Source organism: Campylobacter sp. B0100352/1, from assembly GCF_020135855.1.
GTDB classification, from domain to species: domain Bacteria; phylum Campylobacterota; class Campylobacteria; order Campylobacterales; family Campylobacteraceae; genus Campylobacter_D; species Campylobacter_D taeniopygiae.
On the sequence record NZ_JACHTP010000011.1, the window covers coordinates 1 to 46,394 of the forward strand.

Annotated in this window: 44 protein-coding genes; 13 read left to right on the plus strand and 31 right to left on the minus strand. The window is 29.7% G+C overall.

What is annotated here, in order from left to right:
* The 12 genes from H2279_RS04390 to ileS all read right to left on the minus strand — a co-directional run.
* A partial coding sequence (locus tag H2279_RS04390; protein ID WP_337195737.1) for a restriction endonuclease subunit S occupies nucleotides 1-408 on the minus strand: 408 nt, incomplete at its 3' end.
* A complete protein-coding gene (locus tag H2279_RS04395) occupies nucleotides 398-2,344 on the minus strand; it encodes an HsdM family class I SAM-dependent methyltransferase (RefSeq protein WP_337195738.1) in 1,947 nt (648 codons plus the stop codon). The genes H2279_RS04390 and H2279_RS04395, both read right to left, overlap by 11 nt.
* A 13-nt stretch (nucleotides 2,345-2,357) precedes the next feature.
* Nucleotides 2,358-4,553, minus strand: a complete 2,196-nt coding sequence (locus H2279_RS04400; protein WP_337195739.1) for an endonuclease MutS2 — start codon at nucleotides 4,551-4,553, stop codon at nucleotides 2,358-2,360.
* Nucleotides 4,554-4,880 (minus strand): hypothetical protein, encoded by a 327-nt coding sequence (locus H2279_RS04405; RefSeq protein ID WP_337195740.1) that lies wholly within the window; start codon nucleotides 4,878-4,880, stop codon nucleotides 4,554-4,556. It lies immediately after the preceding gene.
* On the minus strand, nucleotides 4,873-6,168 hold the full coding sequence (gene murC, locus H2279_RS04410) for a UDP-N-acetylmuramate--L-alanine ligase (RefSeq protein ID WP_337195741.1): 1,296 nt from the start codon (nucleotides 6,166-6,168) through the stop codon (nucleotides 4,873-4,875). Before murC ends, H2279_RS04405 begins: the two co-directional genes overlap by 8 nt.
* 66 nt (nucleotides 6,169-6,234) lie before the next feature.
* Nucleotides 6,235-8,208, minus strand: a complete 1,974-nt coding sequence (locus H2279_RS04415; RefSeq protein WP_337195742.1) for an LTA synthase family protein — start codon at nucleotides 8,206-8,208, stop codon at nucleotides 6,235-6,237.
* Between the two features lie 68 nt (nucleotides 8,209-8,276).
* Nucleotides 8,277-9,056: a carbon-nitrogen hydrolase family protein gene (locus H2279_RS04420; protein WP_337195743.1), complete on the minus strand. Its 780-nt coding sequence runs from the start codon at nucleotides 9,054-9,056 to the stop codon at nucleotides 8,277-8,279.
* Nucleotides 9,049-9,222, minus strand: coding sequence for an exodeoxyribonuclease VII small subunit (gene xseB / locus H2279_RS04425; RefSeq protein WP_137623403.1), 174 nt, complete (start codon nucleotides 9,220-9,222; stop codon nucleotides 9,049-9,051). The genes H2279_RS04420 and xseB overlap by 8 nt, the downstream gene beginning before the upstream one ends.
* Nucleotides 9,219-10,673, minus strand: a complete 1,455-nt coding sequence (gene guaB / locus H2279_RS04430; RefSeq protein ID WP_337195744.1) for an IMP dehydrogenase — start codon at nucleotides 10,671-10,673, stop codon at nucleotides 9,219-9,221. The genes xseB and guaB overlap by 4 nt, the downstream gene beginning before the upstream one ends.
* Nucleotides 10,673-12,040: an Asp-tRNA(Asn)/Glu-tRNA(Gln) amidotransferase subunit GatA gene (gene gatA / locus H2279_RS04435; RefSeq protein ID WP_337195745.1), complete on the minus strand. Its 1,368-nt coding sequence runs from the start codon at nucleotides 12,038-12,040 to the stop codon at nucleotides 10,673-10,675. Before gatA ends, guaB begins: the two co-directional genes overlap by 1 nt.
* Nucleotides 12,037-12,159, minus strand: a complete 123-nt coding sequence (locus H2279_RS04440) for a hypothetical protein (RefSeq protein ID WP_337195746.1) — start codon at nucleotides 12,157-12,159, stop codon at nucleotides 12,037-12,039. The genes gatA and H2279_RS04440 overlap by 4 nt, the downstream gene beginning before the upstream one ends.
* Entirely contained in the window at nucleotides 12,152-14,908 is a 2,757-nt protein-coding gene (ileS, locus tag H2279_RS04445) for an isoleucine--tRNA ligase (RefSeq protein ID WP_337195747.1), read from the minus strand. The genes H2279_RS04440 and ileS overlap by 8 nt, the downstream gene beginning before the upstream one ends.
* 87 nt (nucleotides 14,909-14,995) lie before the next feature.
* Here ileS and H2279_RS04450 point away from each other — a divergent pair, with 87 nt between their 5' ends.
* From H2279_RS04450 to H2279_RS04475, 6 genes are all read left to right on the plus strand, one after another.
* Complete coding sequence (locus H2279_RS04450; RefSeq protein ID WP_137623407.1) at nucleotides 14,996-16,084, plus strand: CinA family protein; 1,089 nt, start codon at nucleotides 14,996-14,998, stop codon at nucleotides 16,082-16,084.
* 67 nt (nucleotides 16,085-16,151) lie between these two features.
* A complete protein-coding gene (locus H2279_RS04455; protein ID WP_337195748.1) occupies nucleotides 16,152-16,772 on the plus strand; it encodes an NAD(P)H-dependent oxidoreductase in 621 nt (206 codons plus the stop codon).
* Nucleotides 16,769-17,374 carry an NAD(P)H-dependent oxidoreductase gene (locus tag H2279_RS04460; protein WP_337195765.1) on the plus strand — a complete coding sequence of 202 codons (606 nt, stop codon included), beginning with the start codon at nucleotides 16,769-16,771 and terminating at the stop codon, nucleotides 17,372-17,374. Before H2279_RS04455 ends, H2279_RS04460 begins: the two co-directional genes overlap by 4 nt.
* A gap of 94 nt (nucleotides 17,375-17,468) precedes the next feature.
* Nucleotides 17,469-18,005, plus strand: coding sequence for a CDP-diacylglycerol--glycerol-3-phosphate 3-phosphatidyltransferase (gene pgsA, locus H2279_RS04465; RefSeq protein ID WP_137623410.1), 537 nt, complete (start codon nucleotides 17,469-17,471; stop codon nucleotides 18,003-18,005).
* Complete coding sequence (rseP, locus tag H2279_RS04470; RefSeq protein WP_337195749.1) at nucleotides 18,002-19,105, plus strand: RIP metalloprotease RseP; 1,104 nt, start codon at nucleotides 18,002-18,004, stop codon at nucleotides 19,103-19,105. Before pgsA ends, rseP begins: the two co-directional genes overlap by 4 nt.
* Entirely contained in the window at nucleotides 19,102-19,971 is an 870-nt protein-coding gene (locus H2279_RS04475; RefSeq protein WP_137623412.1) for a VirK family antimicrobial peptide resistance protein, read from the plus strand. The genes rseP and H2279_RS04475 overlap by 4 nt, the downstream gene beginning before the upstream one ends.
* Here H2279_RS04475 and H2279_RS04480 read toward each other — a convergent pair.
* Complete coding sequence (locus H2279_RS04480; protein WP_337195750.1) at nucleotides 19,964-20,965, minus strand: sugar phosphate isomerase/epimerase family protein; 1,002 nt, start codon at nucleotides 20,963-20,965, stop codon at nucleotides 19,964-19,966. The genes H2279_RS04475 and H2279_RS04480 overlap by 8 nt on opposite strands.
* A gap of 2 nt (nucleotides 20,966-20,967) precedes the next feature.
* Nucleotides 20,968-22,233 carry an MFS transporter gene (locus H2279_RS04485; RefSeq protein WP_137623414.1) on the minus strand — a complete coding sequence of 422 codons (1,266 nt, stop codon included), beginning with the start codon at nucleotides 22,231-22,233 and terminating at the stop codon, nucleotides 20,968-20,970.
* Nucleotides 22,234-22,464: 231 nt separating this feature from the next.
* Here H2279_RS04485 and rpsF point away from each other — a divergent pair, with 231 nt between their 5' ends.
* The 3 genes from rpsF to rpsR are packed head-to-tail and all read left to right on the plus strand — an operon-like array spanning nucleotide 22,465 to nucleotide 23,639.
* Nucleotides 22,465-22,842 carry a 30S ribosomal protein S6 gene (gene rpsF, locus H2279_RS04490; RefSeq protein ID WP_137623415.1) on the plus strand — a complete coding sequence of 126 codons (378 nt, stop codon included), beginning with the start codon at nucleotides 22,465-22,467 and terminating at the stop codon, nucleotides 22,840-22,842.
* Between the two features lie 8 nt (nucleotides 22,843-22,850).
* A complete protein-coding gene (locus tag H2279_RS04495) occupies nucleotides 22,851-23,366 on the plus strand; it encodes a single-stranded DNA-binding protein (protein WP_337195751.1) in 516 nt (171 codons plus the stop codon).
* 12 nt (nucleotides 23,367-23,378) lie between these two features.
* Nucleotides 23,379-23,639: a 30S ribosomal protein S18 gene (rpsR, locus tag H2279_RS04500; RefSeq protein ID WP_059117862.1), complete on the plus strand. Its 261-nt coding sequence runs from the start codon at nucleotides 23,379-23,381 to the stop codon at nucleotides 23,637-23,639.
* A gap of 35 nt (nucleotides 23,640-23,674) precedes the next feature.
* Here rpsR and lon read toward each other — a convergent pair whose 3' ends face one another.
* On the minus strand, nucleotides 23,675-26,053 hold the full coding sequence (lon, locus tag H2279_RS04505) for an endopeptidase La (protein ID WP_137623417.1): 2,379 nt from the start codon (nucleotides 26,051-26,053) through the stop codon (nucleotides 23,675-23,677).
* 15 nt (nucleotides 26,054-26,068) lie between these two features.
* On the minus strand, nucleotides 26,069-26,716 hold the full coding sequence (locus H2279_RS04510) for an outer membrane protein assembly factor BamD (RefSeq protein ID WP_337195752.1): 648 nt from the start codon (nucleotides 26,714-26,716) through the stop codon (nucleotides 26,069-26,071).
* Nucleotides 26,717-26,868: 152 nt separating this feature from the next.
* On the opposite strand from H2279_RS04510, the gene fliW reads away from it, so the two are divergent.
* From fliW to H2279_RS04525, 3 genes are all read left to right on the plus strand, one after another.
* The gene (fliW, locus tag H2279_RS04515) at nucleotides 26,869-27,270 is read left to right on the plus strand and encodes a flagellar assembly protein FliW (RefSeq protein WP_137623419.1); all 402 of its coding nucleotides are present in this window, start codon (nucleotides 26,869-26,871) and stop codon (nucleotides 27,268-27,270) included.
* A gap of 397 nt (nucleotides 27,271-27,667) precedes the next feature.
* Entirely contained in the window at nucleotides 27,668-28,339 is a 672-nt protein-coding gene (locus H2279_RS04520; RefSeq protein WP_337195753.1) for a hypothetical protein, read from the plus strand.
* Nucleotides 28,336-28,803 (plus strand): hypothetical protein, encoded by a 468-nt coding sequence (locus H2279_RS04525; RefSeq protein ID WP_337195754.1) that lies wholly within the window; start codon nucleotides 28,336-28,338, stop codon nucleotides 28,801-28,803. The genes H2279_RS04520 and H2279_RS04525 overlap by 4 nt, the downstream gene beginning before the upstream one ends.
* Here the strand turns inward: H2279_RS04525 and H2279_RS04530 are convergent.
* From H2279_RS04530 to yajC, 14 genes are read right to left on the minus strand one after another with little or no spacing between them, the layout of a single operon-like run.
* A complete protein-coding gene (locus H2279_RS04530) occupies nucleotides 28,795-29,436 on the minus strand; it encodes a uroporphyrinogen-III synthase (RefSeq protein WP_337195755.1) in 642 nt (213 codons plus the stop codon). The genes H2279_RS04525 and H2279_RS04530 overlap by 9 nt on opposite strands.
* Nucleotides 29,414-30,046 (minus strand): thiamine phosphate synthase, encoded by a 633-nt coding sequence (gene thiE, locus H2279_RS04535; RefSeq protein WP_337195756.1) that lies wholly within the window; start codon nucleotides 30,044-30,046, stop codon nucleotides 29,414-29,416. Before thiE ends, H2279_RS04530 begins: the two co-directional genes overlap by 23 nt.
* The gene (gene thiD, locus H2279_RS04540; RefSeq protein WP_337195757.1) at nucleotides 30,036-30,848 is read right to left on the minus strand and encodes a bifunctional hydroxymethylpyrimidine kinase/phosphomethylpyrimidine kinase; all 813 of its coding nucleotides are present in this window, start codon (nucleotides 30,846-30,848) and stop codon (nucleotides 30,036-30,038) included. The genes thiE and thiD overlap by 11 nt, the downstream gene beginning before the upstream one ends.
* Entirely contained in the window at nucleotides 30,848-31,531 is a 684-nt protein-coding gene (locus H2279_RS04545; RefSeq protein ID WP_337195758.1) for a 3-methyladenine DNA glycosylase, read from the minus strand. The genes thiD and H2279_RS04545 overlap by 1 nt, the downstream gene beginning before the upstream one ends.
* A complete protein-coding gene (locus H2279_RS04550) occupies nucleotides 31,528-34,494 on the minus strand; it encodes a DEAD/DEAH box helicase (RefSeq protein ID WP_337195759.1) in 2,967 nt (988 codons plus the stop codon). The genes H2279_RS04545 and H2279_RS04550 overlap by 4 nt, the downstream gene beginning before the upstream one ends.
* Nucleotides 34,495-34,893: a bactofilin family protein gene (locus tag H2279_RS04555; protein WP_137623428.1), complete on the minus strand. Its 399-nt coding sequence runs from the start codon at nucleotides 34,891-34,893 to the stop codon at nucleotides 34,495-34,497. It abuts the gene before it with no gap.
* Nucleotides 34,830-35,732: a M23 family metallopeptidase gene (locus H2279_RS04560; protein WP_137623429.1), complete on the minus strand. Its 903-nt coding sequence runs from the start codon at nucleotides 35,730-35,732 to the stop codon at nucleotides 34,830-34,832. The genes H2279_RS04555 and H2279_RS04560 overlap by 64 nt, the downstream gene beginning before the upstream one ends.
* The gene (locus tag H2279_RS04565) at nucleotides 35,719-36,891 is read right to left on the minus strand and encodes a Mur ligase family protein (RefSeq protein ID WP_442862187.1); all 1,173 of its coding nucleotides are present in this window, start codon (nucleotides 36,889-36,891) and stop codon (nucleotides 35,719-35,721) included. The genes H2279_RS04560 and H2279_RS04565 overlap by 14 nt, the downstream gene beginning before the upstream one ends.
* Nucleotides 36,878-38,275, minus strand: a complete 1,398-nt coding sequence (locus H2279_RS04570) for a hypothetical protein (protein WP_337195760.1) — start codon at nucleotides 38,273-38,275, stop codon at nucleotides 36,878-36,880. The genes H2279_RS04565 and H2279_RS04570 overlap by 14 nt, the downstream gene beginning before the upstream one ends.
* Nucleotides 38,259-38,771 (minus strand): LPS assembly lipoprotein LptE, encoded by a 513-nt coding sequence (lptE, locus tag H2279_RS04575; RefSeq protein WP_137623432.1) that lies wholly within the window; start codon nucleotides 38,769-38,771, stop codon nucleotides 38,259-38,261. Before lptE ends, H2279_RS04570 begins: the two co-directional genes overlap by 17 nt.
* The gene (gene leuS, locus H2279_RS04580) at nucleotides 38,768-41,197 is read right to left on the minus strand and encodes a leucine--tRNA ligase (protein ID WP_337195761.1); all 2,430 of its coding nucleotides are present in this window, start codon (nucleotides 41,195-41,197) and stop codon (nucleotides 38,768-38,770) included. The genes lptE and leuS overlap by 4 nt, the downstream gene beginning before the upstream one ends.
* Before the next feature lie 12 nt (nucleotides 41,198-41,209).
* Nucleotides 41,210-42,184, minus strand: a complete 975-nt coding sequence (secF, locus tag H2279_RS04585) for a protein translocase subunit SecF (protein ID WP_137623433.1) — start codon at nucleotides 42,182-42,184, stop codon at nucleotides 41,210-41,212.
* Nucleotides 42,184-43,764 carry a protein translocase subunit SecD gene (gene secD, locus H2279_RS04590; RefSeq protein WP_337195762.1) on the minus strand — a complete coding sequence of 527 codons (1,581 nt, stop codon included), beginning with the start codon at nucleotides 43,762-43,764 and terminating at the stop codon, nucleotides 42,184-42,186. The genes secF and secD overlap by 1 nt, the downstream gene beginning before the upstream one ends.
* Nucleotides 43,757-44,029, minus strand: a complete 273-nt coding sequence (yajC, locus tag H2279_RS04595; protein ID WP_137623435.1) for a preprotein translocase subunit YajC — start codon at nucleotides 44,027-44,029, stop codon at nucleotides 43,757-43,759. Before yajC ends, secD begins: the two co-directional genes overlap by 8 nt.
* On the opposite strand from yajC, the gene H2279_RS04600 reads away from it, so the two are divergent.
* Nucleotides 44,002-45,321, plus strand: a complete 1,320-nt coding sequence (locus tag H2279_RS04600; protein ID WP_337195763.1) for an apolipoprotein N-acyltransferase — start codon at nucleotides 44,002-44,004, stop codon at nucleotides 45,319-45,321. The genes yajC and H2279_RS04600 overlap by 28 nt on opposite strands.
* On the opposite strand, the gene H2279_RS04605 is transcribed toward H2279_RS04600, so the two are convergent.
* On the minus strand, nucleotides 45,318-46,394 hold a 1,077-nt coding region (locus tag H2279_RS04605; RefSeq protein ID WP_337195764.1), incomplete at its 5' end, for a DUF2972 domain-containing protein. The two genes, H2279_RS04600 and H2279_RS04605, sit on opposite strands and share 4 nt — an antisense overlap.

Below are 46,394 nucleotides of genomic sequence, written 5' to 3' on the forward strand. Positions count from 1 at the left end.
CAGGTAAAAGCAAAGCTCTATTTTTAAGTCTTGTACCAGTAAGCCCTTTTTCATAACCAAACCCACAATTTTTAATGCTATTTTGTAGCATTTTAACCAAAAAAGTCCTGTATATCTATTAATATTTTTATTTTTAAGATAGTACATTTTATTACCAGTAATATATTCTAATTCTTGATAAAAAAAGTCTGCATTTTCCGCACCTAATGAAATAGTATTTTTAGGATTAATTTTTAAACCATCACTTTTTACACAATATTCTAAGCCATTATTAAATGAGGTTCTTGTAATGTAAGGAGTAAAACCTTTTTGAAGTGAGGTTTTATGATAAGGCTTAGAATTTACTATTTCAAAAATCCCACTTATCTTAAACTCTTTCCATTCTACGCTGTCTAAACTAACTTTCATCTTTATCATCCTCTAAACCAAACAAATATCCTCTTCCATGAGTTATCATATTGAATTCAAAAGTTAAATAATCTGCCATTGTTTTTTCGAATTCTTCATGGGTTGGAATTTCATCATTAAAATAATAAAAACTATGCAACCATTCATCATTTTCTTCTATGGTTGTTTTTACACAAAATTTACTTGGAGCCTCTATTTCATCATGCCAAACCTTCAAAAGATAAGCTTTTTTATCCTTTGCATGTATGGTTTCAACCAAACCTTTATGTTTTTGCACTTCATAACCATCATCTTCAAAATTTATAAATTTAACCATTTTATCTTTATAATGTGGAATTCCAGCGGTAAAAACCGCTATGCAAGGATTAGTCCCCACTCCATAAAAGGTATTTTTATTTAAAGTAATCACTCCTTCTAAAGTGTGATTTTTTAAGATATTTGCTTTAATTATTTTTTCTTCTTTGCTTTTTCCAGTCATTGCAGATTGGGGGACTATGACTACCACTTTTCCATCTTTAAGTATAGAATTTAATAAATGATCACTGAATGCAATTTCGGTTAAATTTTTATCTATTTTACCTTGAGAATAAGGCGGATTCATAAATCCTATATTGGCTCTAAATTCTTCTTGAAGTTTTAAAGGATTTTGTTTTAAAAAATCCTCATCATTTAAATTACTCTTACCGTCTCCCCTTAAAACCATATTAGCCGTAGCAACTGCAAACATAAAAGATTGAAGCTCGAAACCAAAAAGCTGATTTTTTTTAATTTCTTCTTTTTGTCTTTCATTTTTTGCTTGCAATAACATATAATCCATAGCAGTGATTAAAAATCCACCAGTTCCGCAACAAGGATCAAGTACTCTATCAGTAGCTTTTAACTCTACCAAATCACAAAATAATTCCGTAATATGCGTAGGAGTAAGCACAATACCTAAAGTCTGCCCATCTCCACCGCTAAAACGCATAAATTCGCTATAAAAAATTCCTAAATAATCATCAGAATTTTTAATCCTATCGATAGCATCAAAAATTTTTTCTTTAATGAACTTTGTATAATGTTTTAAAGGAGTAGAATTTATTTTTAATCCTTTTTTATCAACAATTTCACATATTTCATTGATCTTTTTAGTATCTTTAATAATAGAAAACTGAGCTAAAACCTTATCAAGTTTTACTTCGGGTGCTAAATTTGATCTTTTTAAATTCGATTTTATTAACTCGTAAATCTTAAAACCATCTGTATCTATATCATCATTATTTAGATAATCTAAAGTTAAATTTTTAGTTTTCATTTCATCAAGTGCAAGCAAAATTCCAGCCACAACCAAAGGTTTATTCCTATCATCTAACGCACCATAATTTCTTAAATCTTCATGTAAAACTGCTGCAATTTTTTCAATCTCTTCTTTTTTCTTTTGTTTGCTTGACTCCTCTTTTAAAACTTCTCTTTTATAGTAATCTTCTATGCTTTTTTCATTAAAGAGCGTAAAAGTTTCTATATCTCCTAAAGGCTCTCTAATAAATGCCCCATTATCTATAAACATTGGAGTAATTCTATGTCTTTTGCTATCACCACTTACAGCAATAGCAAAAATTTTCTTATAACTAGTCTGATTTGCAATAATTTGTTTTGCATACCATAATACACCATTGAGTGCGTAATTTTCTATATCTTTTTGATCTTGAGAAATTAAATTTTTCTCATCCCTCTTAATGTGTTTATTTATATCTGCTTTATTTTCTATAACTATAACAAAATCTTTTACTACTCCACAATATTCCGGATATCCTTGCTTATTAGTTCCTTTTTTTGAAGCATTCTTTAAGGCTTCATTTAATTCTTTAATATCTGATCCTTGATAAGTTAAATTTATACCTGCTTCTTCTAAAAGTTTATATACAAATAAATCTGTTTGTGCTTCTTTTTTTGCCATAATTTAACCCTTCTTAAAACCTTACAACCTTAGCACCAAAGCCGCCTTGATTGATCGGAGCATCGCTAAAGCTTTTTACGCTTTTATGCGTTTTTAAAAACTCTCTTACCGCAAAAGCGAGTTTTCCAGTGCCTATACCATGATAAACGATCACCTCATCAAAACCCGCTATCAAAGCATCTGAAATGAATTTATCAAGCCTTGAAATCGCTTCATCACTTCTAAGCCCGTGCAAATCCAAACTCACGCCCAAATTGCTAGGCTTTGTGATATTTATACTTGTTTTTGGACTAGGTTTAGGGATGGCACCGCTTTTTTTAAGCAGTTTTAAAGGCACACGAAGTTTTATCCCTTCACTTTCCACTAAAGCATCATTTTTAGAAATTCCTACGATTTTTCCTTTAATCTTTTCATATTTTACAAAATCCCCGACTCTCAATTCTTCATTTTGCTCCATACTCGGCAAAACGATATTTTTCTTAAGCTCATTAGCTTTGTTTAAACTTCTTTGTTTTTCTTTAGTGTCTTTTAAGCGTATAGTTTTTTTAGCTTCTTCTATGGCTTGATAAAATTTAAGCTCTAAGTCCCTTAGTTTTTGACGAAATTCGCTTTCATTTTTTTCTTTTTGATCTTTTAAAGAAAGTAAAATTTCATCAATCTTTTGTTCTTTTTTATCCACTTCATTTAATTTTAGCTTTAAATCAAGCTCAAGATTGATATTTTTACTCACCATTTCTTCTAAATTTTGCTTATCTTCCCCATAAAGCTCTTTGGCTTTTTTAACTAAATTTGGCGGAATTTGATAACGCAAAGCCGTTTCAAAAGCATAAGATTTTCCTATGGTGCCTTTTAAAAACTCGTATTTTGGTCTTGAAAATTCCTCATCATATAAAGCCGCTATCAATTCAACTTGTTCATTTTCAGCTAAAAGCATAGCAAGGCGTTTGTGGTGTGTGGTGATGATGATTTTTAATTTATTAGAAATCAAATGAGAGATCAAAGTACTATACAAGCAAGCCGCTTCTTCAAAATCTGTCCCAAGCTCTATTTCATCTATGCCTAAAAGTAAATTTTTCTTTGTAAAGAGTTTGGAAAAATGGAGCATTCTTCCTGCAAAGGTGGAAATGTCATTTTTCACATTTTGCGGATCTTCAATAATGGCATCAAATTCCTTAAAAGTTCCTATTTTGCTTTCATTTGCATTTATATGCATTGGCAAAAGATGTTTAGCTAAAAAACAAGCGCTTAAAATGCTTTTTAAAAGCATCGATTTTCCACCAGCATTTACCCCAGTAATGATCAAAACTTGCTTTTTAAATTCAAGTGAAACGCTTTTAGGATTTTTTAAAGCCGGATGTGCAAAATCTTTTAAAACAATCTCGTCTGAATTTTTACACAAGAGAAATTCATAATCTTTCTTTTTAGCCATCAAAACCCTAGCGCTATAATGATCAAATAAATCAAAAGCGTTGTTAATAAATTTTAAGAATAATAAATTTTTAGCTAAAAAAATGGAAAAATTTTTAGCATATTCATAATAAATTTCTTCTTTTTGATTTTGCAATTTCTCTAAATCATTTTGCAATTTTTCAACACCTTCAGGAACGATGTAAAAGCCTCCTCCGGTGCTTCTTCCTATAATCTTTGCTTTTATAGCGTGATTAAAACCGCCTCTAACGAGTAAAGATTCTAGATTATTAACAAGATGAATTTGAGTATCCATAAGATAAGGGGTTAAAGATTTGCTATAACAGTATTTTTTAAATTCGGCCTGTATGGCTTCATTTTTCATTTTAAAAGCTGTATTTAAATTGATCAATCTTTCATCTAGGTTTTCTTTTAGCTCGCCTTTATCGTCAAATTTTTCACTAAGTTCTAAAATCCCGCTTGGAAATTCGATTTTTTCAAGCCAAGTTTTCAAATGTGTTTCAAATTTTAAACCCTTTAAATACTTAAAATAACGAAAAATCTTAACAAATTCATAAATTTCTGCTAAATGTAAAACACCTTGTTTGCTTAAATGCATTAAAGCAAAATCTAATTTTTTTAAAGAAAGCGGGGGCTTAAAATCTATCTTTGAAAGCTCACAAATTCTTTCAAAATGCAAATGAGAATCCCCTTGCAAAAATATATCTTTTTCTCTTGCAAATAAAGCCTTAAATTCATCCAAATAAGCTTTTAAATCAAGCCTTAAAGCAATATCTTCCATCTATAACTCACATCTTTTTATATCAATAATCAAATTATCTTTTTTTGAAATAAAACTTTGCGTACCGCTTTCATAATTGAAAAATTGATTTGAGACATTTCCTTCTTTACAAACAATATTTTCACCATGGTTGAATTTTTCAATCAAAAGTATTGTTTTAGAATCTTGTTTTGAATTTTTATACTCAAACCATACTGCAAAAGCTATTAAAAATATAAAGAAAAAAAGATAAATTAATTTAAGCTTTAAACTTGATTTTTTATTAAGAGCAAAAACAAAAATAGCAAAAAACAAGAAAATAAAAAAATACAGAAAAAATCTAATCATTAGCTTGCCTTAATTTATTGCTAATATCTCCTGCTCCAAATCCTATAATGAGTCCTTTATCAAAAACCCTTCCTTTATCACTGACTAAAAATTTACCCTCTCTTTTGATATCTTCTACAAATAAAGCCTTAGGAAAATATTTTTTTAAATCGATTTCAACTTTTTCTTCTCCTGCAGCATAAACGGGTAAAATCACAAGTTCATCAATCCCATCAAAAGCATGGACAAAATCTTGCAAATTTGCTAATAAACGCGTATAACGATGAGGCTCAAAAATAGCTGTGATCTTAGCATAACCGCCAAGTTTAGCATACTCTTTAGCTGCTTTTAAAGTCGCTTTGATCTCTGTAGGATGATGACCATAATCATCGATTAAAGCTAAGCTTTCATCTGCATGTAAAATGTCAAATCTTTTTTTAATTCCTTGATAATTTTTAAGTCTAACTTTAATAGTCTCTACATCTAAAAAATTTAAAGCCGCTAAAATAGCCAAAGAAGCATCGATAGCTAGATGATAACCCATTCCTAAAATATCAAAATTCCCAAGATCTTTAAGTTCAAAACTCATTTTAGGCTTAAAATTTTCTATTTTCATGGTGCAATTTTTAATATCTTTGCTAGGATAAAGACGCAAAGCCTCTGCCTTAAAATCTTTCAAAAAATCATCTTCTGCATTGATAACGCGAATTTTTGCCATATCAAGAAATTGCGTATAAGCTTGATGCAATTTTGAAACTTGATTTTCATAATGATCTAAATGTTCCGCTTCAGCGTTAGTAACAATGGCTAAATAAGGATTAGAATTTAAAAAAGAGCTGTCGCTTTCATCTGCTTCAAAAATAAGATTTTCGCTTTCTTTATAGATCATATTAGAGCCAAATTCTTTTAAAATAGCACCTATAATCACCGAAGCATCATCAAATAAAGAAGCTAAAATACTCGATGTAGTGCTCTTTCCATGCGCACCAGCAACGGCAAACACACGCTTATCTTGTAAAATAAGCGGTAAGGCCTCTTTTCTTGAAAGGCATTTCATACCTAAAGATTTAGCATGTTTGAATTCAGGATTTTCTTCCTTTATAGCCGCTGAATATACAACTAAGTCTTTATTTAAAACATTATCTTGATGATGGGGAATAAAGATCTTAACGCCCTCTTTTTCGAGCTCCTTAGTAATCTTACTTTCTTTAAGATCACTCCCGCTAATAACGCAGCCTTTTTCCTTTAAAAATCTTGCTAGTGCAGAAATTCCTATACCGCCTATACCAATAAAATGAATTTTTTGCATATTTTAAGCCTTTATTTTAAAAAGCCTAAATTTTAACACTTTTTTACTAAAAAGAAAATATAAGCTTTACTTTGCCACACCTAAACGTTGAGCCAACTGATAGAAATTTAATTCTTTATAAAATTGAGCAAAATTCTTATGATACGCGTCAAGATCAAAAGCTTTATTGTTATCTTTTAAAGTATTATTATTTTCAAAAAAATATCCTTTATCTCCTATATAAACTCCATCATTATCCGCCCATACAACATCATTAAAAGCAAATTCTAATTTTTTATTTGTAGGCTTTGCAAGCATATTTCTTCCACCAACGCTTAAATAATGAGCATTGCTAAGACTTAAAGCATAAAGAGTAGGAAAAATATCCTTATGAGAACCCAAACGATTTTTATCATAGTAAAGATTATTTTGCAAAATCTTAGGTATATAAAGATAAAAAGACACACTATAAGCAAAGGCTTTTTGAGAATTTAAATCAATCCCCATTTCACGAACTCTATGATCTCCAGTAGCTGCGATTATAACACTATCTTTAAATGAACTTTGCTTAACCTTATCTAAAAATTTACCAAATTCATTATTTGCATACGTATAAGCTTTAATGATATTTTCTTGCTTATTTTTATCATAAGGAAGTAAGTTAAGCAAAGCTTGTGGGATATTTTCTAGCTTAGGTAAACCTTCTTGTGCGATTTTATAAGGGGGATGATTTGAAATTGTTAAGCCGATGATCAAGGTATTATGAGGATTTTTTTGCAATAACTCATAAACTTTTTTATATAAATATTTATCAGCTATCCCATAACCATTTTCACTCGTTTTAGCTTGTTTGTATTCTTTCATCAAAACATTTTCATCAATAATTTCATCGACACCTAAAACACTTAAATAATTTTTAACATTTTGCCATGAACCATTTCCTGCGCTTACAAAAATAACTTTATATCCTGCTTTTTTATAAACAGCAATAGGAGTTAAATCTAAATAAGTTTTTTGAAATTTACTTGTAGAGATATTTTGATATGGACTTATAAAAAACAAATTAGCAAAACTTGGTATCGTGCCATTATAAGCACTTAAAAATCTTTTAAATACAAAATCTTTTTCAAAATGTGGCTTTAAAGCACCTAAAAAATTATGCTCTTCATTTGAAAAATCTGCCAAATTAAGTCCAAAACTTTCCATTAAATTGACAAAAACACTAGGATGAATTTTTTCAGCTTGTATATTTTTAGGACTTGTATATAAATCATCAAAAAGTTTATTTTTAAGATCTTGGGCTTTTGAAGAACTGATTGCTTTAAAACTTTCTTCTTGACGGTATTGTTTAAAAGCCCAAGAAAAAGCCATGATAGGATTTAGCATAGTATCATTTAAAACGCTAAATTCGCTAAAAGAATAATTTTGAACATTGATAGCTACATGTTTAAAAGGACCTCTTAAGGCCACAATATAACTTCCAATTAATATTAAATTTAACAATATCAATATAGGAAATTTTAGCTTAATGGCTCTTAATTTTAATCTTAGAATCTTTGAATTAATAAAAATACACAAAAATCCAAAAATAAACATAAATACAAAAATTTTTAAAATAGGATAATCATTATAGATAATGTCTAAAATAGTTTTTGTATTATCATCTTTTAAGCTAAACATAAAAATATCAAATTTGCTTTTATAAATTTCATAATAATAATATTTTGCATAAGAAAAACCTAAGGAAAGAAAAGCAATGCAAACTATGTAAAAACTAGAAACTATAAAATAAATTTTAGATATTCTTTCTTTAAAAATACTACTAAATTTTATTTGAGAAAAAAACAAAGATATAAAAGCACATAATAAAAAAGGTAAAAAAGCAACACTTAGAAATCTTATATCGTGAAAAATGCCTAAAAGATACATTTGGACAAATTCACTTTTATCGCTAACTAAATTACTAGGAATAAAACCAATTTGCATCAAAATTCTATTCACTGTAAAAACAATTATAAATAAAAAAGTAAAAATAATAATTTGTAATAAAATTTTTCTCATATAAAATCTCAAATATAAAAATTATATTATAAGCACATAAAAATAAATATTTTTAAATTATGCACTTATTATCTTTCAAAACCTTTTGCCATTTTTTCAAAACACCAAAGTTTTTTTGCTTCGTCTGATTTTGTAGGCTCGATGATTAGCATTTCTTCTTCGTTACCAAGTCTTTCTTGAATTTCACCAAAAGCATCAATAAACATAGTATCGCCGTAAAAATTCCAATCCTCTTTAAGCTTACCTATACGATTAACTCTTAAAATACTGGTTGAATTTAAAAAAGCTCTCATTTTTAAAAGTTCTTCCCATCTTTTTTTGCTTTCAAAGGTTGAAGCCGTAGGGATAATAACCAAATCGATCTTTTTTTGCATGATCATTTTCCAAAAGCCATCAAAATGAACTTCAAAACCAAAAAGTAAAGCGCATTTTAATCCCGCATAAGAAAAAGTAAAGAGCTTGTATTTGTCGCATTTATTGTTAAAAAAACCTTTTTCGTTCCAATGATTATAAGGCATCAAAATTTGCTGTTCATAACTTTTTACACCATTAGGAGAAACCTTTAAACAAAGTTTTTTACAACCCTTGCTCTCAACGCTGACAAAAGGCGCTATGATTTCTAATTCATATTTTTTTGAAAGGCGTATTAAGCTTTCTTTTTTAGCCTCGCTTTGCTCTTTTATCATGGATTTTGGCATAGAAAGCAATTCAGTAAAAAAACTATTGATGACATATTCACCCAAAACAACAAGATCGGCTCCACTATCTTTTGAAGCTTTTAAATAATAATCCAATCTTGATTCACTTAAAGCTAAAGTAGGAAATTGCAAGGCTGAAATTTTACTCATCGATACTCTCCACTTCTAATTTTGCTTTTTCTAATTCTTCTCTAGCTTTTTTAATGCTTTCTAGACCCATTTTATATATTTTCACACTTTCATTTAAAGTTAATTCATCATTATTTAATTTATCTAAGGCTTCATTGGCTTTTTTTATCTTTTCCTCAAAACTCATTGATTAACCTTATAATTTGGCGCCTCATGAGTTATAGTTACATCATGAACATGACTTTCTTTAAGACCTGCACTTGTAATTTCCACAAATTCAGCTCTAGCTTGAAAATCTTGTATATCTTTAGCGCCCACATAACCCATAGAAGAACGAAGTCCTCCTAAAAGTTGATGTACCACACTTTTAATGCTGCCCACATAAGGCACACGTCCTTCTATACCTTCAGGAACTAATTTATCTTGAGCTGTTCCTTCTTGAAAATAGCGATCAGAGCTGCCCTTTTGCATCGCTCCAAGCGATCCCATTCCGCGATAAGATTTGTATTGTCTTCCTTGATAAGTAAAAAGCTCTCCTGGGCTTTCATCTGTTCCCGCTAAAAGAGATCCTATCATAACAGAACTCGCACCCGCTGCTAAAGCCTTAGCTATATCACCTGAATATTTAATCCCACCATCAGCAATCACCGGAACTCCGTATTTTTTAGCTTCGATAGCACACTCATCTATGGCTGAAATTTGAGGAACGCCCACACCAGAAACTATACGAGTGGTACAAATACTTCCTGGCCCTATTCCCACTTTTACAGCATCCGCACCCGCTTCACAAAGAGCTTTTGCAGCCGCTGCGGTAGCGATATTTCCCGCGATCAAATCTAAATTTGGATACTTTTGTTTTACAGCTTTTATCGTATCGATAATACCCTTAGAATGCCCATGCGCAGAATCAAGCACAACAACATCAACCCCAGCTTCCACTAAAGCATCGACTCGATCGATTTGTCCTACGCCTATAGCAGCACCAACGCGAAGTCTTCCAAAGCTATCTTTATTTGCATTTGGATATTCTTTACGTTTCTTAAGATCTTTAATTGTGATCAATCCCTCCAAATGACCTTCACTATCTATAATCGGTAATTTTTCTACTTTATTTTTGCTAAAAATTTTTTCAGCATCATCTAAAGTGCATCCTTTTGGAGCAGTGATTAAAGGAGCTTTTGTCATCACATTTTCAACCAAATTAGAATAATCATTTTCAAATCTTAAATCACGATTAGTCAAAATTCCGATCAATTTTCTAGACTCATCAACTACCGGAACGCCTGATATTCTATATTCTGCCATAATTTCTAAGGCTTGAGCTATGCTTGATTTTGGACCGATAAAAATAGGATCTATGATCACCCCGCTTTCGCTTTTTTTTACTCTTTTAACTTCTCTTGCTTGAGAAGCGATATCCATATTTTTATGGATAACCCCAAGCCCACCAAGTCTTGCCATCATAATAGCTGCTCTATGTTCAGTTACTGTATCCATCGCGGCAGAAATCAAAGGCATATTTAAGGAAATGTTTTTTGTAAGTTGAGTATGAATTTGAACTTGTTTTGGGAGTATTTCAGAATAACAAGGGCGTAAAAGCACATCTTCAAAGGTTAAAGCACGTTTGACTATATTCATTATTTTCCTTCCTTTATAATATTTTCAAGACTTAAAGCACCATCAAGCAAGGTTTGCTCTTCAAAGGCTTTACAAATAAGCTGGGCAGAAATATTAAGCCCATCTTTATCTTTACCCACTGGCACGCTAATACCTCCAAGACCGGCTAAATTTAAAGAAATAGTATAAACATCCTCTAAATAAACTTCAATAGGACTTTTTTTAGCGTTAAAATCAAAAGCTGTTGTTGGAGCTACAGGCATAAAAATCAAATCACAATCTTTTAAAATTTCTTCATATTTAGCTTTTATAAAGGCTCTAGCCTTTTGTGCTTTGATATAATACGCATCATAATATCCACTGCTAAGCACAAAAGTTCCGAGTAAAATTCTTCTTTTTACCTCCTCTCCAAAACCTTCACTGCGAGTATTAATATACATATCTTTAAGATTTTCTATATTTTCAGAACGCCTTCCATAACGCACACCATCATAACGACTTAAATTCGCACTCGCCTCAGCCGTTGCGATAATATAATACGCCGCTATATCATATTTACAATCAAGCATATGTTTATAAACAATTTCATGTCCGTGTGATTTTAACATATCTATAGTCTTTAAAAGAACTTTTTTAACCTCTTCGCTTGCATCATTGATATAATTTTCAATCACCGCAATTCTTAGTTTTTTATTTGCGTTTAATTGTGGTGCTGTTTTAACAAACTCAATATTTGCACTTGTGCTATCCATTTTATCGTATCCTGCAATAGCATCATATAAAATCGCAGCGTCTTCAACATTTTGCGTTAAAACACCTATCTGATCAAGACTTGAAGAATAAGAAGCCAAACCATAACGACTAACCCTGCCATAACTTGGTTTAAATCCAACGCAACCACAAAAAGCAGCAGGCTGACGCACAGAGCCACCCGTATCACTACCTAAACTTGCCAAAGCTAAGCCACCAGCTACAGCTGCGGCACTACCTCCGCTTGATCCCCCTGGAACTTTATTTGGATTTAACGGATTTAGAGTTTTTCCATAATAAGAAGTCGCTGTTGAACTACCCATCGCAAATTCGTCCATATTGGTTCGTCCATAAGGAGCAAAACCATTTTTTTTCAAATTCGCAATAGCACTCGCATCATAAGGGGCTACATAACCTTGTAAAATTTTACTCGCGCAGGTTAATTCCCAACCCTTAACGCTAATATTATCTTTAATAGCAACAGGAATTCCTTCGCAACTTTGACTTAAATCTTTGCCTAAAAATTGTTCTATATAAGCCCCTAGATGGCTTTCTTTTTTAGCTCTTTCATTTAATTCTTTTTTTAAATTTTGAATTTCTTCTTGAGATAATTTCAAGGCCTCTTTTAAAGTTATCATTTTTCTTCCTTGTATTTTTTTGCATATTTTTTAATCAAAACAATCGATATACCACAGAAAAAAGCAATCACAAAAATAGTTGCAATCACTACACTATTTGAAATAGGATACTCAAACATTTTTCAAAACCTCACTACAACGCACACAAGGTTCGTTTTCTTTCTGGCTTTCTAGTTTCCAACATCTAGGGCATTTATGTGATATAGCTTTGGCGATCTTAAACTTTTCATCTTCAATTTCAAATTCGCACAAAATTTCACCAAAGCCATCTTTAGCATCACTCACCATAAACCAATCATTTAATTCATCTTTTGGTATAAAATCAAAACGCTTAGAATCCATGATAAGATTAAGTTCTAAAGTTGATTTTATCAATTTATCTTTTTTGAGTGCATCGATTTTTTCAAAAAATTTCTCACGCACATTGAGTAAAAATTTATCATCCATGTCAAAATCATATTCAAATTTTTCTTTCAAACTAAGATCAAAAACATCAGCGATATTGTCTTTAATTAAATCATTAGCATGTTCTAAAGCCTCATCAACACTATAAGTTAAAGTTGGAGCAAGTAAATTTAAAAGTTCTTTAGTGATTAAAGCCATTGCCACTTGAGCTGATTTTCTACGATCGCCATTTTTAGCATCACAGTACAATCTATCTTTACTGATATCAAGATAAATTCCACTTAAATCTGCGCTTAAAAAATTTAAAAGCATATTAAAGCCTTTAGCAAATTCATAAGCTAGGAAATTTTCTTTAACATTTTTAAACACATGGGTTGCACGCGTGAGTATCCATTTATCTATAAAACTAAATTCATTAATTTGTAAATTTTGTAAATCATTAATGTTCGCAAGTAAAAACCTTATGGTATTTCTTATTTTTCGGTATTGCTCGCTTACTTGCTTTAAGATATTATCAGAAATTTTTAAATCACTTGAATAATCACTTAAGAGTATCCAAAGTCTTAAAATTTCAACCCCGTAAGTTTTGGCTACATATTCAGGTGCTATCACATTACCTTTAGATTTGGACATTTTTTGCCCTTTTTCATCTGTAGTAAATCCATGGGTTAAAATGCTTTTATAAGGAGCGATTTGTTTAATAGCACTTCCAATAAGTAAAGAGCTTTGAAACCAACCTCTATGCTGATCACTTCCTTCTAAATACATATTAGCTCTTTTTTCTCCAGCGTCATAAATTCCGCTATTTAAAACCGCATTCCAAGTGCTTCCGCTATCAAACCAAACATCTAAAATATCATAAACTCTTTCTAAATTTTCTGGATTATATTTTGAATTTTTAGGAATTAAATCTTTAATTTCAAATTCCCACCACGCATCGGCTCCATGTTTTTCAAAAATATTGGCCACAAAATCAAAAAGTTCAGTATCAAAAATCACTTCTTTGGTGGTTTTATCTCTAAAAAACGCTATAGGCGTCCCCCAATCTCTTTGACGTGAGATGCACCAATCAGGACGATTTTCAACCATAGATCCGATTCTTTTTATACCGCTTTGTGGATAGAATTTTGTTTTTAGAATTTGTTCTTTTGCACATTCTCTTAAAGTTTTACTCTCTAAAAGTGCTTCATCCATTAAAATAAACCATTGTTTGGTTGCTCTGTAAATGACAGGTTTGTGAGTTCTCCAGCAAAACGGATAAGAGTGTATAAATTTGGAAGAATGCAATAAAGAATCACCCAAAAGTTCTAAAATTCTTTCATTGGCCTTAAAAATATGAAGTCCTATAAATTCATTTAGCAAATTTTCTGGCAAAAGTTTTTTAGTCCTTAAAGTTTCATCATAACACCCTCCATCATCCACAGGCATTAAAACTTCAATACCGTATTTTAAACAAGCATAATAATCATCTTCACCATGGCCTGGAGCAGTATGCACAAGCCCACTTCCACCATCCATCAACACATGCTCACCCATAATCAAAGTGGATTTTCTAAAATTTAAAGGATTAATCGCTTCTAATCTTTCAAATTCTTTTGCGCTAAGCTCTTTTTGTACCTCTCCTTTTGTTAAACCTTTTTCTACCATACTTTTAAGCAAAGCACTTGCAAAAATAAAGCCCTCTTTAGTGATCACATAATTTTCATTAGGATTTAAAGCGATGGCTTGATTGGCCACTAAAGTCCAAGGTGTAGTTGTCCAAATAACCGCACTAGCTTTTGAAACTCCTATTTTTTTACAAGCATTTTCATCCAAATCAAAAGCTACAAAGATAGAATAATCCTCTTTATCTTCATATTCTACCTCAGCTTCAGCCAAAGCTGATTTTGCAGCCCAGCTCCAAAAAACAGGTTTGGAACGCTCACAAAGCAATCCTTTTTTAGCAATTTCGCATAAAGTCCTATAAATAGCGGCTTCAAATTCAAATTTCATCGTAAGATAAGGCTTATCCCAATCCGCTATAATGCCAAGTTTTTTAAACTCTTCTCTTTGAATATTAACAAATTCATCAGCATGTTTTCTACAAAATTCTCGAATCTCTTTTTTGCTTAGACTTTTCTTCTTTTCACCAAGTTTAATTTCAACCTGCTGTTCTATAGGCAAGCCATGACAATCCCAACCTGGGGTAAAACGAATTTTTTCTCCATTAAAATAATGCAATTTGATAATCGTTTCTTTTAAAATTTTATTTAAAGCATGACCGATATGAATATGACCATTTGCATAAGGAGGACCATCGTGTAGAGTAAAGGTATCACAAGTATCTTTACGCTTTTGTTTCATTTTCTCATAAGCATAATTTTGATTAAACCATTTTTCAAATCTTTTAGGTTCAAATTCGGCCAAATTAGCACGCATTGAAAAAGTAGTATTTGGCAAAAGTAAGGTATCTTTATAGTCCATCATTTTCCACCTAAATTTTTTATAATCTCAAATTTTACTAAAATTAGTTTAAAATTTAGCTATAATTACACAAAAAAGGGAAATTTTATGAAACATTTACTTTTTCTTATTGGCGATGAATTGGCAATGAATGATGATTATAAGGATTATATTTATCGCTCTTATGAAAAAAAATTTAAAGAAATTTGTGAAATTCGTTTTCAAAATAAAACCGATAAAGAATTACCTTTTTTACTAGAAAAACTTCTAACAGAATATGATTTTATAACTCTTTTTACCACATCTAATCATTATGCAACCATAGCTAAAATTCTTGCAACACTCAATGAAGATGCTTTGGTTTTAAAAGAGGATAATTTAGTTCCTGATAAAGCTTATTTTTCTAAAGATAGTTTTGTATGTGATTTTATCCATTCAAAAATCAATGTTATAAAAACTACGATAGGTAAGAAACTTCCAGAACTTCTTGGAAATATACAACCTAATTTTACTTATTTTTGCCTTTTTGGGATTGATGATGAAAGTGCAGTTGTACTTCTTGATGCCTTAACAAAATCTTATGAAGTTAAAATCAAAACAAGTAAAATACTAGATAATCTCACACTTATTAAAGCCACTTGTCCTAATTTTGGAAAATTAGATGGATTTTTAACCAGCATTAAAAATCTTTTTGGGCAAAAAGTATTTTTAGGAAAAAATCCTTTGGATTTTATTATTTCAAAACTTTTAGAAAAAAACTTAAAAATTTCCTTTGCTGAAAGCTGCACAGGCGGGCTTTGCGCTAGTATGCTTACTAAATTTAACGGGGTGAGTCAAATTTTTGAAGGATCGATTGTGAGCTATTCTAATCGATTAAAACATGAATGGCTAGGCATTGCAGAAGAAAATTTGCAAAATAGAAGAGAATATAGCGAACGTTGTGTGTATTTTATGTTAAAAGGAATTTTTAAAACAGCAAAGCCTGATTTTGCCTTAGCTATCAGTGGAGTAACCGGAGAAAACGATGAAGGCGCTATAAAATCAGGTACTGTTTATATAGGGGCAATGTTTAAAGATGGAACATTTGTGCAAGAAATTCTTCATTTAGACGGAGATAGAGAATTGATGCAAAAACAAGCTGCGATGGCAACTTTTTGTTTATTATTAAAACTCAAGCCAGAAATTTTTGAATTTTAATTTTATAAATGATTAAACTTTTATAACCTATAATTAATTTAGCTTAAATTACATTAAGGAATTAACCATGAATTTTAAAGATCTTATTTTAAAACGGCACGCTTGTAAATTATTTAGCGATAAAAAAATCAATAAAAATGACTTAAATTTTATCCTAGAAAGTGGAATTTTAACTCCGAGTTCTTATGGTCTTGAACCTTGGAAATTCATTGTTTTTGAAAAGCAAGAAGATAATTTAAATCTTTCCAAATTATGTTTTAATCAGCAAAATGTCGCTAGTGCGAGCCATAATATCGTTATTTTAGCCAGAAAAGATTTGCAAAGCAAAGATGCTTTTATCCAAAAGCAAGTGCGTCGATTTGCTGATTCTGATGAAGAAAAATTTCAAAAAATTTTACAAATTTATACTCAAAAAACCGACACCATGGACGATAAACAACTTTATCATTATGCCCAACTTCAATGCTATCTTGCAATGATGCAAATGTCTTTAGCTGCCATAAGCTTAGGAATTGATTCTTGTATGATAGGTGGTTTTGACAAAGAAAAAATAGATCAATTTTTAAAATTAGAATATCCTTTTGAAACAGCGGTTGTATTAGCCCTTGGATATAGAGCACAAGAGCCAAAACACACAACCAAACGCTTAAATTTTAATGAAGTTGTTGAATTTTATAAGGAAAAATAATGAAAGAATTGGATATTTTTAAACATCGATATTCTTGTAGAAATTTTAAAAATGAAAAATTAAATCCACAAGATCTAAAAAATATATTAGAAGTCGCTAGATTAAGTCCTAGTTCTTTAGGCTTAGAACCTTGGAGGTTTTTGGTTGTACAAGATGAAAAGAAGAAAGAAGAATTATCTCAAATTTGCAATCATCAAAATCATGTTAAAAATTGTTCTGCTTTGATCATCATTTTATCAAGACTTGATTTTTTAGATTATTTTGAAGAAAAACTAAGAAAAAGAGATATGGAAGAAAAAGAAATTCAAAAACGTCTAGATACCTATATGCCTTTTTTAAAATCTCTAAATCATGAGCAAAAAATTGCTTACGCTAGAGAGCAAGCTCATATTGCCTTAGCAAGCATACTTTATAGCGCCAATGCCTTAAATATAGCTAGTTGTCCAATAGGGGGCTTTGATAAAATTAAACTTGATTCCTACCTAGATCTTGACACTCAAAAAGAAATAGCGACATTGGTTGTAGCTCTAGGTTACTCCAATGATAAAAATTTGCCGCAAAAAAATCGCTTTGATTTTGATGAAGTGGTTCAATTTTTATAACCAAATAAAAAAATAGAATTAAAATTCTATTTTTACCATTACTTTGCTAAAATTCTATATAATTTTTTAAATTTTATAGAATTTAAGGTCTTGTATGAATTTACCCAACATTTTAGCATTTTTAAGGATTATGCTAGCTCCTTTATTTTTTTTCTTGCTCACCCATTCTTTTGAAAAAATAGATCAAAGCTGGATTAATTATTTTGCGGCTTTAACATTTTCTTTAGCCGCAATCAGTGATTTTTTTGATGGTTATATTGCAAGAACTTGGAATCAAACAACAAAACTAGGAGGTATTTTAGATCCTTTAGCTGATAAAATGCTTATCTTGGCAGCTTTTTTAGGATTATTGATGATAGGAAGAGCAAATGAATGGATTATTTATCTCATACTCGTTCGCGAATTTTTTATCACAGGATTTCGCGTAGTTATGGTCAGTGAAAATTTAAACGTCAATGCCTCATTTGCAGGAAAACTAAAAACAACCTTTCAAATGATAGCCATAGGTTTTTTAACAATGCAATGGACAGGGGGGCAAATTTTACTTTATATTGCCTTTGTTTTAACTCTTTATTCTGGTTTTGAATACGTTTTAAGCTATATGAAACAAAACAAAGGAAAATTACAATGAAATCTTTATTTTTTTTAATTTTAATACTCATACTTGGATTTAAATTTTATTCTATTGAATTTTTAGCAACAATTTTAGTAATTTCTTTTTTAATCTTTTTTCATGAGTTAGGACATTTTTTAGCCGCAAAATCTCTAGGTGTTAAAGTAGAAATTTTTAGCATCGGTTTTGGAAAAAGTCTTTTAGAGTTTAATTTTAAAAATACTATTTATCGCTTAAGTGCTTTACCTTTTGGAGGCTATGTCAAACTTAAGGGGCAAGATGATATGCGTCCAGGTTTTGAAAATTTAGATCCTGATAGCTACAGTGTTTTATCTGCGTTTAAGAAAATTTATATTTTATTTGCTGGGCCTTTTTTTAATCTCCTTTTGGCTTTTATACTTTATATTCTCATCGGAAATTTAGGGATACAAAAATTATCAACACAAATAGGAGTCATTGCGCCAAATTCTGCTGCACAAATAGCTGGAATTAAACCCGATGATACAATTTTATCCATCAATGGAGTTAAAATTCAAAGTTTTGATGAAATTTCAAAACACCTAAGTCTAAAGCCTTTAAATATTGTAATTGATAGAAATGGAGAAAAAATCAATTTTAATCTTACTCCAAAAATAGGACAAGGGTATAATGATTTTGGTCAATTAGTTTCAAAAGCACAACTTGGGGTAAGTCCAAAAGGCACTGATGTATTAGTTTTTCACACGGGATTACAAAGTCTAAATTATGCTTTAGATGAAAGCATCAAAGCTTCAACACTTATTGTTAAGGGTATAGCAAAACTTATCGTTGGAGATGTGGAAGCTAAAAATTTAGGTGGCATTATCACAATGGCTAATATCACCTCAAAAGCAGCACAAACAAGTTTTACACTCCTCTTGTTTATCGCGGCTTTAATTTCAATAAATCTAGGAATTTTAAATCTTTTACCTATTCCTATGCTTGATGGAGGACATATACTGTTTAATATTTATGAAATTATTTTTAGACGCAAAGTACCACAAAAAGCTTTTGAATATCTAAGTTATGGAGGAATGGCTATACTTTTAAGCTTGATGCTTTTTGCTACTTTTAATGATATTTTAAGAGCTTTACAATGAGTCAAAATTTCACCTATCCTTTGCCCAATTTTTCAGATCCTAAAAAAAGTATTATTTTTTGGCGTTATTCTCGTTTTTGGGCTAGAAAACTCTTGTATTTTTCTCAAGTAAATTTTTTTATTAAAACACTTAATGAAGAAAAAAATAATCATTTGAAATATTTTTTTCAAGAAAGACCTTATGCCTGTTATAATGTCATTAGAAGATTTTGTGATAAAAGCTTTAGTGCCAATGATAGGGTTAAAACTTTACTTTATGATGTCGATAAAGGATTGAAAACATTTACTTTTCTTCCAGAAAAGAAAAGTATTTTTACGCTTAAAGATGAAGAAAATATTTTTGAAATTGATCTTGATCAAAATCATCATGTTTGCGAGGAAGGTTTTTGGGCGATTAAACTTAAATTTAACACTCAAGTCATCTTGCAAGCAAGTTTTTGCTTTACTTTGCAAAATAATATTTTAATCGCTTGCATACAAGGCTATAAGCATGAAAATTTAGATTCTTTGAAAATCAATAAAATTTGTACTAAAAAATTTTTTGGATTAAGACCTATAGATTTAATCATAGAATGCATTAAAATTTTAACTAAAGTTTTAAATTGCGATACCACACTCGGCGTTCATGAAAAAAATCAAATTCGATCCAAAAAAGGACAAAGCAAAGGTTATTATGTAAATTATCAAAAAATTTGGCTTGAAAATGGCGGAGAGCTTATAAAAATCAATAGACGCAATTATTATAAACTCTCTCATTTGAGAAAGAAGATTGAAGAAATTCCAAGTCAAAAACGCTCTATGTATAAAAAGCGTTTTGCAATACTTGATGAAATTGAGAAAAAAATCAATGAAATTTTTTCTAAATAATGCTTTTTAAATACTTAACACTTTTTCTACAACCTTCTTTTTGTAGTTTTAAAAGCTTTTCTAATTGCTCATTAGAAACTTCTTGAGGATAATAATATTGCATAGCTTTTAAGCCTTCAAATAAAGGTTTTTCGATTTTAAAAGCACCCTCGCCCAGCTCACTAACTCCACCGGTTCCTTTCTCTCTTTTAAAAGTTGCACAATAAGGATAACATTGCTCTATGTTAATACGATCTAAACCTTCACTTTTTAAAATTTCCACACAAGCTTTAATATCAATATTTCCTTCACCCAAAGGCACACCACAAACATAATCCACTCCATCTTCGTTAAAAACAATGTGATCCTTACAATGTGTGCTAAAAGTATATTTTGCCATATCCTTACAAGCTTTAATAGGATCTTCATAAGCCATCATTGAATTTCCAAAATCATATAAAAATCCTATTCTAGGATGATTAATTAAAGCCAATAATTCAAGCAAATCACCTGAGGTTTGATATTCATGATTTTCTATGGCAAGTTTTAAATCGTATGTTTCCAAAATGTCAATTAAGGCCTTAATTTCATCCGATGATCTTAAAAATTCTTCTTTATTAAAAAGCGCTGTGATCTTAGAATCATCAAAGCTACCATCACTCGCATTTTTAACTTTTTTACTTTTATCGGTTAAAGGTACATAAGATCTGATAATTTTTGCATCTAAAAATTGTGCTACTTTAGCAATTTTTTCAAATTTATTTTTATCAAAACCCTTAGCATCAATTTCACAATACATATTATATTCATCAAGTTTTGCTTTAATCTTTTTAAGATGATACTCATCATCGCTTCCCAAACACCCCCATTCCTCATCCAAGCCAAAATCTTTAATAATATTTATAATCACTCCATCACAACCCAACTCTTTTGCAAAATCAATATAAGAAAATATATCCATTCTGCCATTTTGAAACCATAAATGCATACTTTCACTCTCTAAACCAATTTTCATTTTTAATCCTTAATTATTTTTTTCTTAGCTATCATTTTTAATAAAATAGTTGTCACCACAACGCCACAAATTGCAAAAAATCCCATCAAACCAAAAACAATTCTATATCCTAATAAACTTTTATCAAAATGATCAATAATAAAGCCATAAAGTGCAAAGCAAAAAAGCTGAGGGGAGTATCCAAAAATACAAGCAATACTCATAGCTGCCCCACTGATTTCTCTAGGAATTTCAATCTCATCCACAGGGGCAAAAAATGTCGCACGCATAGTAAATACAATCGCTCCAAAACCTAAGGTTAAACACATTCCAAAATAAATATTTAATTTTTCATGAGGCATAAAAATAAAAATCAAAATCGCAAAAGCTGCTAAAATTAGAGCAAATCTTAAATATTTAGTTGATGAGTGAAATTTTTCATCTGCCAAATATCCACCTATAGGACCGCCGACTAATTTTAAAGTGTATTGATTGATAATTCCATAAGCTCCAACTAAAGCTACTGGCATACCATAAATATCTTTTAAAAAAGGTATAAATGAAGTCAAACCGCAGTATATAGAATAAATAGTAAAAATAGTTAAAGAAACCACCCAAATTTCAGGAGTTTTTATAGCCTTTACAACTCCATTCCAAGCAGCTTGATTTTTACTGATTTCATTACCTTGTTCATCGGTTGTATTGATCTTATCATCTTCAAGCAAGAAATAAGCCAAAACACCTGCGATAATTACACAAACACTATAAAAAAGTATAGCGGCTTTTAATCCGCCTGCTCCTGATCCTAAAAGTAAAAAAATTCCTAAAGCGCTAAAAGCAACAATAGTATCTACAACCCCTCTTCCAGCTTCTAAAAAACCAAAAAGTCTTCCTTGTTGAGTAGAGTCTCCAAGTAAGCGAATTGCCTTTAAAAGAACAGGCCAATAAATCACTTCACCAAACAAAGCTAACAATCCCCAAGCAATTAAAATACCATAAAATGATGGGAAAGTAGAAATATAAATTCCCACCAAACCAACACATACTAAGGAAAATGGAATAAGAATTTTCTTAGAAAATCTATCTGCTATATAAATTGAAGCAAAATTTCCAACTGTTTGGACTATGCCATAAACTGAAAGCGCAAGACCAATTTGAGTATTACTAAGACTCATAAATTCTTGCATAGGAACATAAAAAGCATCCTTTAAGGAAGAGAGTTTAAAGACAGTCCCCCCCCCTATGACTAAAACAATGAAAGTAAACCAGCGAATAGGTTTTGTCTGCATAGCATTCTCCTAATCAATAGAATCATTAAAATTATCTTAGCATAAAAAACACCATTTGAATAAAATTAAAATATATTTTAATTAAATTTAAATAAATAATGTTACTTTTGGTAATATTTCATCCTATCAAGTATAAATTAAGTATATTTTGATATAATTAAAAGTTTGCATAGTTAAAACTTTGCAAAATCCTTGCTCATTTATTGGGCTTAATATCCACAAGGAGAATTTATGAAACATTATGAGGTTTTATTTATTTTAAAACCAACTCTTACAGAGGAAGAAGTTAATACTAAGTTGGAATTCGTCAAAGAAGTCCTTACAAAAAATGGTGCAGAAATCGAAACTGTTGTTCCAATGGGCACTAGAAAACTCGCTTACAAAATTAAAAAATATGAGCGTGGAACTTATTTTGTTATTTATTTTAAAGCTCCTCCTAAATTAATTGCTGAGTTAGAAAGAGTTTTAAGAATCACAGAAGAAATTATTAGATTTTTAATCGTAAAATATGAAAATAAAAAAGAGATTGCGGCTTGGGAAAAACTAAGTCACGGTATCAAGCAATCTAAAAAAGAGATTAAACCTTTAGATACTCCTGAAATTCAATAAGGAATACAATGTTTAATAAAGTTGTTTTGGTTGGTAATCTTACGCGCAATATAGAAATGCGTTATGGGCAAAATGGTAATGCGATTGGTGCTTCAGCTATTGCTGTAACTAGACGTTTTACCGTAAATGGAGAAAAAAGAGAGGAAACTTGCTTTATTGATATCAGCTTTTATGGCAGAACAGCAGAAGTTGCAAATCAATATCTCACAAAAGGATCGAAAATTTTAATCGAAGGGCGTCTAAGATTTGAACAATGGAGTGATCAAAATGGTCAAAATCGTTCAAAACATAGTGTCCAAGTTGAAAATATGGAAATGCTAGGAGCAAACAATACACCTCAAAATAGTGGAAATTTTGGTAATTCATATACAAATTACGAAAATCAAAGCTATGATCCTTATGCAAGTCAAAGCAATTTTGAAAAAGCTCCACAAAAAACACCAAGCTCTAACCAAAACCAAGAGAAAATTAAAGAAATTGATGTCGATGCTTATGATAGTGACGACACAGATTTACCATTTTAAAAAGGATTAATTATGGCAGAAAAAAGAAAATATTCTCGCAAATATTGCAAATATACTGAAGCAAAAGTTGAATTTATAGACTATAAGGATACAGCTATGTTAAAACATGCTCTATCAGAAAGATTTAAAATTATGCCTCGTCGTTTAACAGGCACAAGTAAAAAATATCAAGAAATGGTTGAAGTAGCGATCAAACGCGCTAGACACGTTGCACTAATTCCTTATATAGTTGATAGAAAAGAAGTGATTAGTAATCCTTTTGAAGGATTATAATAAAAAGCAAAGGTTTTTTACCTTTGCTTGATTATTTATTTTACCAAAGCATATTTTAAAACTTCATCGAAATTTTTCACGGCAATTATTTTCATATTGTCCTTAACTTCGCTAGGAATATCTTTTAAGTCTCTTTCATAATTTTTCTTTGGAATTAAAGCGATTTTTATATCAGCCTTGTAAGCAGCAATGAGTTTTTCTTTTAAACCTCCTATAGGCAATACATTTCCCGCCAAATCAATCTCACCCGTCATTGCAACATCGGCACATACTTTTTTATCACTAAAAACAGAAGCAATTGCAGTACTTATAGTAATACCTGCACTTGGTCCATCTTTAGGGGTTGCACCATCTGGAACATGAATGTGCAAATCATAATGATCATAAACATTGCCTTTAGAATCTAAGATAAATTTTTTAGGAACTTTGATTTTACCTTGATCAATCAAAACTTTAATCACGCTAAAAGCGATTTTAGCTGATTCTTTCATCACGTCACCTAAGCTACCAGTTAGAGTTAAATTTCCTTTGCCTTTTATTTTAATCGCCTCAACTTTTAATACATCGCCACCCACACTTGTCCAAGCTAAACCATTAACCTGTCCTATACGGTTTTCTCCATCATTTTTTTCAATCTCAAAAACCTTTTTATCTAAAAATTCCTCTAGATTTTTAACATTAATATTTACTTTTTTTATCTTTTCTAAAAGTAATTTTTTTGCACTTTTTCGACAAATTTCAGCTACTTTTCTACGTAAATTTCTCACACCTGATTCTCTAGTGTATTCGCTAATAATAAGTTCTATAGTTTCATCATTTATACTTAATTCACTGGCTTTTAATCCATGTTTTTTAAGTTCATCTGGAATAAGATATTTTTTAGCAATATGAAATTTCTCATTAGGTGTATAAGAACTAAGCTCTATAAATTCCATCCTATCTCTTAAGGGTGCTGGGATATTGCTTATATCATTTGCGGTAGCTATAAAAATGATCTTACTTAAATCGATATTGAAATTTAAATAATAATCTCTAAATTTTGAATTTTGCTCTGGATCAAGGATTTCTAAAAGAACAGCACTCGGATCCCCTCTAAAACTTCGGTTTAATTTATCTATCTCATCTAAAACAACCACTGGATTAATTTGCTTTGCTTCTATAAGCCCTTGAGTAATACGTCCTGGCATAGCTCCTATATAAGTGCGACGATGCCCTCTTAATTCATTTACATCCTCAAGCCCTCCTAAAGCAATGCGAATAAGTTCTCTTTTTAACGCTTTTGCAACCGAGTTAGCCAAAGAAGTTTTTCCCACACCAGGAGGACCATAAAGACAAAGTATAACTTTGGCTCCATCTTTATCGGAAACCGAACGTTTTTCTAAAAGTTCTTTAACAGCAAAATACTCCTCTATACGCTCTTTTGGCTTATTTAAGGCATAATGATCGTTATTTAAATGCTTAGATACTTCTTTAATATCAAGCTTTTTTTTAGATATTTTTTCAAAAGGAACATCTAAGGCCGTTTCAATGTAAGTTTGTATCATAGACGCTTCAGAATTATCCTGATGAATACGATCAAATTTATCAATTTGTTTTTTAATCTCTTTATAAGCATCTTCATGCATAAATTTTTTCTTATTTTCTAATCTTTTATAGTATTCTCTAACCTCGTCTTCTTTTTGAGAATCACTCCCTAGCTCTTTTTGAATTTGTCTGAGTTGCTCTTTTAAGAAATATTCTTTATTTACTTTATCAATACGAGAATGGACTTTATTTTTAATTTCTTTTTGAATTTTATTTGCTTCAATTTCTTGAGCTATTAAATCAATTAATTTTAAAAGTTTTTCTTCTAAATTGGTCAAAATAAAAAAACTATAAGCATCTTGTTTTTTAATACGTATAATATTTAAAACTAAATCGCAAATTCTAGAAGCATCCATTCCTTCATCAATCGTTCTAAGCAAGTCAGGAGAAAAATAATGACTGATATTAGCTAATGCTTTGATTTTTTCTTTCAAAACTCCAAGCAAGGCTTCTTTTTTAGTATTATCCAAAGGTTCTTCTTCGATTAAATTTATAGTTGCCTCTAAAGGTTTATTTGAAATTGGTTTTATAATTCTAGCTTTAGCATAACCTTGAAATAGTATCTTAACTCTTCCATCAGGCAAAGGCACTTTTCTCATAATAGTACCCACAACCCCACAATCATAAATTTCATCAAAAGTTCTTCCGTTTTCAAATTTAGAAGGAGCAACAAAAAGCATAGAATCTTTTTTAATTGCAAGATCTAAGGCTTTCATATTTTCAGAATCATTGATAAAAATAGGTGTGATCATAAAAGGATATAAAAATAATTCATCTTCTACCAAAACAGGCAAATCAGCTGGATATTTTTGTATGTCTTCTATTTGCATTATTTTCCTTTAAAATTAAAATTTTTCAAATATGCTTCTATACCAAGGAAGTTCTGGCTTTATAATACTTTGCTTATAAAATTCACTTTCTCTTAGTTTTTGTTCGTAAATTTCTGCACTTTGAGCGTGTCCGGTTCTATAGTATAAATCTTTAATTGTATTATTAAGATAAAAAATCGCTAAATTAAATTTAGTCAGCATAGTTTGGACCAAAGGATTATACTCTGTATCAGGATAATCTTGTAAAAAATCACTGATTTCTTTTTGACTCTCAAGCATTAGTGCTTGATTTCGATTTGGCACCCCAAAAGCATCAAATTTAGCCTTTATTTTTAAATAACGTATATAATCAGCATTGCGAGAACTGCCAAATTTTTTATTATATTCATCCAAATAAAACTCAGCCAATTGATACTCTTCTTCATCAATATGGGCTTGTGCTAAAATTATAAGCGTGGTTTCTAAAAGCGGATTAGAAACGTGTTCGCTGGCCATACCATTATAATGCTCATCAGCCTTTTCTAAATCTTTATCCTGTAAATCTTTAATTATTTGCTTATACCACTCTTTTGCAGTTAAATTATACAAACCCTCATTGGTCTTTACACTACATGAACTTAAAAAAATTCCTATTAAAATAAAAAGAAAAAAAATTTTTTTCATTAATTTACGCCTTTTAAAATATCTTATTAAAATCATTATTTTACGATTATTTTTTGTAAATTATAATAAATTTAGATAAATAAATTTAAAATTTGGAACTAATATTGCTTATTTTATGATAGAATAATGATTATAAATCTTGAGGAGAAAAAATGACCTTAGCTGTTAAATGTCCCATTTTAGGTTTTGAAGAAACTAAAAATATGGAATTTTCAACTATAGATGAAGTATTTGTAAGATTAAAAAGTCTAGATGGCAAAAATTTTTCATTTGTACTTATCAATCCTTATCTTATAAGACCTGATTATGAATTTGATATACCAACTTATTATCAAGAATTGCTTTCTTTAACACCTGATTCTAACATGAAAATTTATAATATAGTAGCCATTGCTAAAAGCATAGAAGAATCCACTGTAAATTTTTTAGCCCCTGTGGTTATCAATCTTGATAATAATACTATGGTTCAAGTTATACTTGATACAGTTAATTATCCTGATTTTTTTCAAGCTGATCAAATTTCTAACTACATCAAAAAAAATGAAAATGAATAATTAAAATACTTAAAAATTATAATTTTTAAATACAAAAATAGCATTTTTTATCCTCAGGGAAATGCTGTTTGTATTTAAAAATTTTTAAATACTAATGAATGAAAAATGCTTTCTCTCTTTTAGAAATAATTATTTCAATTATAATTTTAAGCATAATTTTTATAAGTCTTTCAAAACTATTTTTTTATTTTCATCAAAATGAAAAAAAATTAGATATTTTTCAAAAACTATACACACTCCAAAATGAACTTTATCTAAATCCCAAGCAAAAAGACATTACACTTCATACTCAAGAGTTAAAAGATTTAAAATTTAAAGAACATTATATTGAAAATGATTTGTTTAAATTTAAAAGACTTTACATAAAAGATCAAAATTACACTTTCTATTTTCTACCATGAAAAAAGCTTTTACTCTTTTTGAATTCATCATTGCGCTTCTTTTAGCTGGAACAATACTTGCCATACTTTCTAAGCCTTTATGGGAATTTTATCAACTCAATAATAAAAATTTAAAATCAAAAGAACTTGCCACCAATACGCATTTAACACTACTTAAAATAGAAAAATTACTCCAATCTTGCATTGATATAAGTCTGGTAGATGAGTATTCTATCCATTGTTTTTTAAAAGATGATTTATTGATTCTTGAAAATAAAAAGACACGTTTGCTTAACTCCGCTTTGATTTTAAAAAATAATGCTACTTTATATTCTCCAAAAAGCGATTTGCAAACCCAACTTCAAAATAGAAAAGCACTTTATAAGGATGAGCAAAACATAGTTTATGGCTTACACAATCATCAAATTCAAAAAATTTTTATTCTATCGGAAAACAATCTTTCAAGTTCTTTTATTGGGGATTTTATACCTATAAGTGCTGAGTTAAATCTCATCTTTAAAGACAATCAAATTCATTATGAAATCAAGCCAAAATTTAACGATAAATTAAAACAAAAAGCCATCTTAGCTGAAAATATAAGTTTTTTCAAAATACAAAATTCCAAATTAAAAATATGTATGAAAAACCAAAAGCAAGAATATTGTCTTGAAAAAAGATTATTTTTATGAAAAAAGCTTATATTTTAATCACTCTCATAGTTTTAATATCTTTTTTAGGATTTTGGCTGAGTTTAAACACTACACTTTTAAGCTACACGCCAAGATTTATAAGAGATACGTATTATTATTTACAAGCACAAATACTCATTGATGAAAAACTCGCCAAATATTTATTATATAAAGCTAAATTAGAAAATAAAGAATGTTTAAATTCCATCACTTTAAACTATCCTAATCCAAATGATAAAATTCAAATCACTTATTATTACCCCATCGCTAAGTGTGAAGATTTTAAACTTATATCCATCAATCAAGACGCAAATTTAAGCAAAGATGGGATTATAATTGCTCATATTAGCATAGCCTTAAATTCTCAAAAAGGAGTTAATGATGAAATTTTAATCAATAAAACCTTCATTTTGCACACAAAAGAAAATTTCTGGCTTAAACCCAAAAAAACTAAATTATACTAGTCTAGACTCTAACTTTTTAGCCAAAGCAACACAAGCTTCAATACTTTGTTTTTCACACACAAAAAGATTTTTAAAATTCAAAAGCTTTTTTGCTGTACTATTTCCAATACTTATAGCGATATCATCTTCATGCAAACTATAATTTTTTAAAAAAATTTCCACGCTTAAAGCAGAAGTGAAAATAAATATTGAAGGATGTATTAAAATTTCACCGCTTGATTTAAAAACATTTTCATAAACAATAACTTCATCCAAATCAACACCATTATTTCTTAAATCTAAATTTAAACTCGAAGCTATGATTTTTGCTCTTAAATAAAGACATTTTTTATTTTCCAACTCTTCTTTAAATTCTTGAAAAAAATCACTAGCATAAGATTTTTTAGCAATTTTAATATTTTTAAATCCTAATTTTTGGGCAAAACAAGCCGTATTCTCGCCTATGGTATAAACTTCCATATCCAAATTTAAAGGAATTTTGTTTTTTTGTAGAGCTATTAAAGCATTTTTTGAAGTACAAATTAAAGCATCATATCGATCTAAATTGAGTTTAATATCAAAAAAAACAATCTCATTTAAGATAAGATTTTTCACTCCCTCAAAAGGAGCTTTATTTAGAAGATAAATTGGCACAAAAAGTTTCCTTAAGTTTCTTTGCACTTAAATAAGGATCACTAGCTTCCATAATGGCTCTAACAACAGCAATTCCAGTCAAAGCAATACCTTTTAATTCAGATATCACCTCTTCATCAATCCCGCCTATAGCCACTACAGGTATGGGGCTTTTTTTGCAAATTTGCCCTAAAGTTTCTAAACTTATAAGGGAGCTTTCTTTGGTTGGCGTTGCCCTAATTGCACCACAACCCAAATAATCAGCACCTTCTATAAAATCAAGTTGTTCTAAGGTTTTTAAACTTAAACCTATTATTTTTTTCTCTCCCAAAAGCTCCCTTGCGATCTTAACTTGCAAATCTTCTTGTCCTAAATGCACCCCATCGGCATTTAAAGCTAAGGCTATATCGATTCTATCATTAATTAAAAAAGGTATTTTATAAGTTTTACAAAGCTTTTGCACCTTTTTTCCTAGCTCATAAAACTCGCGAGAATTTAGTTCTTTTTCACGCAATTGAATTATACCAACTCCGCCTTTAATAGCATTTTCAAGTATATTTAAAAATACCTCATCGCTTCTTTTTCCTCTGCTTGCAACAAGATATAATTTTAAATCAAGATTATTTTTCACTTAAAAACCTATAAAAATGATTGGTTGGCCCACAACCTTTTCCTAAATTTAAAGAATAATAAATCGCATTTTTAACATATTCTTTTGCTCTGCTGACTGCTTCTAACAAATCATAACCCTTAGCCAAATTACTTGCAATAGCTGAAGAAAGAGTACAACCCGTTCCATGTGTATTTTTAGTTTCTATACGCTCACCTTTTAAAATATGGATTTCTTTGCCATCAAAGAGTACATCGTTTGCATTATTTTCACTATGTCCACCTTTAAGTAAAACGGCTTTAGCACCCAAAGTACATAAATATTTTGCCGCCTCTATCATTTCTTCTTCATTTTTTATTTTAAAACCACAAAGAAATTCCGCTTCTGGTATGTTTGGGGTGAGTAAATCCGCAAAAGCAACAATCGTTTTTTTAAAAAAATCACAATTTTCTTCAGGCATTAAAGCGTAACCATTTTTAGCAAACATCACAGGATCAATAACCAAATTTTGCGGTTTGTAAAGCTCTAAATTTTTCGCAACACAGCTCATAAGCTCACAACTTCCTATCATTCCTATCTTAGTTGCCTTTGGCACTATATCTTCAAAAACAGCTAACATTTGCTCATCCACGCTTGAAGTTGGTATATCATGTACTGAAATAACCCTTGCTGTATTTTCAGCCACAACACTTAAAATTACACTCATGCCAAAAAGCTCGTGAGCGCTAAAAGTCTTTAAATCCGCTTGAATTCCAGCTCCACCACTACAATCGCTTCCCGCTATTGTCAAAACAGGAATCAAATCACTCCCTTTTGCTCTCATCATCCCTCCTTTAAAATTTGAATTAATTTTTCACCCTCAAGGCTTAATTTTTTACCCTTAAAAGCGAGTTTTCCAAAAGCAACAATCAAAGCATGAAAAATCTGATAAAGCTCATAAAGCTCATAAGATTTGTTTAAAATTTTACATAAATCTTCTTGTTCGTTTTCTATACCACTTTGAAAAAATTCCCTTAATTCTTCATAATCTTCAAATTCATATCCTAAAAATAAAGCAAGTCTATGAGTGTAACTATCGACAACCAAAATTTCTCTTTTGCAAAGATAGTTTAAAATACTATCCACACTTTCAAAACCTAAACCTTTAATCTTTAAAAGCCATTCCCTAGAAACATTTTCCTTAAAATTATCCAAATCATTATATTTTTTTAAAATCGCTTCAATTAAATCTTTTAAACGCTTTGCTTTGGTATTGTAAAATCCACTTGGCTTTATAAGCAATGCAAGTTCATTATTTTCAATTTGACTAATTTGCTCTAAAGAAATGATTTGAGAATTTCTAAGATTATTTAAAGCTTTTAAGACATTATTCCAATTTGTATTTTGCGTTAAAATAACAGAAATTAATAATTCAACATCACTTAAGCCTTGATTTTCAAGCCAATCAAATTCTTTAAAATCCAAATTTAAACTCAACAATTTTTTAAAGATTTCTGCTCCGTTCATACAATATCCTTTGGGATATTTTGATTTTCATCTATTTTTCTTAAATATGTTAAAATAGCATCGATAACATCATCATCATCTTTGCTTCTTGCTTTGATAAATTCTTTCTCATCATTAAAATTTACAAATTGAATATTTTGTTCAAAATTGCTGATTATTTTAAATTTACCTAAAGCTAAAATTTTAATCATCATTAAAGATAAAAATTGCTTAGTATAAACATCAAGCTTACCAAAACGATCTTCGATTTCACCTTCGATTTCATAAATTTCATTGATTTTTTCACATTTACTTAAACGACGATAAATTTCAAGCCTAAGACGATCTTCAGAAATCAATTCTGAATTTAAAAAAGCATTGATATTTAATTTTAAATCAATTTTTTTCTCTTCAAAAATTTCTTTTTTTGTTAAAGCATTGAGTTCATCCTCTAGCATTTTCAAATAAAGACTAAGTCCTATTTGTTCCATATGCCCACTTTGATCAATTCCTAATAAATTTCCTCCACCTCTAATCTCAAGATCATGATAAGCCAAAACAGATCCTGCTCCTAAAAAAGAATTGCTTTCTAAAGAAATTAAACGTTTTAAAGCATCTTGAGTGATATTTTCTTTATTTTCAACTAAAAAATAACAATATCCTTGCTTATTACTCCTTCCAACTCTTCCACGCAATTGATGCAAATCAGCCATTCCAAAACGATCGCTTTTTTCTACAATCATAGTATTAGCATTGGCCAAATCAATACCATTTTCAACTATAGAAGTGCTTAAAAGCAAATCATATTCTTTATTTTCAAATTTAAGCATTTCTTCTTCTTGTACTTTTGCATCGATTTTAGAATGCAAGACTAAAATTTTTAAATTTTTAAAAAGTTCAAGCAAATGTTTTTTGCATTGTTCAATACTTGCTATGTGATTGTGAATATAAAAAATTTGCCCTCCACGTCTTAATTCTCTAGAAATAATTTCTTTTAAAAGCGCATCATCGCTTTCTTTAACAAAAGTTCTCACATCCAGTCTATCTTCTGGCGGGGTTTGCAATACACTATAAGATTTTATAGAGCTTAAAGCCTGATTTAAACTTCTTGGAATAGGAGTAGCTGACATGGATAAAAGATGTGAATTTTGGGTTAATTCTTTTAATTTTTCTTTTTGTTTTACTCCAAATTTATGCTCCTCATCAATAATCACAAGAGCTAGATTTTTACACTGTAAATTTAAAAGCGCATGAGTACCAACAATAACACAAGGTTTTTCTTGATCTAAATATTCTAAAAGTGCTTTTTTCTCTTTAGAATTTGTAAAACGATCAAGCTTAAAAATAGGAATTTCAAAATTTTCAAAACGTTTTTTCAAAGTCTTAAAATGCTGATGTGATAAAAGCGTCGTTGGCGCAAAGAAAAAAACACTAAATCCGCTTTTAACCACGGGATAAATGGCATTCATGGCAACTTCAGTTTTACCAAAACCTACATCTCCACTTAAAAGCCTGTCCATAACTTTACCGCTTTGAAAATCTTGTAAAATTTCCTCACACACCTTAACTTGATCTTCGGTATAGGAAAATCCGGCTTTTGAGGTAAAATATGCCTGTTGAGCATAATCAACTTTGATTGGCTTTGATTTAATCAAAGATCTTTTAGCCGCCATAGCAACAATCTCAGAAGCAATGGCTAAAAGCTTAACTTTTAATTTTTCTTTTAATTTAATAAAAGTGGTTTTTCCTAGACGATCTAAAAGTGGAATAGAACCACTTGTAGCTAAATATTTGTCTATAAGATATAAATTTTCAACTGGCAAAAGAAGTTTGTCACTATTTTGATATTCAATAGAAACAAATTCTTTTTTAGCTCCCGCTACGCTGATCATCTCAAGACCTAAAAATTTACCCACGCCATAATCTTCATGGACAATAAAATCGCCTTGTTTTAACTCATCTATGATTAAATTTGCTTTGCGTTTGTATTTTTGTTTTTCTTTTTTATTGAGTGAGATAATCAATTCTTCATGAGTGATTAAATTTAAAATCAACTCACTTTTTGCAAAATGAATATTTGAAAATTCACCTAATTCTAAAGCTTTAAAAAGAGCCTCATTTTTTGCCAATACCGTAATCTTTTTATTTTGATGAAAATAAAAAAAATCTTTATTATAAAAACTTTTTAAATCTTTATATTTTTTTGCTTCAGGTATAACTCGGGCATTGATCTTGCTTAAATCTTTTTGCCATTCCTGTTCATCAAATTTTTTAATACTAACAAAATCAAGCTCTAAATAATCATAAAAATCATCTATACACCAAAAGCCCAAAGAATTGATATCATTGATTAAAGTATTACTTTCAAAATGCTCTAAATTATTTTGAAAATTTTCATAATCTGAATTTGAAAAATGGTTTAAAAATGGACAAATTTCAAAACTCTCATATTCTTTAGCTATGGATTTTTGCGTCGCAAGATCAAATTTTCTAATGCTTTCTATCTCTTCATCAAATAATAAAATTCTAATTGGAGTCTCTTCATTGATGCAAAATATATCGATAACCTCACCTCTAATACTCACCTCACCTTTATCTTGCACCATATCAACAAATTCATAGCCTAATTTTACAAGTTCATCACGAAATTCATTGATTTTAAATGTATCTTTTTTAGATACAACATAATTTTTTAAATGATTTTTAGAGGGAAGTTTTTTTAAAACAGTAGATAATGGAGAGATTAAAATTTTATCATTGTTTTCTTTATGATAGGCATTTAAAACTTTACAAATTTCAAAAAGTTCTTTAGAAAATGCCCTTAGATCATCCCCAAATTCAGCCCTAAAATCCGGTAAAACAAAAGTTTTAAAACCTTGATAAAGAGAAACTTGAGTCAATAAAAAAGCTTCTTTATCATTTTCACAAAGCACAAGTTGCGGTGCTTTATTTTCTTGCAAGTATTCAAAAAAATTAGCTTGCATTTATTCTTCTGGTGTATTTTCTATTAATTTAACCGGTTCATCTTGCTTGATCTTGCTCACCCCATTAAAGCGTCCGCCATTTTCTATAGCTAATTCTTTAATATTGATATCTCCATTAACCATTCCACCGGTTAAAATTTCTAAACTATTTGCCTCTAATTCGCCCTCAAAATAACCATTTACAACGATTTTATCAGCCTTTAACTCGCCTTTTAAATTACCATTCTTACCGATCACTACAATACTTTCAGAATGTATAACTCCACTAAGCTCTCCATCCACATGGAGCATTGAGGCAAAATAAAATTTACCTTCTATTCTAGCACCTGAAGAAATTACTGTTGTTTCTGAGTTTGAGGTAGATGCTGCGCTGTGACTGCCTTTACTAAAGATTGCCATGGAACTCTCCTTTCTTGATTAAAAAAATTATTCATATTTTTTCTTTGTAAATTTAAAAAATATAATGGTTCTAGAGTTTTATTGATAAATCTCACCTCATAATGTAAATGCGGCCCCGTTGAAAGACCAGTATTTCCACTATATCCTATCAATTGTCCTTTAGTAACAAATTGCCCTGCTTTAACAACATCTCTGCGTGTCATATGCGCAAAAACAGTTTTAAAACCAAAATTATGGAGTAAAATAACATTATAGCCATATCCATTATCGCTATATCCTGCAAATTCCACAACCCCATTTGCTGTAGCATGTACAGGAGTGCCAATTTCTGCTCTTAAATCAATACCTGGATGAAATTCTTTTCTTTTTAAAAGCGGATGTTCTCTCCAACCAAAATTTCCCGTGATACCCTTATTTTCTATAGGCCACCCATTAGGAATTTGCTTTAAAATCTCAACTTGTTGCTCATTGGTTAATTTGAGATTTTCCAATCTATCTGTAATTGTAAGATTATTTTCAGCTTCTAAACCCAAAGCTTCCTCAAAAGAAGCAATTTTATCTTCGATAGCTGCGTATTGCTTTGCTTTTTCTTCAATTTTTTTCTGCATTTGAATATTAGAATGTTCAAGCTCTTTACTTTTTGCCAAAAGTTCTTCTCTTTTTTTACTCACATCTGTAACTTTACTGTCAAGATATTTGATATAAAAACCACTAAAAATTAAAAATAAAAGCACAAAAGCAATAATATAAATAAAAATTTTTTTAATAATCTGATTCAGATAAAAATGTTTAGAACCATTAATATCTGTGATTGTAATTGTAAATTTATTTTTTATCACTCCATTCCTTTAAAAAATTTTCTACTAAAGCAAAAGAACCAAATACTAAAGTTTTTTTCTGTTTTTCTAAAAAATTAAATTCTTCACATTTGATCCCTAAAATATTAGCTATATTATAAATTTCATTACTTATTAGCTTTCTTTCTATGCTAACATATTTGTATATTTTAATTGTATCAATAATAGGCTTTAATGTTTTTAAAATTTCAAAAACATCTTTATCTTGATAAGAATTATAAACCAAAATTATTTTTTCACCCATAAATTGATCACGCAAAGCAGCAGCTGCCATTACATTATGTCCAACATCTATATATAAATTTGGCTCTAATTGCTCAAGTCGCCCTTTAAGATTCAATCTTCCCAATTTAGCTAAAGCTGCTTTTATTTTTTCCTTAGAAAGTAATATCTCAAAAGCATTTAAAGCTAAGATTAAATTATGTTTTAAATATAAAGGTAAATTATATTTTTGGATATAATTTTGAATTAATGATAAATAATCGCCTTCAAAATTTGAAGCAAAGATAAGATCAATATTTTTTAGTTTAGCAATTTTTTTTGCCATTTGCAAAACAACTTCTTCTTGCTCTGATGAAATTAAAGTTTTTTTTGACATAACTTTAAGTTTAGTTCTTGCAATTTCTTCCAAAGAATCACCTAAAATTTGCATATGATCAAAACCTATTTTTGTAAAAATGCTCATTTTTTTTTCAAAAACTGAAGTTGCATCATATTCTCCACCTAAACCTGCTTCAAATATAATATAATCACATTCTCTAAAAAGCACAGCTGCAAGAAAAGTAGCGTATTCAAAATAGCTTAGCTTATTTAATGCTTCTTTGAAAATTTTTTCCAATTGCTCATGGGCTTGTTCTAATTCCTCATCACTAACTATATCTTTATTTTTATAAAAACGTTCCTTAAAGTCAAATATATGAGGACTGGTATAATGCCCAACGCTATATCCTACGTTTTCTAAAAGTTGGGCTAAAAAACGTCCGGTACTTCCTTTGCCATTAGTTCCAATGATTTGAATTACTGGTTTTAATAAAAGTTGATTTTTGCATTTTTCATACATTCTAAACATTAAAAAACGATCAATTCTATCATAGCAAAGACTTTTCTTTGCTAAAAAATCATTCACCTTATTCTGTATCATGTTTTTGATTTAAATCAGCAATTTGGCTTATTAATTCTTCTAAGATATTGATATCTGGATTACTTTGCTTATCTAAATAAGCTGTATCAATCTTTGGCGTAATAACATCTTGCTTATAAATAAAACGAAAATTCTCAATAGTCTTTAAATTATCATTTACAAGCCTAGAAACTTCTTCTTTGCTTTTCCCTGGAGAAATAATCAAATAGCTTTTTTCATCAATCATCCAAAGTTCATCAAATTCATTGCAACTATCTTTTAAAATTTTTTTAAAACGAACAAAAATTTCATTTAAACTCCCAACCCCATATTTTTCCATAATAAAACGATAGTTTTGTATAGAGAATAAAGCTAATGCATAATTTACTTTATATTTTTTGAAATTTTCATCCAATTTCTCAAGCTCTTTAACAACGGTCCAAGATTCTCTCTCTTCAAGACTTTGAGTGAATTCAATTTGGGTATTTAAAGAATTAATCTTTTCACTAAGCTGCTCAAGCTTTTTCTTTAAAAACTCAAAACTAATCTTAACCTCACCCTTTTCATCTGGATTTAAAGTATTAACAAAATCCATATTTTGCTGATTAGTCTTATTTAATAAGCTAAAAAGCTCATAGATCTTTTTTAAATTCTCATTGAAAAAATTTAAATTTTTTTGCACATACATATTATCAACCATCACTCGGTGACTAACAATTTCTAAAAGTTCATTTTTAAAATTATTTTCATTGATTAAAAAAGCTTTTTTAGATAAATTTTGTGAAAACCCTTGAATTTTAAGATCATCCACCAAAGAAGGATTTAAACAAGACGTTAAAAGTTCACAAAAATATTCTAAATTTCTTTCTCCAAGTTTATTTAAAAGTTTCTTAATTACTGTGTCAAAATCATCAAATTTACCAATACCATACTTTCTCATCTCATTATCAAAATCACTTTCTTCATAACTTTTTTCTAGTTCTTTCCATTTTTTGGAAAGCAAATAAATACTTTCGCTATCCATAGTTTTAGAAATTCTTATCGAAGTAATTTTTGCTAAATCTCTAATTTTTTTATCTTTGCTTACCTGTAAAGCCTTGCATAGAGTGGATAAAAAATCAAAAAATTCACTAAATTGCTTTCCACTTTGTCTATTAAGCACAGAAATTAAAAAAGTTATCAATTCCTCAATAGTACGAACAGGTTTTGAATCAAGTTCTTGTTGATAATTTGATAAAAGCAAAGCTTTGTATTTTTCCAATTTTACCTTGTTTAAGGTTGTAAGTTTATCTTTTTGTGCAATTTCTTCAAATACTTCAGTATAATTTTCAGGAGTAGGACGTAACTTCCTTTCCTTTAAAGCAATTAAAGTTTTTTTTGCGATTTCATTAATGTTGGGCAGCACGCTTATGACCTTTAATGGCTATAGCTGAAATAAATTCATCAAAAGCTTCACTTGAAGCAGAACGGATGGCATCATAACGTGCGGAATCACTTATGATACTATTAGGTGAAATATCAAAATTATAACTACCGCTTGTATTAAAATGCTCACTTGTACCATCTTTAAAGATAACATAAAATTCCAAATTTAATCTAGCTTTATAGCTTACAACATAGCCATTTTTATCATAAATTAAAGGAATAAAATCAAGATTATCCATCTTAACATTGATAATATCATCAGCCTCATGCTTTAAGGCAAGTTTTCTTCCAAGTTTAGAAATAACCATTTCCTTAAGAGTATCAGCCACAAAAATACTATTTTTAGGATCTTGAAGGTTTAATTCTACATTAACATAAACCTTCTCATCAAAGATATTATCGGCTATTTTTGAAGTTGGAACATAGCCACAAGCTGAAAAAAACAACACTATAAAACTAATAAAAACTTTTTTCATTTGATCACCAAATTAACCAATTTTCCTTCAATGTAAATTTCTTTGACTATATTTTTATCTTGAATCCATTTAAAAACGCTTTCTTTAGCTGTTTTTAGAATTTCATCTTTGCTAGCAGAACTTGAAATTTCTATCTCTGCGCGTTTTTTTCCATTGACACTTACGGCTAGATTTAGCGCATCTTTTACAAAAACTTCTTCTTTTAATTCTAAAATTTTAAAATTTTCACATCCAAAAAGGTGCTCACTTAATTCAAAGCAAACATGAGGAATAATAGGCTCTAAAATATTTAAGATGATATAAAAAGCTTCTTGTTCTAAAGCTTCATTCTTGCAATTTGAAAGTGCGTTTAAAGCCTCCATGCAAGATGCAATCAAAGTATTAAATGCAAAGGTTTGAGTATATACTTCTTCAGATTTTTTCAAAGCTTCATATACTTTTAATCTCGCATATTTTTCTTCTTTATTTAAATTTTCTTGCTTAAGCTCTAAAAGCTTTCCTTTTTTAACATTTTGCGCCTTATCATAAAGTCTGCAAATAAATCTATAGGCACCCTCAAGCGCATCATCATTCCACTCTAACTCTTTCGCAGGTGGTGCAGCAAATAAAATAAATAATCTTGCCGTATCGGCTCCATATTTTTTAATAATATCATCAGGATCTACAACATTGCCTTTAGACTTTGACATCTTAGCCCCATCCTTTAAAACCATACCTTGAGTTAAAAGTCTATCAAAAGGCTCACTATCATTTAAATATCCTAAATCTCTTAAAGCTTTTTGAAAAAATCTTGCATAAAGCAAATGTAAAATAGCATGTTCAATACCGCCAATATATTGATCAACATTCATCCAATATTTCATACTTGATTCATCCAAGGCTTTTTCTTGCCAAGTTTTCTCGTCACTTGCAAAACGTGCAAAATACCAAGAACTTTCAAAAAAAGTATCTAAAGTATCTGTTTCTTTGCAGGCTTTAAGACCACATTTTGGACAAGTGCATTCTTTCCAAGTTGGGTGCTTTTCTAAAGGATTTCCTTCTCCGGTGATCTCTATATCTTCAGGTAAAACAACAGGAAGATTTTCTATTTTTTGTGGAACTATGCCACATTTTTCACATTTAATCATAGGAATAGGAGCACCCCAATACCTTTGACGCGAAACCCCCCAATCTCGAATTTTGAAATTAATGGTTCTTTTCCCTATATTTTCTTTTTCAAATAAGGCAATGATTTTATCTCTTGCTATATTACACTCAATTTCGCTAAATTCACCACTTTCTATGAGTTTTCCTGATTTTTGTGTATATGGAAGTTTGGAATCACACTCGATCACTTTTTTAATTTCAAGCTTATATTTATTTGCAAATTCAAAATCCCTCTCATCGTGTGCAGGAACAGCCATAACTGCACCACTCCCATAATCAGATAAAACAAAATTAGCAACCCATACAGGAATTTTTTCTTTTGTTAAGGGGTGCAAAGCGTAAATATCTAAAAAATAGCCCTCTTTTTCAGCACTTTGTCTTTCTCTTGGAGTTTGATTTTGAATTTGCTTGATTTTTTCGATTAGCTTAGAATCTAAATGAGAATGATTCATAAGATTTTGGACAATTTTATGATCAACTGATAAAGCAATATAACTTACCCCATATATCGTATCAGCACGTGTAGTGAAAACATTAATATGATCTTCTTGGCTTTTTTCTTGGCTTTTTTCATCTAAAATAAGCTTAAATTCAAGACCTTCACTTTTACCTATCCAGTTTTCTTGCATTGTTAATACTTGATTTGGCCACTTATCCTTCAAATTTTTAAGCTCTTTTAAAAGCTCATCCGCATAAGCTGTGATTTTTACATAATATCCTGGCATCTTTTTTTGGACAACTTCATGCCCACAACGCCAACATTTTCCATCTTCAACTTGCTCATTTGCTAAAACCGTTTGATCTTGCTCACACCAATTAACATTAGCTTCTTTAGTATAAATCAAGCCTTTTTCATACATTTTAATAAAAAATTCTTGTTCAAATTTTGTATAAAGTGGATCAGAAGTAGCTAAAATTCTTTTTTTTGAAAAAGAAAAACCTAAAGAAAAAAGTTCATTTTTCATATAATCTATATTTTCATAAGTCCAAGATTTTGGATGCACCTTATGTTTAATCGCAGCATTTTCAGCGGGCATACCAAAACTATCAAAACCGATAGGATGCAAAACATTGTAACCTATTTTTCGGTAATATCTCGATATAGCATCCCCTATGCTATAATTTCTAACATGTCCCATGTGGATGCGCCCACTTGGATAAGGAAACATTGATAAAATATATTTTTTAGGCAAAGAAAAATCATTTTTTGGTTCAAAATAATCATTTTGAACCCAAATTTCTTGCCATTTTTTTTCTATACTCTTTGCTTCATAAGCCATCAATTATTCTCCTTAAACTATTCCTTTTTCATACATAGAACGATTACGTTCTTTTTCTTGTTTTCTTTTGAGTTTTTCAAGCTCTTTATTTCTAAAATCAAGCACATTAAATTTAAACCAAAGTAAAGTCGGACTTGCTACGAAAATAGAACTTAAGGTTCCTGCTACAATACCCACTATAAGCGCTAAAGAAAATCCCTGTATCATTTCTCCGCCAAAAAAATACAAAATAACTACTGTAGCTAAAGTAAGCCCTGATGTTAAAATAGTCCTTGATAAAGTTGCCGATACACTTTCATTAATAATAGGTGCAAGCTCTGTTCTTTTGCTTGTTTTAATCCCTTCTCTTATCCTATCAAAAATAATGATTGTATCATTCAAAGAATATCCAAGCACAGTTAAAACTGCAGCTAAAGTATCCAAATTAACATCAATCTTAAAAAGAGAAATCGCACCCAAAGTTATGATCACATCGTGAATTTCACTAATAATTGCAGCCATAGCAAAACGCCACTCAAAACGAACTGCTAAATAAATTAAAATAGCGATCAATGAAATAACAACAGCGGTAATCCCTTTATTTCTAAGCTCATCTCCAACTTTTGGGCCTACAACATCAGCTCTACGAACTTCGAATTTTCCAGTATCTTTTAAAATTTCACTGATATAAGCGCTAATATCATTTCCTAGGCTATCATTACTTCCTAAAAAACGAATGGTTACTTCATCTTTATTGCCAAATTCTGTCACAGATAGACTTTGAAAACCACCTTTTTTTTCTAAAAGCTCACGAATTTGAGGTATAGGGGCAACTTCATTATCATATTTAAGCTGAATCAAAGTTCCTCCACTAAAATCAATACCATATTGCAAACCTCTATCCCAAAGCAAATAAATTGATCCAAAAAATAGAAAAAAAGAAAGAGAAATTGCAGCAAATCGCATTCTCATAAAATCATAAATTTTCTTCTCGCTAAAAAACTGCATTATTTTCTCCTATATCCAAACCAAAATTTTGTATCATTGCTTTTTTCAATACGATGCATAAATAAATCAAACATTCCATGAGTTCCTAAAATAGCAGTGATCATAGAAACAACTATACCTATACCCAAAGTTACAGCAAAGCCTTTAACCGATCCTGTTCCATAAATATAAAGCACAACTGAAGTAACCAAAGAAGTAATATTAGAATCCACAATGGCACTCATAGCATTTTTATAGCCTTGCTCTATACTTGTTTTTATTTTTACTCCATCTCGCAAAAGCTCTCGGATACGTTCATTGATAATTACATTAGCATCCACAGCCATCCCCACAGTTAAAACAAGTCCTGCCATACCTGGTAGAGTTAAAGTAGCTCCAAACATTGCCATAATAGCAACAACAACTAAAATATTAACTATCATTGCAATATTAGCAAAAACTCCAGCTACGCGGTAATAAATTATCATAAAAACTATAATAAAAATAGACGCACCCGTTAAGGCCATCATACTCATTTTTATACTATCAGCACCTAAAGATGGTCCTATACTTCTTTGTTCTAAAAGTTTAACCGGTGCTAATAAAGCTCCACTTCTTAAAGCTACAGCTACATCACGGGCTTCTTCTTGGGTAAAAGCTCCACTAATTTGACCACTTCCTCCGCCTATTCTTTCATTAATAGATGGAGCAGAATAAACTTTATTATCCAGCACGATTGCTAAACGTTTGCCAACATGAGATCCTGTATAATCAGCAAATTTTTTTGCACCTTCAGAATTTAAAGTAAAATTAATCACCGGATAATTACTTTTATCACTAAAACCAACCCTAGCATCTGTCAGCATTGATCCATCTAAAATAGGAACACTTTTTAACGGATATTTTAAATTTGGATTTCTAGAATCTGGGACTAAAATAAGCCCATAACTCGCTGCCTCTGCATCGCTCATAGTTGCAGCTTCTCCCATTTTAGAATCATCCACTTCCATAAGTTGCAAATGTGCTGCTTTGGTAATACGTTCCTTTGCTCTTAATTCATCTTCTTTGGTTTTAATACCCGCAAGTTCAACCAAAATTTTATCTTCACCCTGTCTAGCAACTGTAGGTTCAGCAAGTCCGAATTGATCTAAACGATTTCTGATCGTTTCAACAGCTTGTAAAAGTGCAAAATTTTCGATATTTTTAACTTCTTCTTGAGTGAAAGAAATTTGATAATGCATATTTTCATTTTGGATTTTCAAACCCTTAATTTCTTTAAGCAAATCATCTACTTTAGATACATCTGCATTATCAAGTAAGGTAAATTCTAATTTATCTCCATGAGTGCTTAATCCATCATTTAAAATATTCTCTTTATTAAAAGAATAATTTAAAGAAGAGGCAATAGACTTGATTTTAGATTTTACTGCTTCTTCATTATCCACTCCTAAAAGCATATAAAGTCCGCCTTGTAAATCAAGACCTAGATTAATTTTGGCGCCTTTTTGAGATTGCAAAAAAGAAGGAAGTGAAAAAATCACTCCAAAGATAAAAACCGCTATAAAAACAATCAGTCTATAGGTTAGTTTAGAATTACGCATCAATTTTCTTTGCTACAAATTCTCGCGAAATTTTCGCAGTAACATTGTCTTCATTAAGCTTAACTTTGATAAAATCCTCTTCTGGTTTTACAACTTCACAAATAAGTCCACCAGTAGTAATGATTTTATCGCCTTTTTGCAAAGAATTAAGCATATCTTTATGAGTTTTTGCTTGTTTTTGCTGCGGTCTTATTACTAAAAAATAAAAAATAGCAAATAAAACAACAAGAGGTAACAATGAGGTTAAAATTGACTTTTCTTCCATATTTTTCCTTTATTCCAAAAAAATTAAATACTAATTCTACCATTTTTAAAATAATAAAAGTCTTTTTTGTTGCAATTTTACTTTCAAATCCAATTTATTTATCTTTTTTTGAAAACATTTTTACCCAAACTATAAGTCCATTTTTAGCGATTTGGGGCTTAATATTACTTTTAAAACATAAAAAAGCCAAAGAATACTTTTGGATAGGTTTTTTTACAGGAATACTTTGGTTTTGGTGGATAGGACTTTCCTCAATTTATTTTAATCTTAGTTATTTAGTTCCCATTATCATCTTTTTTATAGGATTGTTTTATGGCTTACTTTTTAGAATTTGTCATTGGTTAAAATTTGATTTTTTAAGACTTTGTGGAATTTTTTGCCTTAGTTTTATCCATCCCTTTGGATTTGATTGGCTAAATTGGGGAATATTTACTGTTTATGGTTTTTTTGATACAAGTTATAAGGGCGTTATTTCTATTTTTCTAATCGCTTATTTTATTTATGAAGGTTATATTTCAAGATATTACAAAATAGCCATAGTTTTAATTTTGTTTTTCATGGGATTACAATACAATGAAAAACAAGCTCAAAAACTAGACATATCTTACAAATTAATCAATACAAATATATCTCAAGATCAAAAATTTTTAGCAGAAAATATAAAATCCAATACAGAATTTCTTTTAAAAGAAATCATTGAGGCAATTAAAGAAAACAAAAAATTAGTGATTTTACCTGAAACCGCTTTTCCTTTTGATTTGAAAAATACTCCTTATGAAAATTTACTCAAAAATTTATCTTATCAAATCACAATTATCACTGGAGCTTTTAATAGCGAAAATGATCATATTTACAACAGCACTTATATTTTTAAAGAAGGCAATGTCTATATACTTAATAAACATTATCTAGTTCCATTTGGAGAAGAAATTCCAATCTTTAAAGATCTCATTCAAAAATATTTTTTACCTAACACTCAAGAATTTTCTAAAGGCCCTATTCAAAGTAAATATAAACTCGATCATAAAATCATCACCAATGCAATTTGCTATGAAGCAACCAAAGAAAAAAATTATCAAAATTCTCAAATTATCATAGCCATAAGCAACAATGCTTGGTTTAATCACTCAAGCGAATATAAACTTCAACAATTATTGATGAAATTTTATGCAAGTAAATATGGAGTAAGCGTTTATCATGCAGTTAATGGCAAAGAAAATACCCTAATAACCCCTAAAAAAATGTTAAGCAAAAGTTGGATGAAAGTATTTAAGAAATTTCATAAATCTTAATCATCCAATTCTTCACACATTTTTTCAAATTCTTGATAGTATTTCCAAGAAGCTACTATATCTGGGCGATGTTGCTTGATATAGGACAAATGATTTAAATTCATAATTTGCATAAATTTTGTTCTTAAAAAATGATTATTTTTTAAGAACAATAAAATATCTTTTTCTGATAATTTTTTATTTTTTTCTATATTTTTTTGCTTTTCTAGGGAAGAAAAAAGAGTATTTAAATATTTTTCAATTTTATCTTTAAAAGATTTTATGCATTCAAAAAATAAATTTTCATCACTTTTATTTAGCAAAATTATAAATTTATCAAAATTAAAATTTAAAAATTTATTTAATTTTATATAATTTAATTCTTCATAATCAAATCCTTTATATTTATCATCTATAGTTATAATTATTTTTTTACCTATAAGAGTAAATAGATTTAATTTTATAGGTAGCCATGTATTATATTCTCCAAAATTATGTTCATAAAATTTACTATCTTTAATATTTGGTTTTTCAATATTAAAGATAGTGTTTAGCTTACACAAAGTTTGGAAAGTTTTATCATGTAATATCTCACTCATATCAATAAAATATGTATTTTTTATATTTAGTAACTTTGCGGTTAAAACATCATGAAAATAGTAAGATAAACCATGTTTTTGAAGAACTCTATTTATAGCATTTAAAGTTGGCTTTTCTGCTTTACCTATCTCATCAACGTATGCTATTCTATTTTTTAAAAAAAAATCAATATTAAAATCAAACTCAAGTTCATCAATAAAATTTATATTCCGTCTATTTAAATTTAAAAAGGCTTTTAAAATACTAATAGGATCTCTAACTAAACATAAATTATTTTTAACATTAATCAAATAATAATTTTTTTGATTAAAATATTCTCTAATCTGAAAATAAATCTTGCTATTTGATTTTTTCAAAAATAATAATTTATTATAACAATTGCAATAATCCAAAAATGGATTATTATTTTCATAATAGACGTATATCATATTTAATTTTTTCATAAAACTACTAAAACCAAAATTCCCTACCCCATGACTCCCCCAAAACACAAA

Bases quoted from the DNA above. Each gene is read 5' to 3' on its own strand.
- H2279_RS04485 (WP_137623414.1), bottom strand. From the start codon at position 22,233: ATGCAGACAAAACCTATTCGCTGGTTTACTTTCATTGTTTTAGTCATA.
- H2279_RS04415 (WP_337195742.1), bottom strand. From the start codon at position 8,208: ATGAGAAAAATTTTATTACAAATTATTATTTTTACTTTTTTATTTATA.
- gatA (WP_337195745.1), bottom strand. From the start codon at position 12,040: ATGATAACTTTAAAAGAGGCCTTGAAATTATCTCAAGAAGAAATTCAA.
- pgsA (WP_137623410.1), top strand. From the start codon at position 17,469: ATGAATTTACCCAACATTTTAGCATTTTTAAGGATTATGCTAGCTCCT.
- thiD (WP_337195757.1), bottom strand. From the start codon at position 30,848: ATGAGAGCAAAAGGGAGTGATTTGATTCCTGTTTTGACAATAGCGGGA.
- fliW (WP_137623419.1), top strand. From the start codon at position 26,869: ATGACCTTAGCTGTTAAATGTCCCATTTTAGGTTTTGAAGAAACTAAA.
- rpsR (WP_059117862.1), top strand. From the start codon at position 23,379: ATGGCAGAAAAAAGAAAATATTCTCGCAAATATTGCAAATATACTGAA.
- H2279_RS04450 (WP_137623407.1), top strand. From the start codon at position 14,996: ATGAAACATTTACTTTTTCTTATTGGCGATGAATTGGCAATGAATGAT.
- H2279_RS04455 (WP_337195748.1), top strand. From the start codon at position 16,152: ATGAATTTTAAAGATCTTATTTTAAAACGGCACGCTTGTAAATTATTT.
- H2279_RS04525 (WP_337195754.1), top strand. From the start codon at position 28,336: ATGAAAAAAGCTTATATTTTAATCACTCTCATAGTTTTAATATCTTTT.
- H2279_RS04440 (WP_337195746.1), bottom strand. From the start codon at position 12,159: ATGTTTGAGTATCCTATTTCAAATAGTGTAGTGATTGCAACTATTTTT.
- secF (WP_137623433.1), bottom strand. From the start codon at position 42,184: ATGCAGTTTTTTAGCGAGAAGAAAATTTATGATTTTATGAGAATGCGA.
- H2279_RS04395 (WP_337195738.1), bottom strand. From the start codon at position 2,344: ATGGCAAAAAAAGAAGCACAAACAGATTTATTTGTATATAAACTTTTA.
- xseB (WP_137623403.1), bottom strand. From the start codon at position 9,222: ATGAGTTTTGAGGAAAAGATAAAAAAAGCCAATGAAGCCTTAGATAAA.
- H2279_RS04555 (WP_137623428.1), bottom strand. From the start codon at position 34,893: ATGGCAATCTTTAGTAAAGGCAGTCACAGCGCAGCATCTACCTCAAAC.
- H2279_RS04420 (WP_337195743.1), bottom strand. From the start codon at position 9,056: ATGAGTAAAATTTCAGCCTTGCAATTTCCTACTTTAGCTTTAAGTGAA.
- H2279_RS04400 (WP_337195739.1), bottom strand. From the start codon at position 4,553: ATGGAAGATATTGCTTTAAGGCTTGATTTAAAAGCTTATTTGGATGAA.
- H2279_RS04405 (WP_337195740.1), bottom strand. From the start codon at position 4,880: ATGATTAGATTTTTTCTGTATTTTTTTATTTTCTTGTTTTTTGCTATT.
- H2279_RS04600 (WP_337195763.1), top strand. From the start codon at position 44,002: ATGAGGTTAAAATTGACTTTTCTTCCATATTTTTCCTTTATTCCAAAA.
- H2279_RS04565 (WP_442862187.1), bottom strand. From the start codon at position 36,891: ATGATACAGAATAAGGTGAATGATTTTTTAGCAAAGAAAAGTCTTTGC.
- yajC (WP_137623435.1), bottom strand. From the start codon at position 44,029: ATGGAAGAAAAGTCAATTTTAACCTCATTGTTACCTCTTGTTGTTTTA.
- leuS (WP_337195761.1), bottom strand. From the start codon at position 41,197: ATGGCTTATGAAGCAAAGAGTATAGAAAAAAAATGGCAAGAAATTTGG.
- H2279_RS04545 (WP_337195758.1), bottom strand. From the start codon at position 31,531: ATGAACGGAGCAGAAATCTTTAAAAAATTGTTGAGTTTAAATTTGGAT.
- H2279_RS04510 (WP_337195752.1), bottom strand. From the start codon at position 26,716: ATGAAAAAAATTTTTTTTCTTTTTATTTTAATAGGAATTTTTTTAAGT.
- lptE (WP_137623432.1), bottom strand. From the start codon at position 38,771: ATGAAAAAAGTTTTTATTAGTTTTATAGTGTTGTTTTTTTCAGCTTGT.
- H2279_RS04520 (WP_337195753.1), top strand. From the start codon at position 27,668: ATGAAAAAAGCTTTTACTCTTTTTGAATTCATCATTGCGCTTCTTTTA.
- rpsF (WP_137623415.1), top strand. From the start codon at position 22,465: ATGAAACATTATGAGGTTTTATTTATTTTAAAACCAACTCTTACAGAG.
- H2279_RS04495 (WP_337195751.1), top strand. From the start codon at position 22,851: ATGTTTAATAAAGTTGTTTTGGTTGGTAATCTTACGCGCAATATAGAA.
- H2279_RS04480 (WP_337195750.1), bottom strand. From the start codon at position 20,965: ATGAAAATTGGTTTAGAGAGTGAAAGTATGCATTTATGGTTTCAAAAT.
- secD (WP_337195762.1), bottom strand. From the start codon at position 43,764: ATGCGTAATTCTAAACTAACCTATAGACTGATTGTTTTTATAGCGGTT.
- ileS (WP_337195747.1), bottom strand. From the start codon at position 14,908: ATGGACTATAAAGATACCTTACTTTTGCCAAATACTACTTTTTCAATG.
- murC (WP_337195741.1), bottom strand. From the start codon at position 6,168: ATGCAAAAAATTCATTTTATTGGTATAGGCGGTATAGGAATTTCTGCA.
- guaB (WP_337195744.1), bottom strand. From the start codon at position 10,673: ATGAATATAGTCAAACGTGCTTTAACCTTTGAAGATGTGCTTTTACGC.
- H2279_RS04550 (WP_337195759.1), bottom strand. From the start codon at position 34,494: ATGCAAGCTAATTTTTTTGAATACTTGCAAGAAAATAAAGCACCGCAA.
- lon (WP_137623417.1), bottom strand. From the start codon at position 26,053: ATGCAAATAGAAGACATACAAAAATATCCAGCTGATTTGCCTGTTTTG.
- rseP (WP_337195749.1), top strand. From the start codon at position 18,002: ATGAAATCTTTATTTTTTTTAATTTTAATACTCATACTTGGATTTAAA.
- H2279_RS04475 (WP_137623412.1), top strand. From the start codon at position 19,102: ATGAGTCAAAATTTCACCTATCCTTTGCCCAATTTTTCAGATCCTAAA.